The sequence below is a fragment of the Acinetobacter sp. CIP-A165 genome, from assembly GCF_000367985.1.
Classification (GTDB): Bacteria; Pseudomonadota; Gammaproteobacteria; order Pseudomonadales; family Moraxellaceae; genus Acinetobacter.
In genome coordinates, this window is the sequence record NZ_KB849200.1 from 11,633 (window position 1) to 66,527 (window position 54,895).

Annotated in this window: 50 protein-coding genes; 29 read left to right on the top strand and 21 right to left on the bottom strand. The window is 39.7% G+C overall.

Annotated elements, in window-relative coordinates; all coding sequences use genetic code 11:
- Positions 1-386: 386 nt before the first annotated feature.
- The 11 genes from F991_RS00055 to ubiG all read right to left on the bottom strand — a co-directional run bounded on the left by F991_RS00055 (position 387) and on the right by ubiG (position 10,569).
- On the bottom strand, positions 387-998 hold the full coding sequence (locus tag F991_RS00055) for a TetR/AcrR family transcriptional regulator (RefSeq protein WP_004667910.1): 612 nt from the start codon (positions 996-998) through the stop codon (positions 387-389).
- Positions 999-1,239: 241 nt separating this feature from the next.
- Entirely contained in the window at positions 1,240-2,040 is an 801-nt protein-coding gene (locus tag F991_RS00060) for an ABC transporter ATP-binding protein (protein ID WP_004667911.1), read from the bottom strand.
- 13 nt (positions 2,041-2,053) lie between these two features.
- Positions 2,054-2,857 (bottom strand): aliphatic sulfonate ABC transporter permease SsuC, encoded by an 804-nt coding sequence (gene ssuC, locus F991_RS00065; RefSeq protein ID WP_004667912.1) that lies wholly within the window; start codon positions 2,855-2,857, stop codon positions 2,054-2,056.
- Positions 2,854-4,029: an FMNH2-dependent alkanesulfonate monooxygenase gene (gene ssuD, locus F991_RS00070; protein ID WP_004667913.1), complete on the bottom strand. Its 1,176-nt coding sequence runs from the start codon at positions 4,027-4,029 to the stop codon at positions 2,854-2,856. The genes ssuC and ssuD overlap by 4 nt, the downstream gene beginning before the upstream one ends.
- 32 nt (positions 4,030-4,061) lie before the next feature.
- Positions 4,062-5,048 (bottom strand): aliphatic sulfonate ABC transporter substrate-binding protein, encoded by a 987-nt coding sequence (locus F991_RS00075; protein ID WP_004667914.1) that lies wholly within the window; start codon positions 5,046-5,048, stop codon positions 4,062-4,064.
- Between the two features lie 9 nt (positions 5,049-5,057).
- The gene (locus F991_RS00080; protein ID WP_004667915.1) at positions 5,058-6,053 is read right to left on the bottom strand and encodes a sulfonate ABC transporter substrate-binding protein; all 996 of its coding nucleotides are present in this window, start codon (positions 6,051-6,053) and stop codon (positions 5,058-5,060) included.
- 306 nt (positions 6,054-6,359) lie between these two features.
- Positions 6,360-7,715, bottom strand: coding sequence for an amino-acid N-acetyltransferase (gene argA, locus F991_RS00085; RefSeq protein ID WP_004667916.1), 1,356 nt, complete (start codon positions 7,713-7,715; stop codon positions 6,360-6,362).
- A 111-nt stretch (positions 7,716-7,826) separates the two neighbouring features.
- On the bottom strand, positions 7,827-8,207 hold the full coding sequence (locus tag F991_RS00090; RefSeq protein WP_004667917.1) for an RcnB family protein: 381 nt from the start codon (positions 8,205-8,207) through the stop codon (positions 7,827-7,829).
- Positions 8,208-8,383: 176 nt separating this feature from the next.
- Positions 8,384-9,130, bottom strand: a complete 747-nt coding sequence (locus F991_RS00095) for a YciK family oxidoreductase (protein WP_004667918.1) — start codon at positions 9,128-9,130, stop codon at positions 8,384-8,386.
- Between the two features lie 27 nt (positions 9,131-9,157).
- The gene (locus F991_RS00100; RefSeq protein WP_004667920.1) at positions 9,158-9,856 is read right to left on the bottom strand and encodes an HAD family hydrolase; all 699 of its coding nucleotides are present in this window, start codon (positions 9,854-9,856) and stop codon (positions 9,158-9,160) included.
- Positions 9,856-10,569, bottom strand: a complete 714-nt coding sequence (gene ubiG, locus F991_RS00105; protein WP_004667922.1) for a bifunctional 2-polyprenyl-6-hydroxyphenol methylase/3-demethylubiquinol 3-O-methyltransferase UbiG — start codon at positions 10,567-10,569, stop codon at positions 9,856-9,858. The genes F991_RS00100 and ubiG overlap by 1 nt, the downstream gene beginning before the upstream one ends.
- A gap of 169 nt (positions 10,570-10,738) precedes the next feature.
- Here ubiG and F991_RS00110 point away from each other — a divergent pair, with 169 nt between their 5' ends.
- A complete protein-coding gene (locus tag F991_RS00110) occupies positions 10,739-11,359 on the top strand; it encodes a thiol:disulfide interchange protein DsbA/DsbL (protein WP_004667924.1) in 621 nt (206 codons plus the stop codon).
- 55 nt (positions 11,360-11,414) lie between these two features.
- On the opposite strand, the gene F991_RS00115 is transcribed toward F991_RS00110, so the two are convergent.
- Both F991_RS00115 and F991_RS00120 read right to left on the bottom strand, forming a co-directional pair.
- Positions 11,415-12,047, bottom strand: coding sequence for a TetR/AcrR family transcriptional regulator (locus F991_RS00115; protein WP_004667925.1), 633 nt, complete (start codon positions 12,045-12,047; stop codon positions 11,415-11,417).
- A gap of 106 nt (positions 12,048-12,153) precedes the next feature.
- Complete coding sequence (locus F991_RS00120; RefSeq protein ID WP_004667927.1) at positions 12,154-12,804, bottom strand: TetR family transcriptional regulator; 651 nt, start codon at positions 12,802-12,804, stop codon at positions 12,154-12,156.
- A gap of 313 nt (positions 12,805-13,117) precedes the next feature.
- Between F991_RS00120 and F991_RS00125 the strand changes: the two genes are divergently transcribed.
- The 6 genes from F991_RS00125 to F991_RS17355 all read left to right on the top strand — a co-directional run bounded on the left by F991_RS00125 (position 13,118) and on the right by F991_RS17355 (position 19,121).
- Positions 13,118-14,158, top strand: a complete 1,041-nt coding sequence (locus tag F991_RS00125) for a ferredoxin reductase (protein WP_004667928.1) — start codon at positions 13,118-13,120, stop codon at positions 14,156-14,158.
- Between the two features lie 38 nt (positions 14,159-14,196).
- Positions 14,197-15,378: a fatty acid desaturase family protein gene (locus F991_RS00130; RefSeq protein WP_416201907.1), complete on the top strand. Its 1,182-nt coding sequence runs from the start codon at positions 14,197-14,199 to the stop codon at positions 15,376-15,378.
- Between the two features lie 123 nt (positions 15,379-15,501).
- Positions 15,502-16,218, top strand: a complete 717-nt coding sequence (gene rph, locus F991_RS00135) for a ribonuclease PH (protein ID WP_004667930.1) — start codon at positions 15,502-15,504, stop codon at positions 16,216-16,218.
- A 147-nt stretch (positions 16,219-16,365) separates the two neighbouring features.
- Positions 16,366-16,509 carry a hypothetical protein gene (locus F991_RS17600; protein ID WP_004667931.1) on the top strand — a complete coding sequence of 48 codons (144 nt, stop codon included), beginning with the start codon at positions 16,366-16,368 and terminating at the stop codon, positions 16,507-16,509.
- A 24-nt stretch (positions 16,510-16,533) separates the two neighbouring features.
- On the top strand, positions 16,534-18,714 hold the full coding sequence (locus F991_RS00140) for a phosphocholine-specific phospholipase C (RefSeq protein WP_004667932.1): 2,181 nt from the start codon (positions 16,534-16,536) through the stop codon (positions 18,712-18,714).
- A gap of 236 nt (positions 18,715-18,950) precedes the next feature.
- On the top strand, positions 18,951-19,121 hold the full coding sequence (locus tag F991_RS17355) for an ABZJ_00068 family colistin stress protein (protein WP_155757132.1): 171 nt from the start codon (positions 18,951-18,953) through the stop codon (positions 19,119-19,121).
- Here the strand turns inward: F991_RS17355 and nadC are convergent.
- A complete protein-coding gene (gene nadC / locus F991_RS00145; RefSeq protein WP_004667934.1) occupies positions 19,118-19,963 on the bottom strand; it encodes a carboxylating nicotinate-nucleotide diphosphorylase in 846 nt (281 codons plus the stop codon). The two genes, F991_RS17355 and nadC, sit on opposite strands and share 4 nt — an antisense overlap.
- A 144-nt stretch (positions 19,964-20,107) precedes the next feature.
- Between nadC and ampD the strand changes: the two genes are divergently transcribed.
- The 3 genes from ampD to F991_RS00160 all read left to right on the top strand — a co-directional run bounded on the left by ampD (position 20,108) and on the right by F991_RS00160 (position 23,547).
- A complete protein-coding gene (gene ampD / locus F991_RS00150) occupies positions 20,108-20,689 on the top strand; it encodes a 1,6-anhydro-N-acetylmuramyl-L-alanine amidase AmpD (RefSeq protein WP_004667937.1) in 582 nt (193 codons plus the stop codon).
- 73 nt (positions 20,690-20,762) lie between these two features.
- Entirely contained in the window at positions 20,763-22,313 is a 1,551-nt protein-coding gene (gene murJ / locus F991_RS00155; RefSeq protein WP_171063373.1) for a murein biosynthesis integral membrane protein MurJ, read from the top strand.
- 46 nt (positions 22,314-22,359) lie between these two features.
- Entirely contained in the window at positions 22,360-23,547 is a 1,188-nt protein-coding gene (locus tag F991_RS00160) for a hypothetical protein (protein ID WP_004667940.1), read from the top strand.
- Positions 23,548-23,643: 96 nt separating this feature from the next.
- On the opposite strand, the gene F991_RS00165 is transcribed toward F991_RS00160, so the two are convergent.
- From F991_RS00165 to F991_RS00185, 5 genes are all read right to left on the bottom strand, one after another.
- A complete protein-coding gene (locus F991_RS00165; protein ID WP_004667943.1) occupies positions 23,644-24,336 on the bottom strand; it encodes a BamJ family beta-barrel-assembly machinery protein in 693 nt (230 codons plus the stop codon).
- A gap of 59 nt (positions 24,337-24,395) precedes the next feature.
- Positions 24,396-25,103 carry a BamJ family beta-barrel-assembly machinery protein gene (locus tag F991_RS00170; protein ID WP_004667945.1) on the bottom strand — a complete coding sequence of 236 codons (708 nt, stop codon included), beginning with the start codon at positions 25,101-25,103 and terminating at the stop codon, positions 24,396-24,398.
- Positions 25,104-25,303: 200 nt separating this feature from the next.
- A complete protein-coding gene (locus F991_RS00175) occupies positions 25,304-27,487 on the bottom strand; it encodes a polysaccharide biosynthesis tyrosine autokinase (protein WP_004667946.1) in 2,184 nt (727 codons plus the stop codon).
- A gap of 17 nt (positions 27,488-27,504) precedes the next feature.
- Positions 27,505-27,933 carry a low molecular weight protein-tyrosine-phosphatase gene (locus F991_RS00180; protein ID WP_004667948.1) on the bottom strand — a complete coding sequence of 143 codons (429 nt, stop codon included), beginning with the start codon at positions 27,931-27,933 and terminating at the stop codon, positions 27,505-27,507.
- Positions 27,933-29,033 carry a polysaccharide biosynthesis/export family protein gene (locus F991_RS00185; RefSeq protein WP_004667950.1) on the bottom strand — a complete coding sequence of 367 codons (1,101 nt, stop codon included), beginning with the start codon at positions 29,031-29,033 and terminating at the stop codon, positions 27,933-27,935. Before F991_RS00185 ends, F991_RS00180 begins: the two co-directional genes overlap by 1 nt.
- A gap of 314 nt (positions 29,034-29,347) precedes the next feature.
- On the opposite strand from F991_RS00185, the gene tviB reads away from it, so the two are divergent.
- The 13 genes from tviB to pgi all read left to right on the top strand — a co-directional run bounded on the left by tviB (position 29,348) and on the right by pgi (position 44,820).
- Entirely contained in the window at positions 29,348-30,625 is a 1,278-nt protein-coding gene (tviB, locus tag F991_RS00190; protein ID WP_004667952.1) for a Vi polysaccharide biosynthesis UDP-N-acetylglucosamine C-6 dehydrogenase TviB, read from the top strand.
- Positions 30,626-30,629: 4 nt separating this feature from the next.
- Complete coding sequence (locus tag F991_RS00195; RefSeq protein WP_004667955.1) at positions 30,630-31,925, top strand: oligosaccharide repeat unit polymerase; 1,296 nt, start codon at positions 30,630-30,632, stop codon at positions 31,923-31,925.
- Positions 31,912-32,985, top strand: coding sequence for an acyltransferase family protein (locus tag F991_RS00200; RefSeq protein WP_034595313.1), 1,074 nt, complete (start codon positions 31,912-31,914; stop codon positions 32,983-32,985). Before F991_RS00195 ends, F991_RS00200 begins: the two co-directional genes overlap by 14 nt.
- Positions 32,982-34,151 carry a hypothetical protein gene (locus F991_RS00205; protein ID WP_004667959.1) on the top strand — a complete coding sequence of 390 codons (1,170 nt, stop codon included), beginning with the start codon at positions 32,982-32,984 and terminating at the stop codon, positions 34,149-34,151. The genes F991_RS00200 and F991_RS00205 overlap by 4 nt, the downstream gene beginning before the upstream one ends.
- 49 nt (positions 34,152-34,200) lie before the next feature.
- Positions 34,201-35,265, top strand: a complete 1,065-nt coding sequence (locus F991_RS00210; RefSeq protein WP_004667961.1) for a glycosyltransferase family 4 protein — start codon at positions 34,201-34,203, stop codon at positions 35,263-35,265.
- Entirely contained in the window at positions 35,262-36,485 is a 1,224-nt protein-coding gene (locus tag F991_RS00215) for a glycosyltransferase family 4 protein (protein ID WP_004667963.1), read from the top strand. The genes F991_RS00210 and F991_RS00215 overlap by 4 nt, the downstream gene beginning before the upstream one ends.
- Complete coding sequence (locus tag F991_RS00220; RefSeq protein WP_034595315.1) at positions 36,482-37,096, top strand: sugar transferase; 615 nt, start codon at positions 36,482-36,484, stop codon at positions 37,094-37,096. The genes F991_RS00215 and F991_RS00220 overlap by 4 nt, the downstream gene beginning before the upstream one ends.
- Entirely contained in the window at positions 37,086-37,754 is a 669-nt protein-coding gene (locus F991_RS00225) for an acetyltransferase (protein ID WP_004667966.1), read from the top strand. The genes F991_RS00220 and F991_RS00225 overlap by 11 nt, the downstream gene beginning before the upstream one ends.
- 22 nt (positions 37,755-37,776) lie before the next feature.
- Positions 37,777-38,952: a DegT/DnrJ/EryC1/StrS family aminotransferase gene (locus F991_RS00230; protein WP_004667968.1), complete on the top strand. Its 1,176-nt coding sequence runs from the start codon at positions 37,777-37,779 to the stop codon at positions 38,950-38,952.
- 150 nt (positions 38,953-39,102) lie between these two features.
- Complete coding sequence (locus F991_RS00235) at positions 39,103-40,977, top strand: polysaccharide biosynthesis protein (RefSeq protein WP_004667970.1); 1,875 nt, start codon at positions 39,103-39,105, stop codon at positions 40,975-40,977.
- 13 nt (positions 40,978-40,990) lie between these two features.
- Positions 40,991-41,866, top strand: a complete 876-nt coding sequence (gene galU, locus F991_RS00240; protein ID WP_004667972.1) for a UTP--glucose-1-phosphate uridylyltransferase GalU — start codon at positions 40,991-40,993, stop codon at positions 41,864-41,866.
- A gap of 18 nt (positions 41,867-41,884) precedes the next feature.
- Positions 41,885-43,144, top strand: a complete 1,260-nt coding sequence (locus tag F991_RS00245; RefSeq protein WP_004667974.1) for a nucleotide sugar dehydrogenase — start codon at positions 41,885-41,887, stop codon at positions 43,142-43,144.
- Between the two features lie 2 nt (positions 43,145-43,146).
- Complete coding sequence (gene pgi / locus F991_RS00250) at positions 43,147-44,820, top strand: glucose-6-phosphate isomerase (protein ID WP_004667976.1); 1,674 nt, start codon at positions 43,147-43,149, stop codon at positions 44,818-44,820.
- 60 nt (positions 44,821-44,880) lie between these two features.
- Here pgi and F991_RS00255 read toward each other — a convergent pair whose 3' ends face one another.
- Both F991_RS00255 and F991_RS00260 read right to left on the bottom strand, forming a co-directional pair.
- Positions 44,881-46,251 carry a phosphohexomutase domain-containing protein gene (locus F991_RS00255; protein ID WP_004667978.1) on the bottom strand — a complete coding sequence of 457 codons (1,371 nt, stop codon included), beginning with the start codon at positions 46,249-46,251 and terminating at the stop codon, positions 44,881-44,883.
- Between the two features lie 124 nt (positions 46,252-46,375).
- Complete coding sequence (locus F991_RS00260) at positions 46,376-47,581, bottom strand: amino acid aminotransferase (RefSeq protein WP_004667980.1); 1,206 nt, start codon at positions 47,579-47,581, stop codon at positions 46,376-46,378.
- A gap of 426 nt (positions 47,582-48,007) precedes the next feature.
- Between F991_RS00260 and F991_RS00265 the strand changes: the two genes are divergently transcribed.
- From F991_RS00265 to F991_RS00290, 6 genes are all read left to right on the top strand, one after another.
- Positions 48,008-48,718, top strand: coding sequence for a GntR family transcriptional regulator (locus F991_RS00265; RefSeq protein WP_004667982.1), 711 nt, complete (start codon positions 48,008-48,010; stop codon positions 48,716-48,718).
- A complete protein-coding gene (prpB, locus tag F991_RS00270; protein ID WP_004667983.1) occupies positions 48,711-49,592 on the top strand; it encodes a methylisocitrate lyase in 882 nt (293 codons plus the stop codon). The genes F991_RS00265 and prpB overlap by 8 nt, the downstream gene beginning before the upstream one ends.
- 174 nt (positions 49,593-49,766) lie before the next feature.
- A complete protein-coding gene (gene prpC / locus F991_RS00275; RefSeq protein ID WP_004667985.1) occupies positions 49,767-50,924 on the top strand; it encodes a bifunctional 2-methylcitrate synthase/citrate synthase in 1,158 nt (385 codons plus the stop codon).
- Position 50,925: 1 nt separating this feature from the next.
- A complete protein-coding gene (gene acnD / locus F991_RS00280; protein ID WP_004667988.1) occupies positions 50,926-53,547 on the top strand; it encodes a Fe/S-dependent 2-methylisocitrate dehydratase AcnD in 2,622 nt (873 codons plus the stop codon).
- Positions 53,548-53,705: 158 nt separating this feature from the next.
- Positions 53,706-53,972: a hypothetical protein gene (locus F991_RS00285; RefSeq protein ID WP_004667990.1), complete on the top strand. Its 267-nt coding sequence runs from the start codon at positions 53,706-53,708 to the stop codon at positions 53,970-53,972.
- A gap of 199 nt (positions 53,973-54,171) precedes the next feature.
- On the top strand, positions 54,172-54,816 hold the full coding sequence (locus F991_RS00290; RefSeq protein WP_051064198.1) for an SMODS domain-containing nucleotidyltransferase: 645 nt from the start codon (positions 54,172-54,174) through the stop codon (positions 54,814-54,816).
- Positions 54,817-54,895 lie beyond the last annotated feature (79 nt).

Below are 54,895 nucleotides of genomic sequence, written 5' to 3' on the forward strand. Positions count from 1 at the left end.
AGGATGAAATGTTTTAAGATTTTATCTTGTGTATATAGAAATCGTCGTAAAAGATTAAACCTGCGGTTTAATTTACTTGCTGGCATATACAATTTAGATTGGGTGAAAGATAAACAATTAAATTGATTGAAAAATGATTTATGAAGGAAGTCTAGTATACGAAATGCTTAATCTTTTCACATCCATATCTTAGTTAAAGCCGTTCTATCGTTTATAACAATGGAAAGGTTTTTCGTAATTTTTCATGTTCCATAAAATAAGTGTCTTAATATGTAAACTAATTTCAGGATGGGTCAGGTGTCACGCATTTAATAGAAAAAAGCGACTAACAAAGTCGCTTTTTTTAGTGTATTTTAATCGCTCAAATTAAGGCTTGTGACGAAAATTTAACGTGGTAATGCACCGTACAGCATCAAATGAACTGTGTGTTCAACAGAGCGTTGGTACATGCTGCGATTGCGCAAGGTCTTACCCGTCACCATTTCCATTTGAGTGGAAAAATCAGCATAGTTTTGGGTGATTGCCCAGATATTGATAATAAACAGTTCAGGATCAATCTCTTTAGACAATTTACCTTGTTCTTGCCAAATCTGGATCACTTTGGTTTTGCGTTTAAATAGCTTTTTCAAAGGACCTTTTAAGATCGGTAAAATATGCGGTGCACCTTGGATAATCTCCAGTGCAAACAAACGCGATGCTTTCGGTTGATCGCGTGAGCTTTCTAGCTTTTGAATTAAATAATGGGTGAGTGCTTCGGTCGGCTCAAGTTCTGATTCCAATGTTTGCAAGGGCGCAAGCCACTTTTGCAACACCGTGGTTAGCACCTCGACGTATAGAGACTCTTTATTTTCATAGTAATAGAAAATATTAGATTTGTGCATACTAGCGAGTTGTGCAATCTCATCCAAACTAGCGCCACTGAACCCATAGACGGAAAAAACATCTAGGGCAGCATTCAGCAGTTGATTGCGCTTTTGTGTACTTTTTTTCTGTTCCATCTGCGAGCTTGATTCAAAAAATGTCATTGACATTGTAAGATAAATTGTCGGTTTTGTGCACAAGAACACAGTTTTTTATTAAAAAAAATGTAGTTCTTAGATTAACGGTAACGATGTGTTTGAAAATGATGGATATCTAAAAATTGAATTACATGATTTGTAAATTATTCCTGCTGCATTGAAGAGAAAGCGCTTCGCATTTTTATGGTATTAACTATATTTTAAAGTCGATGAGACGGTTTCAGGTAGCTAAAACCGCATCTAGGACGTGCTGTTCGAGTTGTGCAAACGCAATACTTTTTTTGCGTGGACGTGGCAGGTTGACCTGAAAGTTGTGAGCGATGTGTCCTTGATCGAGCAAAATAATCCGATCGGCAAGTTGGACTGCTTCACTAACATCATGCGTGACTAAAATCGCCGTAAAGCCTTGTTCTTTCCACAACTGTTCAATGAGCTTTTGCATTTCCAAACGCGTCAGTGCATCTAAAGCCCCTAATGGTTCATCCAGCAACAAAATACGTGGCGTATGGGAGAGGGCACGTGCTAAAGCAGCACGTTGGCGTTGTCCACCAGAGAGTTGAGTGGGCCACTGCATGGCTTTGTCTTTTAAACCAACTTTTGCTAAAAGCGTTTCTGCTAGGTGATGTTGGGTTTTGGCTAAACCTAATTGTGCGTTTTGTAAAACGTTCTTCCATGGCAGTAAGCGAGGGTCTTGAAACATCACTCGAATATCAGCATTGGTGATGCCTTCCCGAAAGTTACGTACCGACTGGAATTTAATTTCACCGTAGCTTGGTTTTTCCAGTTGGGAAATCAGACGCAGTAGCGTACTTTTGCCGCAACCACTACGTCCTACAATGGCAACAAATTCCCCAGCTTGAATATTCAGATCTAAATCTTCTAAAACTTTGACCTCGCCATAAAACTTATAGAGTTGTTCAATCAGAATATCTGCACCATTTGCGGGAGCGGTTGGCGTTTCTGGCTCAACCACAGGTTGGATCAAACTGTCATCAAAGAAATTTAAATTTAAGTTACTCATATTCTTCTCCTTTTTATTTTTGATAGCCTGCATGCCAGCGTAATAAATAGTGTTCTAAAGCTTGTGCCAATACATCCGCTAATTTTCCCAGCAAGGCGTAGAGTAAAATACCGACCAACACGATATCTGTTTGTAAAAACTCGCGTGCATTCATGGTCATATAGCCGATTCCTGCTTGAGCTGAAATGGTTTCCGCCACGATGAGCAAGACCCAAACCAACCCTAAAGAAAAACGCAGCCCGACCAAAATAGAAGGCATTGCGCTGGGTAAAATAATGTCTTTATAGAGTTGCCAACGATTGAGTCCGTAACTTTTACCCATTTCAATTAGTTGGGGATCGACTGAGCGAATACCGTGGTAGGTATTGATATACATTGGGAAAAATACACCAACAGCAACCAAGAATAGTTTGGCCGTTTCATCGATTCCGAACCATAAAATCACCAATGGAATCAGTGCCAGTGCTGGGATGTTACGGATCATCTGTAAGGTGGTATCAAGCAAGGTCGAAGCAATCCGTGATGAACCATTTAACAATCCTAAAATCAGCCCCAAGCCACCCCCAACCAACAAACCCAACAACGCTCGACCAGCACTAACTTTGACGTGTTGCCAAAGCTCACCACTGACCAATAAATACCAAAAAGCACTCACGACAGCCGTTGGTGCGGGTAGCACTCGACTTTGTAATACACCCACACTTGAGGCGATTTGCCAGATCATGACCAATAAAATGGGGAACAACCACGGCAGCATACCTCTCCCTAAACTTTTTGTTCCACGTGAAACATCATTGAATAGCGTCTGTGCACTCATACGCTCTCCTTAACCACTTTTCTGGGTTGCTTGACCTCAGGCACATAGTTATTGGCAATGATTTCACCAAATGGTCCTGTTAAATGCGGCTGTACTAATTTCTCACGGGTTTTAAGCGGCAGGAATGGGAACACCAATTCAGCAAACCGAATTGATTCTTCTAGATGTGGGTAGCCAGAGAAAATAAAGGTATCAATCCCTAAGTCAGCATATTCTTGGATACGTGCTGCAACGGTTTCAGGATCACCGACTAAAGCAGTTCCTGCACCGCCACGAACTAAACCAATACCCGCCCAAAGGTTCGGTGAGACTTCAAGTTGATCTTTACGGCCCCCATGTAGCGCCGCCATTCGTTGCTGACCAACAGAGTCCATTTGCGCAAATTTTTTCTGTGCTGCTGCAATTGTTGCATCATCTAAATATTGGATCAGTTCATTAGCAGCTGCCCATGCCTGTTCATTGCTTTCGCGGACGATGACATGTAAGCGAATACCATAATTGAGCGTACGTCCTTTAGCCGCCGCTTTGGCACGCAAGTGTTCGATTTTTTCTTTCACCGCAGCAGGCGGTTCACCCCAAGTCAAATAGGTATCCACTTGCTCAGCGGCAAGCTCAGTTGCCGCGTCTGATGAGCCACCGAACCATAAAGGTGGATAAGGCTTTTGTACGGGTGGGTAGAGTAGTTTGGCATCATCGACACTGAGACGTTCGCCGTGAAAAGTAAATGATTCACCCGTATGCGAGCGAGTGAGAATTTCTCGCCAAATTTTTACATATTCAGAAGCTGTCTGATAACGAGTGCTGTGGTCTTCATACAGACCATCACCTTTTAGTTCTTGCTCATCTCCGCCCGTAACAAGGTTGAGGAGAATACGACCATTCGACAAACGATCAAAAGTTGCTGCCATGCGTGCAGCAAGTGAAGCTGTGGTGATCCCCGGACGTAATGCAACGAGGAATTTAAGTTGTTTGGTTGCATCGATTAAGCTTGCCGCCGTAATCCACGGATCTTCACAAGAACGACCCGTAGGAATCAAAACACCGGCATAACCTAAATGGTCGACTGTAACGGCAATTTGTTTCATATAAGCATGATCGACCTGACGAGCACCCTTGCTGGTACCTAAATAACGACTGTCACCGTGAGTGGGGATAAACCAGAAAATATTCATGTCGAGGTTCCTCATGAAAATAAAAGCAATGATTATTGGGCAGACCAAACACTTTGTTGGATGTCAATCTGCATCGGAATGAGTTGTGATTGTTTAAATAAATCGGCGATTTGTTGTTGATGCTGGATGACCTCAGTCGTGAGCGGTTGAACAGGTGAGGGCTTTGGTCTTTTGTCGAGTACCTGTTGCGCTACGGGTATACTGAGTCCTGTGCTTTGTGCATAAATCTGTAATGCTTGATCTGGGTGTTGCACAATCCATTGATCTGCAAGATTGTTGGTCTTGATCAGTTTCTGGACGGAATCAGGATGTTTTTGAATAAAGTCAGGATTGCCAATATAAAAAGAATATGTGGTTGGGAACGCTCGACCATCAACCAACGTTCGGGTGTGACCTTGTATTTCGGCAGTACCTAAGTAGGGTTCCCAAATCGCCCACGCATCAACCGCTTGTTTATCAAATGCGGCACGTGCCTCGGCTGGGGCTAACCAAATGGGTTGAATGTCTTGCCAAGATAAACCTGCTTTTTGCAAAGTTTTGGCTAATAATTCATGCGCACTTGAGCCTTTCTGTACAGCAACACGTTTACCTCTTAAATCTTGAAGCGAATGAATCGTATGATCTACGTGAACTAAAACTGCTTGAGCCGTCGGTGCCACCACTTCATAAGCAACATAGCTCAAGGGTTTTGCTGCGGCTTGGGCAAAGATCGGTGGCGTGTTTCCAACATAGCCAAAATCAACTGCGCCAACTGCGAGGGCTTCTAACATTTGCGGGCCTGCAGGAAATTCCCGCCACTCAATTTTGGCATTTGGAAATGATTGTTCAAACAGCTTTTGTTGTCTTGCAACCAATAAATTGAGTGATGATTTTTGAAAGCCAATTGAAAGGGTTTTGACGCTTTGAATCTCAGTTGATGAAGTGGTCTTTCCAGCCGTTTGTTCTGGTTTTTGGCATCCACTGAGTGTAAATGTGCTGAAGGCTAAACCAATGACCGAAATTTTAACGAACAACTTCATACTGAGCCTCTATTTTTTAAGTTGGTTTTTTAAGACAGCATCTTGAATCACAAGTTGCTTTGGAATGAGTTTCTGAGCAAAAAATGCATCGGCAACATATTGTTGTTCTTTGGCGACTTGTGCAGAAATGGGCTGAACACCAAATCCCATACGTGAAATCGATGTTTTTAAAACATCAAACCCAAGTCCAGTCGGTTTTTCTAATAATTTTGCAGCATCGTCAGGATGGTTTTTAACCCAATCTGTGGTTTGATTGAGGGTACTGACCAGCGTTTTCAGTGCGTCAGGGGGACTTTCCGCAAATTTACGATCTGCTAAATAAAACTGATGGTTATTGACCAAATGTTCACCGCTTGCAATCACACGTGCATGAATTTGATGTTGTGCCGCTGCGAAGAAAGGATCCCAAATCACCCAAGCATCAACCGCACCTTTTTCAAAGGCAGCGCGGGCATCGGAGGGTGGAAGATAGACGGGTTGAATGTCATTTAAGCTGAGCTTATTTGCCTCTAAAAGCTTGAGTAATAAGTAGTGGACATTCGAGCCTTTATTGAGCGCAATACGTTTCCCTTTGAGATCTTGTATGGATCGAATAGGTGAGTCTTTTTGCACAATGAGCGCTTCGGCAGTCGGAGCAGGAGGTTGATTGGCGACATACACCAAGTTTGGATTGGCTGCTTGCGCAAAAATTGGAGGCGCTTCACCTGCTTCACCAAAAACCACACTGCCAACATTGAGACCTTCTAAAAGCTGGGGACCCGCTGGAAATTCAACCCATTTGACATGGACACCTTGAGCAGCAAGACTTTTTTCTAATTCACCTTTTGCTTTAACAATCGGCAAGATGCCATATTTTTGAAAGCCGATGCTTAATGTTGTGGTTTGTTGTTTTGTGGTGTCTTGCTGCTCAGTTTCTTTTGCACAACCTGCAATCCCGATCACGCTGGCAAGACCTGCTGCCAGAAGAGTGTATGTTGCCCATGAGCGATGAATAGGACTGGTCATGTTGATGGTGCTCCCCGAAAAATCAAAAAAGACTTCAATAAGATGAGCAACCAAGCTAAAACTTTTTTTAATGCATAAAAAATAAATAATCGGGCATTACTTATGATGAAAAGTGCAAAAAAGAAGAACGAATAATCTTATCTTTAGATGGAATAACAGAAATCATTTTTAATTTATTAAGATATTGTTTTAATTAATTTTTATTATTTTCATAGATCAAGTGGATCGATGTTCTCGTCGTTTTTAAACAGAAATTATGATGGATTGGAGATATCTTTATCAGAAATAAAAATATCTCCAGTTTCATTAGGCCAGTATTTTTTTAAACACCAGCGAGTTACGTTGGTAGTTATATAGGGCTTGGCGCGCATTGGGTAAATCGTCAATATGAGCGGGTACAAAGCCATGTTCTAAAAACCAGTGCGCTGTTCGTGTCGTGAGTACGAATAACTGTTGAATCCCTTGTTGTTTGGCTTTGTTTTCTAAGAATTGCAGAATTTGACTGCCACGATTGGATTTGCGGTAGCTAGAGTCCACGGCAACGCAGGCAATTTCAGCTGAACGCGTTTCATTTTCTGCCGATGAAATCGGGTAGAGTGCTGCACATGCCAAGATCATTCCATCGCGTTCAATTACTGCAAATTGCTCGATTTCACTTTCAAGCAGTTCGCGAGAGCGATAAACCAAAATTCCTTCTTGCTCAAGCGGGCGAAGTAAATTAATTAAGCCACCGACATCGTTGATATTGGCAATCCGCACTTCTTCATAATGTGCATCGGTGATCATGGTGCCAATCCCATCACGGGTAAAGAGTTCCTCAATCAACGCGCCATCGTAGGTATAAGAAATCAAATGCACGCGATGTACGCCAGACAAAGAGGCTTGTTGTGCTTGTTTGAGATGCAGGGCAAATTCTGGATGGTGTGCTTGGTATTGTTGAATATAAGATTCAAGCTGGCGAGGGCTTAACTCACGTAATAATTGTTGCTTTTCATTCATTAGACCCTGTTTTTCGCCCAAGAAAATCAGCTTATCCGCGTTTAAGGCAGTCGCCGTTTTGGTTGCCACTTCTTCTGCCAATAAGTTGAAGACCTCACCAGTAGTTGAGTAGCCTGTAGGTCCTAATAATACGATATTGTGGTTGTCCAAATGTCGTTGAATGGCATCGGTATCGATGGAACGCACTTCACCCGTCAACTGGAAGTCAACGCCATCTCGAATACCATAAGGTTTAGCCGTGACAAAATTACCTGAAACCACATCAATGCGAGCGCCGTACATTGGCGAGTTTGCCAATCCCATGGAAAGGAGCGCTTCAATCTCTAAACGAATTGAACCCACGGCATTCATCACCGCAGGCAACGATTCACGTGTGGTCATACGGCGATTTTGATGAAAAGGTGTTTCAATCTTTCTTTCAAGTAGATTCTGATTGATTTGCGGGCGTGCACCATACACCAAGATCAATCGAATCCCGAGAGAGTGCAATAGCGCAATATCATGAATGATATGTTGGAAGTTTTGGTGTTGGACCGCCTCACCGCTAAACATCAGTACAAAGGTTTTATGGCGGTGTGCATTGATATATGGTGCAGAATGGCGAAACCAATGTACATAATCTTGTGTTGTACTTTGTGAAGTTTCGGTTATTTGATTCGCCATGTTGATCTCAGATATACATCAATGAATCTGATTTTAACTAAAAAAACCAAAAGATAAACCGATTCCTAAAACAACAACCGACTTTTCTACAGTTTAATAAGCACAAAGTATTTAGAAACCCATGATACGCACAATACTATTATCATTGGAGTTGACTAAGATATAATCATTATTGACTTTATACCACTGTTGGTCTCGACCTGGTTTTGGTAGATTATTTTCTTTATAATCAATCTTGTAGCTGTTTCCTCGATAATGTTGAGGCATGACATAGCCTGCTTGCCAACGATGTTGTTTTAACCGCTCCACGCCACGTTCTTCACGCATACGGCGTTCACGCATACGATTGTCATTATCTGGACGTTCAAAATTGCGACTGTGTTTATGACCACGTGAATCGTCATCACGATCAAAACGCGGATTTGCAAAACTCACCATGCTGCTAAACAGGGTGGCTGAACCTAAGATTAAGATAATGAATTTATTTCTCATGATACACCTAAGATCGGATGTCTCTCATGTGAAAACTGTACCTTAAAAATGCAGAGAAACTGTGAAGATCGATTCAGTATTCGATTAAAAATATGGAGCATCTCTCCCAATTTCGATCACAAAGGCAGGCTTAAGGTCAGTTTTCAATGTTGTTTTAAATTGTTCTAATCAAGTTATTAACTTTGTGCATCAATGCTTTGCCCATTCATCTCTAAACTATCATCGCCCATCAAATAAAGATATGCAGGCATGATGCTATCTGGTGTTGGCAATACTTTAGGGTCTTCATCGGGATAAGCTTTGGCCCGCATTGCGGTACGCGTTCCACCTGGATTGATGCAATTAAAGCGAATATTTGCATAACTATTTTCTAGAGCAAAAATTCTGCTCATGGCTTCAGTCGCAATTTTAGACACCGAATAAGCGCCCCATAATGCACGCGCTTCACGCCCGACACCTGAACTGGTAAAGATCACAGAAGCATGTTCAGATTGTTCGAGTAAAGGCAGTAATGCTTGGGTCATGGCAAAGGGTGCACGTAAATTCACCGCCATCACATCATCCCAAACATCTACAGGATAATTTGCCAGCTCAACACGATCACCTAACATCCCCGCATTATGCAAAATGCCATCTAAACGTCCGAATTGTTGTTGTAGCGTATCAACTAAAAGCTCATAGTCATGGCTAGATGCTGTTGAAAGCTGCAAAGGTAAAATAGCAGGTTGTGGCGCACCTAAACCTTCGATTTCATCATAGATGACTTCGAGTTTATTGAGCGTTCGGCCATGCAATACAACCGTTGCGCCGTGTAGGGCATAACTCATCGCAGCAGCTCGACCAATACCATCACCCGCACCAGTAATCAGGATGATACGATCTTTGAGTAGATCTGGACGAGGTTGATATTCTGAATATTTCATTGTTATGCCTCCTGTTATCTTGCCTATTTAACTCATCATACCCTGATTTTCTGACAACACCGTGATTTTCTGTTTGAGCAGTTGATGAAGTTCAGGGACGGTTTGAATAATTGCATCTGCTTGCCAAGCGGCGAGATTATCTCGTGATTCGACTGGTAAATAACCATAGGCAGCTAAGATGGTATACATATTTGCATTACGACCTGCGTCTATATCACGTGGATGATCACCAACATAAATAATGTCTTTGGCATCGAGACCTAACTGCTTAGCAGCCAAATACATCGGTTCAGGATCGGGTTTGGTCTTACTGACATCTTCTGGGCAAACCAACACCGCACAACGCTCTGTGAGTTGTAAAGCAGCGAGCAATAATTCACTTAAACCACGCGGTTTATTGGTCACAATACCCCAAGGAATCTGATGTGTTTCTAACGCTTCAAGTAAAGGATACATGCCTGTGAATAAGTCGGTATCGACCACGATATTGTCGCCATAGGCATCTAAAAAGCGTTGGCGGTGTGCGAGAAACACGGGATCAGTGACATCCAATTCTGGATAAACCAACTTCACCATGGCACGCGCACCCTCAGAAACTTGAGTACGAATGGTTTCTGCATCTACGACTGGGCGTTGCTCATCCCGACACATCTGCTGAATAATACGAATAAAGTCCGCAGCCGTGTCAATCAGCGTACCATCAAGATCAAATAAAACAGCTTTCATTACGCACCTGTATTCGTGGTGTGAACCATGTAGTTGACATCGACATTCGGCGCTAACCAATAATGTTTGGTGATCGGGTTGTAATGTAAGCCGGTCATCTCTTTTAGGCTTAGACCTGCGCTGCGAATATCATGTGCCATTTCTGAAGGACGAATGAATTTATGATAGTCATGCGTGCCTTTAGGCAATAAACGCAACACATATTCCGCGCCAATAATCGCGAATAAATAGGATTTCGGATTACGGTTAATGGTGGAGAAGAACACGTGTCCACCAGGTTTGACCAGTGTTTGACAAGCTTTTACGATAGAAGCTGGATCTGGTACGTGCTCCATCATTTCCATGCAAGTGACCACATCGTATTGACCTGCTTGTTCTTGTGCCAGTTGTTCTACAGGAATTTGACGATATTCAATGTTTTGCACATTGTCTTGTTGGGCATGTAAGCGACCAACAGCAAGTGGCGCTTCACCCATATCAATTCCCAATACATCTGCACCACGACGTGCCATGCTTTCTGCCAAGATGCCACCACCACAACCGACATCAAGGACTTTTTTGCCTGCCAAGCCGCCGACGCGTTCATCAATCCAGTTAAGACGTAATGGGTTGATTTGATGCAGTGGACGGAACTCCGAATGTTGATCCCACCATTTGGCAGCCAATGCTTCAAATTTTGCGATTTCTTGCGGGTCAACATTCAATTGCGACATGGACGTACCTCTATTTATTGGCATAATGATCTGAGTCTAGTGTAGCGATTCTGGCAAAAAAAGCGATAAATCGAATAAAAAACTTCACAGAAGCAAAACGAATTGCTCGTGTTTGTTTTATATTTAGCATATAAACTTACGAAAAATGCTTAGAGGAAAAGCAAAGGCAATGAAAAAGTTAGTATTAGGTGTTTTAAGCACGGCTGTTATCTCATTTTCGATGAATGCAATGGCTGCAGATTTTGTAGCAGGCAAAGATTATACCGTGGTGGCAAATCCGGTTAAAACGACTGCACCTGCTGGTCAACTCGAAGTGCGCGAATTTTTTTGGTACGGTTGTGGACATTGTTTTAACCTTGAACCACACATGCAAACATGGTTAAAGAAAATTCCAAAAGATGTTTATTTCCTACGCACCCCAGCAGCCATGAATAAAGTATGGGAACAGGGTGCTCGTGGTTACTATGTGTCTGAAGCTTTAGGCGTGCGTAAGAAAACCCATATTCCACTTTTCCATGCCATTCATGACGGTGGTCAGCAAATCTTTGATCAAGCGTCTCAAGCAAAATTCTTTGCCCGTTATGGTGTGCCTGAACAGAAGTTTAATAGCATGTTTAACTCGTTCCCGATTACTGCAAAAATTGCGGAGTCAAATAAATTGGCACAGCAATATCAGTTGACTGGTGTTCCAGCGGTTGTGGTCAATGGTAAATATGTGGTGCAGGGCGAGGATGCTAAAGTCACTCAAGTGGTTGATTACTTGTTGGAAAAAGAGCGTAAAGCTAAGTAAATTACCAATGCTTTAGACTAAAAAGGACTGTATCAACAGTCCTTTTTTGCATTTATTATTGTTCTTGTTGGAACTCGGTTAAGTCAATTTTCACAGTTTGAGTGGGTAAAGACAAAGCTTGGTTGACATATAAATTAATCAGTTTTTCACGAGAACCAATTGAACGTTGGTAATAGCTCGAATTAAGTAATAGTGCTGCGCCGTAAGTCAGTGACCAGATATAAGACAGATAATCACGAATCGACATATCATAATTCAGTGATTTTAAATATTTCTCAGTCATGTCTTTGAGCGAAACAATACGTTGCTGTCGAATCGCATACAGTTCGTCAAAGAGATGCTTAAGCTTAGACTCCGTCATGGTCAAGTGTTCTTCTAGCTGATGCAGCAAAATAGTACGACTAGGCGCCATGAGGTGATGCAACATATAGCGCGGCGCATACTCTTTGATATCAGTATGGTATTGGTCTGAAATTTTTAAAATTTCTTTTTCATTTTGAATAATAAGCTCAAGCAATAATTCATTTTTACTTCTGAAGTGCTTGTATAAGGTTCCTTTGGCGATGTCCAATTCGGCAACCAGTTCATCGAGGGTCATTTCTTGGTTATTTTCTAATAATAACTTTTCAGCAACCTGTAAAATTTTTTCTTTACGAATTAAGAACTGAGTATGACGATCAGGATTCATGATGCTTATAAGCTCCTCATAGTGTTCTAAACGGCATCGCATTATTGTCTAATGCATACTAACGCTAAGCAATGCTTTTATATATCAAACCGAGTCTTCGATATGGTCAAGCGTTTTGTGGTTCCCAGTTGGAGATACCACGAAATAACAAACTCACTTGAGTGGTGGCATTGTCAATAAACAGATTTTGTTGTTCTAATAAATCATCAATCGTAACTTGTTTGGGTAGATTGATCCATGTCATCGCCCATGTAAACGACATGTTGATCAAGATGGTTGATAAGACTTGCAGATACTTTTCTTCTTTAATGTGCTTAAAGGTGTCAAGTTTATATAAATCAACCGCCAAATCTTCAATCAAAAATTCAATCTCGCGTGCGATAGCAATCCGTACCGTTTCAGAGCCCCCCCAACGTTCCGCAATCATAAACTGCCATTGTTGCGGGCTATGATTCACCGCTTGTACAAAAAGTTCGATGCTGGTACGTGTTTTGGCTGCGCCGCTGTGTTTTAGATAGCTTTGACCCAATTGGTGAATCAAGCTCTTAAGATGTAATGACACCTGATCAACCAGTTCTTGACCCAGTGCCTCCATATCTTGGAAATGACGATAAAAAGCGGTTGGTACTAAACCAACTTCGCGAGCAACTTCACGCAAACTAATACTACTAAATGAGCGCCCAGACGTGCTGAGATGGAGCGCTGCATCCAGTAGAGCCTGACGACTCTGTTGTTTTCGTTCATCTCTAATCGACATGAATAAGATCCATAAAATTTATACTATAGAGTCTAGCAAAAAAAATAGGTTTTTTTTAGTCTTAATCGGTTGCTAAATCAGATAGATTCTTCGGCTTTTAAAATGAATGGCTTTGTTTTAACGGCTAAATGTACCCCATGCCTTACTTATTTCTTCATTCTTTTTAATTATTTAAAAAAAAGTAGAAAAAATAATCAAAAAATTAGTGAACAAGTGTTGACTCAGTGAACACAAATAAATATAGTGTACACATGTTCACTATACGAACAGTTGTTCACTCAATATAAATAGCCAGATACAAAACGAGGAACTTATGAGCGCACAGTTAAGCTATCAGCCACATTGGGTTAGAGAAGATTTCGTTGATTTTATCCTTGCAAAGGTTAACCCGATGTGGACTTTGCGCCGCATTATGGCAAAAATCGAAGCGATTGAGCCTATTGCAGATGAAATGATCAAGGTCACTTTAAGCAGTAACAATAAATTTACAACCTATCAGCCTGGTCAATTTGTGATGGTGACGGTTCGTATTGATGGTGTGCAGCATCAACGAGCGTATAGCTTGGTAAGTTCACCAAGTCACGACAAATTGGTGTTAGGTATCAAAAAACAAGGTTGTGTATCTAACTATTTAGCTAACAGCGCACGTGCTGGTGATGTGATTGAAATTACTCAGGCGATGGGCGAATTTACGCTAAAAGACTTTGATACAGAAGAAGGTAAACAACCGATTCTTTTGGTATCTGCGGGTAGTGGTATTACGCCGATTATTCCGATTGCGAAACAGGCATTAGCACGTTCAAATCAACCTGTGACATTGATTTATTACTCACGTGATCCAGCGTTCCGTACTGAATTGGAAACACTGGCAGCAGAATATCCGCACTTTAACCTACACATTATTGTCGATAGTGCTGAACAACCTGCTTATTTTGATGAAGAAACTTTGGACCGTTTGTGTGCCGATGCTGTTCAATGCCAAACCTATGTGTGTGCTGCTCCAGGTTTGATGAAAGCGACACGTCAAATTTGGACGAAACGTGGTTGGTTAGACCGTTTAACGCAAGAAAGCTTTTTGCCAGTGACGATGGATGTGGATGCTCAAATCCAACCAGTCAATTTCCGTCGCAGTATGCAAGAGTTTGAAGGCCGTGGCAACCTTTTGGCCAGTGCTGAAGCTGCGGGTTTGAAACCATCTTTTGGTTGCCGTATGGGGATTTGTAATACCTGTGTTTGTACCAAGATCAGTGGTGCAGTGAAAAATCAACTTACAGGTGAAATCGATAACCAAAACAATGTGCAAATCAAGTTGTGTGTGAGTGAAGCAGTGAGTCCCGTTGAGATTGACCTTTAATTCATATTGACCAGATAGAGTATAATATTATGAACATGATGACAGTAAATCCGACTAAAACGATTCCTCCAATCAAATTTGGCGGTAACATAAGCCGTGCATTAACACCAGAAGAAGTACAAGAGTTTGGCCGTAAGATTGATGCCATCCGTACTGAAACCATGGCTAAAATTGGCAAAGAAGATTCTGATTATATCTATAAAGTACGTAACTTTGTACGCTACACCGAAATTGCATCACGTGGCATGTTGATGTTCGGTGGCTGGATTCCACCCGTTTGGTTGCTTGGTACGGCAATGTTAGGCGTGTCTAAGATCGTCGAAAACATGGAATTGGGTCATAACGTGATGCACGGTCAGTTTGATTGGTTAAATGATCCATCGCTTAACGGTGCAACCTATGACTGGGATACGGTGTGTACCGGTGAAGATTGGAAATATACCCATAACTATAAGCACCATACCTATACCAATGTGTATGGCATGGATCATGACATTAGCGGTTATGGTGTGATGCGCATGAGCCGTGAGCAAGAGTGGGAACCACGCTTTTTGTTCAACGTGCCGATAGGTTTTGTATTGTCAACGGGTTTTGAATGGCTACTGGCTTTGCAACGCTTAGAGATGGAAAAAGTGTTGTTTGATGGCACCAAAACCTGGAAAGAAGTCTATGTGGAATCTAAAAATCTACGTAAAAAAATGCTACGTCAGTTTGGTAAAGATTATGTGTTGTTCCCAGTGATTGCTGGCCCAATGTTCTTGCCAGTATTGGCGGGTAACTTTTTTGCCAACTTGATCCGTAACTACTGGGCATCGACCGTGATTTATTGTGGTCATTTCACAGAAGACTCTGAAATTATCACTGACAACATTGATAATGAAACCAAAGCAGAGTGGTACTTACGTCAGATTCGTGGTTCAGCAAACTTTACTGGCGGTAAAATCATGCATTTCTTGAGCGGTAACTTGAGCCATCAAATTGAACATCATTTGTTCCCTGATGTGCCTGCCAACCGTTATATCGAGATGGCACCTAAAGTACGTGAAGTCTGTGCAGAGTATGGTCAACAATACAATACCGCTCCCTTTGGATCTCAGATCGTGAGTGTGTATAAACGTCTGGCGGTTCACTCTTTGCCTGACAATATGGTAGATCGTTTGGTGGCGACTAAGCGTACCTTTACTGAGGCAGTGAAAGGTATATTTGGCAAAGCTGCTTAATCTAGATAGAGCCTCGCTTGAGCGATCATGCGAGGCTCGTCACCAATAAGTAAAAGGGAAAGTGCGTGTAATTGAGATATACTATGGGCAATTATATTTGTGCCATCGTTTTAAGGAATCATTATGCGTATTGACCAAAGAGCATTAGACCAATTACGTGAGGTAAAAATTACCCGTAATTATACCCGTTACGCAGAAGGTTCAGTTCTGGTTGAGTTTGGCCATACCAAAGTATTGTGTACTGCGAGTATCGACAATTCGGTTCCGCGCTTTTTAAAAGGGAAAGGACAGGGTTGGGTCACGGCTGAATACGGCATGTTACCGCGTTCAACCCATACTCGTAGTGATCGTGAAGCAGCGCGTGGGAAACAGTCGGGCCGTACTCAGGAAATCCAACGTCTGATTGGTCGTAGTCTTAGAGCGATGGTTGACCTGAAAAAACTCGGTGAAAATACCATTAACATCGACTGCGATGTGATCCAAGCGGATGGTGGTACGCGTACCGCAGCGATTACAGGGGCTGCCGTGGCATTGGTTGATGCCATGAATGTGCTGTTGAGTAATAAAAAGATTAAACATGATCCGTTAAAAGGTTTAGTCGCAGCCATCTCGGTGGGGATGTATCAAGACGAAGTTCACCTCGACTTGTGCTACGAAGAAGATTCAAATTGCCAAACTGATTTAAATGTGGTGATGACACAGGCAGGCGAATTTATTGAGATTCAAGGAACGGCAGAAGATAAACCGTTCACTCGCCAACAGTGCAATGCCATGTTAGAGATTGCTGAAAAAGGAATCGCGGAATTGATTCTGAAGCAACAGCAAGCACTCGGTTGGTAAGCTCCAGTTGATAGTGCGGGCGGTCTGGAAATTTTAGACCGCCTTTTTTTTGCCTATTTTTCTGTCATTGAATTGCTATCAAATGATCATCGAATTGTCATTTATATTGTATTGACTATCTGCACGAATATTTTAACGGATAGTAAAATGCGAAATACCTTCTTAGCTTTACTCACCAGTAGTATTTTCTTATTAAGTGCTTGTAATGAAAATGATAATGGCGATAACAACAATACCACGCCAAATCCAAAACCGCCGACTTCAGACTGTACTATTCACTGTGCACCCTAAATAATAACAATAAGGAAATAATCAATGAACCGTCGTGACTTTTTATTAAATTCAACCAAAGCATTATTTGGTACCGCCGCACTTACCAGTTTTCCAATGAGTATTCAAAAAGCCCTCGCAATTGATGCCAAGGTCGAGACAGGAACCATTAAAGACGTTAAACATGTGGTGATCTTGACCCAAGAAAATCGTTCTTTTGACAATTACTTTGGGACGTTAAAAGGAGTACGTGGTTTTGGTGATCGCTTTACCATTCCTTTAAGCCAAGGTCGTACAGTGTGGGAACAATATGATGCCAATAAAAATAAAGTTTATCCCTATCATTTGGATAGTAGCCGTGGCAATGCACAGCGGGTGAGTGGCACACCACATTCATGGACAGATGGTCAGTATGCTTGGGATCATGGACGGATGGGCAATTGGGTGCAATATAAGCAGCCACAGTCAATGGGCTATTACAAGCAACAAGAGGTTGAATTTCAATTTGCATTAGCCAATGCTTTTACCCTGTGTGATGCATATCACTGTGCCATGCATACAGGAACCAACTCAAACCGTATGTTTATCTGGACAGGAACCAATGGCCCAACAGGTGCCAACGTTGCCAGTGTAGTCAATGATTTGGACTCAATCGGACCATCCACCGTTGGTTATGACTGGACCACCTATCCTGAACGCTTACAACAGACGGGTGTAACGTGGAAAGTCTATCAAAACATGCCTGATAATTTTACCGACAATCCCTTGGCTGGTTTTAAACAATACCGTCGTGCCAATGTATTATCAGGTAAACCTGTGAATAATATTACCATTTGCCCAGCCTATGATCCGGCTATTGATGCCACTCAGCCTTTGTATAAAGGGATCGCCAATACCATGCCAGATGGTGGTTTTTTGGGTTCATTTAAACAAGATATTGCCAATGGGCAGTTACCCCAAGTAAGTTGGTTAATTGCACCAGCAACTTATAGTGAGCATCCGGGGCCGTCTAGCCCAGTTCAGGGTGCTTGGTATATCCAAGAAGTTTTAAATGCGTTAACCGAGCATCCAGACGTATGGAGTCAGACGGTTTTCATCATCAATTTTGATGAAAATGATGGTTTCTTTGATCATATACCTTCACCAAGCGCACCCTCAATGGATGCTTCAGGTGCAGTACATGGCAAATCCACTTTAAGCCCAGAGCAGATGTCCTATGAGTATGCCACGCATGCCAAAGCTTCAGCAGGACAGCCAAACTTTACTGATCCAAAAGTGAGTAATGGCGTGGGTGTCTACGGCCCCGGTGTTCGAGTACCGATGTACATCATTTCCCCATGGAGTCGTGGGGGCTGGGTCAACTCACAAGTATTTGACCATTCTTCGGTGATTCGTTTCTTGGAACAATGTTTTGATGTAGAAGAACCCAATATTAGTCCGTATCGTCGTGCGGTGTGTGGGGACTTAAGCTCAGCATTTAACTTTAAAACGCCAAATCTTTTACCTTTGCCTGATTTAGCTGGTAAGAAAACAAAAACAGAGGTTGATGCGATTCGTAAAGCACAAGAAGGCTTGGCACAGGTCAGTCGTCCTTTAAGCCAAACTTATCCTGTTCAAGACATGGGAATACGACCATCACGTGCATTGCCATATATCTTGCATAGCAGTGCCAAGGTTGATGTGATCACGAAAACTGTTAAATTAATGTTCTCCAATACAGGAGCACAAGCCGCAGTCTTCCATGTTTATGACAAATTGAACTTAGACGCGATCCCACGCCGCTACATGGTGGAAGCAGGCAAACAACTCGATGATGTCTGGCAGACTAAAGATCATCAATATGATCTATGGGTGTTGGGACCGAATGGTTTTCATCGCAGTTTTAGTGGTGATTTAGCACAAACCAGACAATTGGAGGCGCTGCCAGAAATTCGCGTGTGTATGGAGGAGTGCGATTCCAAACTTTTCTTGAAAGTGCGAAATGATGCAGCCCAAACAGCGCAGTTGGTTGTGACAGCCAATGCTTATTTACCCAATAAAACATGGCAAATCGAAACTGCGGCGAATGAAAAAGAACTCAGTTGGGATATGTCCGAATTTGGTGGATGGTATGACTTCACCGTCAGCATTCAAAACGAACCAAGTTATCGTCGTCGTTTTGCTGGGCGCATTGAAACCAACGAAGATTCCATTTCTGATCCATATATGGGCTTTATTGAATCATAAGGGCTTTATATTGGTTTGAAATAAGCAGTCTAAGCGGATGCTAGGCTGCTTATGTTGAACAGCTAACGAAAAAAGAACCAGTAAACACAAAGTAAAATAATAAATAGCCAAGCGAGGAAGCCGATACGACTCATATCTTAAACATAAGCACACTGAGCCTTTGCATACTGTAACAGAGCATGCGAATTTGCCCCATTTTGCTTTGCTATATTGAGGACACTGCAAGAAAAGAGATAATGATGTTACAAGTTTTTTTAATATTTCTCACCGCCGTCACTTTTATTTTAATGGCGATTGACCCACGATCTAGCCAATCGACTGAAGCGAAATCAGCATGGCAAGAGACCGAATCTCAAGCACTGGATTCGCCACAATCGACTCAGCAGCAAAAAGACCAACAGGTTTAAGCATTAAAACGCATAGATAAATCCACAGCGCGAACATCTTTGGTTAAAACACCCATCGAAATGTAATCCACGCCAGTGCTGGCAACTTCACGCAAATTTTCAATGGTGATATTGCCAGAGGCTTCTAATTTACAACGCCCCGCAACATGCTTCACTGCATCAATCATTTGTTGTTGGCTGAAATTATCCAACATCACAATATCAGCACCTGCTTCCAGTGCTTGATTAAGTTCATCCCACGTTTCAACTTCAACTTCGACAGGTTTTCCAGGTGCAATCTGATGCGCTTGAGCAATCGCTTGAACAATACCACCAGCCGCCATAATGTGATTTTCTTTAATCAAAAAGGCATCAAATAAACCAAGACGATGATTTTGACCACCACCCACGGCAACGGCATATTTCTGCGCGATACGTAAACCCGGAAGTGTTTTACGGGTATCAAGCAATTTGGTGTGTAGACCATCGAGCTGTTTCACGTAGCTGGCTGTTTTGGTCGCCACAGCGGAAAGAGTTTGTACAAAGTTTAAAGCTGGGCGCTCCACCGTTAACAAACTACGTGCCGAACCAGCAAGTTTTAAAAAAGCTTCATTAGCCGTAACCACATCGCCTTCTTGTTTTAACCACGTGATTTGTACTGAGCTGTCAAAAGCCTGAATTAAAGCGTTAACCCAAGGTTGACCTGCCAGAACCATATCCTCACGCGTGATAATGGTGGCTGTAGCTTGTTCATCCGCAGGTGAAAGCATGGCGGTAATGTCGCCGTCCCCAATATCTTCTTGTAATGCTTGTTGAATATTGATTTGAATAGATTGTTCAAGCAAAGATTGAGGAATACTCATAGCATTTCCAGTATATTCTGACCAAAAAACGTGTGCATTATATTAGCATCGTCCTCGTAAAAAATAAGTATTTGATCTCGATTATTGCGAATAAAGCATGTCAGAATGGGAAATATTAATATTAAATTGCTGATTCGAGTGACAATGCCGCAATCTAGATTTGCTCAAGTTCGAGATGGAATATTACAAGGTGCAACGCAAATTGCTTCACCTAACTTTAATTCGCGTCCTGCAGAGACGGACATTCAGCTGATCGTGATTCACAATATTAGCTTGCCGCCATCTCAATTTGGTGGGGGTTATATTCAACAATTCTTTCAGAATCAGCTGGATTGGTCGGTACATCCTTATTTTCAAACCATCGAAGGTATGCAAGTTTCAGCGCATCTGCTGATTTTACGCACAGGCGAAGTGATTCAATTTGTCAATTTTAATGATCGGTCTTGGCATGCAGGTCGTTCTAGTTATTTAGCCCAACCAGAATGCAATGATTATTCGATTGGCATTGAGCTAGAGGGTAGTGATGATTTGCCGTTTGAACCACAACAGTATCAGTCACTGGTCGAGGTGGTGCAGATATTACGTCAAGCTTATCCCAAAATCCAAAATCATCTTGCAGGCCATTCTGATATTGCACCTAAACGTAAAACAGATCCGGGTTTACACTTTGATTGGTCGTTGTTCCGTCGTTTGCTAGCGATTCAGGCAAGCTCTAAAAAAACATGATCGAATTTATGATTTCACAACGAAATCTATTTTTACTTTCATTACAATAACGCTTTTGAAAGATAAGCCGTAGGTGAGTGCGATGGCATTGTGGCGATCGACAGTAATTGTCAGTGCAATGACGATGTTATCCCGAGTTCTGGGATTGGTACGTGATATCGTGCTGTTGAATGTATTTGGAGCGGGCAAAGATTTTGATACCTTTGTGGTTGCCTTTCGTATTCCCAACTTTTTTCGGCGTTTGTTTGCTGAAGGGGCATTTTCTCAAGCCTTTATTCCTGTTCTGACGGAATATAAAACCAGTCGCACCCATGCAGAAGTTCAAATTCTGATTAGTCGTGTTTTTGGCTGCTTAATGACGGCAATGACACTGCTCACTTTTGTGGCGATGGTTGCTGCACCTGTGATTATTTATATCTATGCGCCCGGTTTCCATAGCGATACTGAGAAGTTTAACCTTGCTGTTGACCTGTTTCGTCTAACTATCCCTTATCTGATGTTTATGTCACTGACGGCTTTTGCCAGCAGTATTCTAAATAGTTATGGTTCATTTGCTTCACCTGCATTTGCTCCAGTATTACTGAATATTGCCATGATTGCAGGAGCGTGGTGGCTAACTCCCTATATGGCAGAACCGATCATGGCGCTTGGATGGGCCGTGGTGGTTGCTGGTGTTTTGCAACTGGCCATTCAAATTCCTGAGCTATGGAAGAAAAATTTACTGATACCACCTAAAGTTGATTTTAAACATGAGGGTGTGAATCGTATTTTAAAGTTAATGTTACCTGCTTTATTTGGTGTATCCGTCACGCAAATTAACTTATTGCTGAATACGATTTGGGCATCCTTTATGCAGGATGGTTCAGTGTCATGGCTATACAGTGCAGAACGTATGACTGAACTACCACTGGGATTGATTGGGGTTGCGATCGGGACGGTGATTTTGCCATCACTTTCAGCACGCCATGCTGAACAAGATCAAAGTAAGTTTCGAGGGATGTTGGATTGGGCTGCTAAAATCATCATGCTGGTAGGGATTCCAGCCAGTATTGCTTTATTTATGCTGTCCACACCGATTATTCAAGCGCTGTTTCAACGTGGTGAATTTACTTTAGAAGATACACAAATGACTGCTTTGGCCTTGCAGTGTATGAGTGCTGGTGTGATCTCGTTTATGTTGATTAAGGTGTTTGCCCCGGGTTTCTATGCCCAGCAAGACACCAAAACACCAGTACGGGTCGGGTTAATCGCCGTGGCGACCAATGCGATTTTAAACGTGATATTTATTGGTATCTTTAAGTTGAATGGTTGGCAAGCAGAGCATATGGCGCTGGCTATGGCCTCTTCAGGTTCAGCTTTGGTCAATGCAGGTCTACTTTATTTCTATTTACACAAACGCAATATCTATCGCTTTGGCGCGCATTGGAAAAAACTGGCATTCCAGTTTGCAGTGGCCAATCTCATCATGATTTTAGCGTTATGGTATGGCCTTACGTGGTATCAAGGTGATATTTCTCAATGGCTACGTGTGGCTGAAGTTGCTGGTTTGTGTGTGCTTGGTGTGGTGGCTTATGTTGTCGGATTATTGCTAACAGGGTTTAGACCGAGACATTTGAAATCTTAAATAATGAATGTCTCTTAGTATTTAAATAGTATGTAAGGAAATAACAGTGATTATACGAATAGTTTTTTTATATATAATATTGATACTAAGTAGACAAGTTTATGCTCAAGATCCATTGATATTAGGAGCAGAAGCATATCTCTCTCTTGATACTTGGAATACAAATGAAAGATATAATGCGTCACATGCATTAATGGTACCTTTGCACTACGCTTACAAACATAATAACCAGCCCTTGAAAAAAGATTTTGAATCAAATGTGAGTCGATTTTTGAAGGTGGGAAAAAATGAGTTAAATATAAGAAAGAAAGAGGAGCGACTAAGCGGGTTACAATATTTATATTTTTTAAGTGAGTATGTGGGTTTAAATGAAAATAAAGAATTAGCTGACTATTTACTTATACAAGTTAGGGGGATTTGGAATGATATTCCTGCATGGCAATGGGGGCGAGAACCTTTTAATAATATGAAAGAAAGAATTTCATGGAAGCTGCAGGCGAACAAAGATGTTGGGTATAAAAGAATTATTATTGATGAAGAGTTCTTTAGTTTTGGAATTGCTGCTAATTTAACAAACATCTATCCTAAAGATTCTGTGTTAAAAGAAATAAATGAGTATGCACTCGAAGTATTTAAACAGAGAAGCAATTTTGAGGATGGGCGCTGGTTATTTGATAAAGGTAACTATGATGATTATAAAGATCATGCTTATGCTGGATATGAAAATAAATTAGTTAAGGAAAAACGCCCATTAGTTAATATGGTTGCAGATTCTTCTCATTTTTTTAGAATTCCTAAAGTTCTTTTATCATTACAAAACTCTTATCCTATTAATAGCCCTAATTTTGATTTGTATAAAAATTATAGAAAAGGACTTACTAGACAATTTTTGGAGAAGGTTGTTCTTATTAGGAATAATAAAATATATTTAACAAATTATATGGATGGTAGAAATGGGATTTATAGATGGGAGTATCCTACTTTAGGAAAAAATAATGGGTATGGTCCGTATGAACTGACGGGCTCATTTAGTATAGGGTGGTGGGGGTTCTTAGAAAATAAAGAAGTTAGCAGTCTTTACTATAAATATTATCGAATGCTTCGAGAAAAAGATGAAAACGGTTTATGCCAAAATATTATAGAAGAAACAAAACAAAAAAAGCGAATTATTAATTATAGAAAATTTCATAATTGTGTGCGAATATATAATTCTTATATGGCATCAAAATTATAACTGAAACTTATTGGGTTTTTGATTTTAATATAAAAAGTATCTTTCATTTTGGAGTATAAATATCTAATCTGAAAGATACTTTTTAAGGTGATATGGTTATTTTTCAGATGAAATTCCCAATAATTCAATATCGAAAATCAGGGTGCTATTTGGACCAATTCCATCACCAGCACCCACCTCACCATAAGCTAGATTGGCTGGGATAAAGAAACGGCTTTTACCGCCTACCTTCATGGTTTGAACGCCTTCAGTCCAACCTGCGATGACTTGATTCAGTTGAAACTCGACAGGATGGTTGCGTGCGATCGAACTATCAAACACGGTCCCATCAAGTAAACGCCCTTCATAATTGACTTTAACCGTAGAGCTCGCTCTCGGTGATTTACCTTTTCCCGCTTGAAGGACTTGGTACTGTAAACCTGATCTGGTGGTTACAATATTGGCCTTTTTCGTATTTTCAGCGAGAAAGGCTTTTCCTGTTTGATCATTCTTTTGAGCGATCTCTTGAAATTCAACCAGTTGCTTTGCTTCTATACGTTTTTTATATTGATTAAGCACATTTGCCATGTCTTCATCAGTCAAAGATGCTGCTTTTCCCTGTGTCGCTTCTTTCAAGCCTTGCACGAATGCATTAATATCCAAATCCTTCAAGGTATTGGCATTGCCTTTACCCATTAAATAACCGTAACTATAACCCAACTGCTCTTGTTGTGGGCTTTTTAAAGTAATCGGTGCTGCATAAGCAGTACCCATCAAGGATGTCATTAAAATAAGACTTAATTTTTTCATTATTTCTTCCAAAGTGCTTTTGCAAAAATAAGGGAGAGCACATGCTCTCCCTATATCTGTTATTTTACTGCGATGAGTTCGACATCAAAAACTAGAGTACTATTCGGTGGAATAGAACCAGGCACACCTTGTTCGCCGTAACCTAAGTTGGCAGGAATATAAAGTGTTGCCTTACCGCCTTCTTTCATTAATTGTAAGCCTTCAGTCCAGCCAGGTATGACTTGATTGAGCGGGAACTCGATTGGTTCACCACGATCATATGAACTATCAAACACAGTGCCATCGGTCAATTGACCTTTATAATGAACTTTGACCACAGACGCAGCCGTTGGTTGTTTACCTGTTCCTGCTGTAATAATTTTATATTGCAACCCTGAGGCTGTGGTTTTCACGCCTTCTTTTTTTGCATTTTCAGCTAAGAAGGAGTTACCTGTTGCTTCTGCTTTCTGGGTTGCTTCGATTTGTTTTTGCTGTAATTCTTTTTGGAATTCTACATAAGCAGCTTGTAGTTCTTCCTCGGTGTAGGCAGCAGGTTTTTCTGCATGGCCATCGCGGAAACCAGTGATGAAAGCAGCTGTTTCTAATTCTGGTGGCGTTTGTTTCGCAACTTCATAACCTAAAGCATAACTGATTTTTGCGCCTGGCCCTGCATTTTTGTCTGCTTTTGCGCCAAGTTCAGTGGTAGGGTGCTGAGTTGCATAATAAATCGGTATAAGGGCTGCTCCGCCTAAAACGGCTGCGACAATAACAGGTAAAGCTTTACTCATGAGATGTCCAAAGGTGAGATTTTAGTAAAAAATATGGCACTGATCTTAGCATGTCTACGCTTCAGCATTGAATAACTGATCTGAAAAATGCGTGTATTTTTTATAGGGTTTATGTTTATTCAGTTTTCTTATATTTTCAAAATAAGTATAAAAAAGCCAGATCATACGATCTGGCTTTTTTGCTCATGTTTGCAGCTTAATTAATCATCTTTGTGTGCTTTATAAGCATAAGCATAGTTATAGCCATAGCCATATCCAGCACTTGCACGTTGGATATCATTAAGAATAAAGCCATTCACTTTAACGCCAGCCTGCTCAAAGCGATTTAAGCTGAGTTCAAGCTCTTTCATTTGTGATTTAGCATAACGAGCAACCAACAAATTGACGCCGACATATTGCGAAATGATAATCCCATCAGTCACTGCCAAAATAGGTGGCGTATCAATAATGATATGGTCATATTCGGAACTGAGTTTTTCGAGTAAAGCTTTAAACTGCTCAGAACCTAAAATCTCAGATGGATTGGTTGGGTTTTTCCCTCGAGTAATCATACTTAAACCAGCGACTTCCGTTTCATGAATCACTTGACCTAGCTCAGCTTGGCTACTCAGCAACTCAGATAATCCTGGTTTTACGTCTAAATTAAAATACTTATGCAAATAACCACGACGTAGATCCGCATCAATCAATAAAACCTTTTTATTGCTTTGGGCAAAGATGGTTGCAAGGTTGGTAGAAATAAAAGATTTACCAACTTCAGGTGATGGGCCTGCGATCATAATAATATTATTTTTTGCATTACTTAGTGCAAAATGGATCGCGGTACGAATACTACGTAAGCTTTCAATCGCAATATCATCACTGTTTTTAACCGCAAGAATAGGAATACTCTTCTTCTTCTTCAGAATACTCATACGAGTTTCTTGGACAGGAGAGCGGGGAACAGTTGCATAGACAGGTAGATCAAGCTCGCGCTCAATTTGGCTTGAATCCTTAATTCCCGTACGTAACATATTGCGTAGTAGGGCAATTAAAGTACCAAGGAAGCCACCTAGGAAAACAGCAAGAATAAGGATTTGAAGTTTTTTTGGTTTAATTGGTTCGACTGGCTCAACTGCAGTATCGACTATACGAACATTACCGATTTCACCTGCTTTTGCGATTCTTAACTGTTGGTAAGAGTTTAAAAGTGCTGTATAGAGTTGCGTTTTAACCTCAACTTCACGGTATAACTGTAAATATTGTCTTTGCAAATCAGGCAATTGCTTTAAGGTGTTATTAAGCTCACCAATCTTTTTATCTAATGCTGCAATCTGAGCATTAATCTCACGCATTGCTGGGTGTTCCGCTGTATATTTGGAAGAGATATCTGCTTGCTGCTGTTGTAATTCAATTTTTTTCGTTTCTAAAGTAATACTTTGCGTCAAGTATAACTCGGATTCTTTGTTGACATCAACGGTATTATATTTTTGACGGAATTTATTGAATTCTCTTTCAGCAACATCGAGTTGCTGCTTTAACTCTGGGAGTTGCTCATCAAGGAATTTAAGGGTTTGAGCTGTTTCTGCTGATTTACGTGCTACATTTTGTGCGCTATAGGCAGATAGGATTGCATTGAGTACTTTGGTGATGTGTTCTTTGTCTTGGCCTTGATAACTAAGCCCTAATATACCTGTCAACTTTCCTTTTTCAGCCACGGAATAATTTGCACTAATGGCGTTAACTGCTGTAGGTAAAGATCGCTTACGGATTAAATAATCGCTATTGAATTGATCTTTTGAGAAAATACTAACGTTCCATGCACCATATCGATTTGACAGTTGATTGATCTGATTTAAAGGTGCATTTAATACAATTTCATCAGTTTTTGTGTCGATTAGTTGGAATTGACCTGATTTAAACCCTACGTTTAAGGTTTTATCCAAAAAAGCAAGAGGGACATCAAACTGACGTATCTCAAAGGTTTTTTGTCCGTCTCGGAAAATAACAGCTTTTGGTGTGTATTCCGTGGCATAGCTTGGTTTACCCAATAAACGCTGAGCAAAGGTATCTTCAGCACTGGAAATACTGAGATCAAGGCGCAATGCTTCAATCACTGAACCCAATACTAAGCGTGATTTTAAAATTTCGATCTCGGATTGAGCAGGGGACTTTTGATCCACCATTTGTGAAAGATCACCTAATAGTGCGGCAGAAGCACCTTTGCTGCTTTCAACCTGTACTAGGGCATCAACAGCATATGTATTTGGTGTCGTGCGCAGATACAATAATGCACATACAAGACTCAGAATGACGCATAACGCGATAAGCTTCCATTGCGCGAGCAAGGAGAAGAAAAGTTCTTTTAGGTCAATTGTATCTTCAGTATTGGTATTTTGGCTCATAATCTTAAATCTAAAAGTTAAATGTAATTTTTCCAATCAGCCACACACTGCTGAATCAGCTCGCATGTGCTATCAAAAAAAGCTTGGTCGTGTTGATAGGGATCAGACACATTTTTATTTTGCCAATGTCCGAGGCGGAAGACTTTACCTTTAGCAAAGGGCCAGGTCTGCTCAATATGTTTTTGCTGATTTTGGCTCATCACCAATACCAAATCCGCTTTTTTAAGATGTTCAGCCGTGAGTTTTTTGGCGATATGCGCACTCATATCAATATTGAGTGCGTGCATACAGTGTTTAGCTTTTTCATCTGCCGGATGGCCAGTTAATCCAGAGATACCCGCAGACTCAATATAGAGTTGAGGGTGAGCTTGTTTGAGCAAATACTCTGCCATTGGACTGCGACAGATATTTCCAACACAAACAATTAAGATATTTTTAATCTGCATTAGTTGCCCAAACGATCAATATTATATAACGCATTAGAAAAAGGAATGACTTGATTGACGATACGTTGCCAACGTGTCAAACCTGTTGCATCGACATACACAATATCATTGCTACGCAACCTAAACTGGTTAGCCAAGCCAAAATCACCCAAGCTCATCAAGTTCATATGATAGAGCGCGGTACTATGGTCATTGGGATTGCTTCTCAGTACATAGATTCGGCTAGCGCTGGCAGAGTTCGGGTTAATTCCTAAACTTTCACCTAAGGCATCACTTAAGGTCATCCCTTGATCACGCATTGGCAAGGCTTGGTTTTTACCAGATTCACCCATAACATAGATTTTTTGGTTTTCTTTGGTACTGACATAAATGGTGTCATTAGGTTGAACCAAAAGTTTGTGTAATGAATAGCCAGCTTTTTCAAGCTCAATGGTGTTGAGGTCATGGGTTTGACCATTGCGGATCAACTGGATATAGGTATTTGCACCTTTATCATTGATACCACCTGCCATACCTAGTGCTGTATAAATACTGGTCGGCTGATCATTTAAATAGAATTGTCCACCTCTAAGTACACTACCCTGTACCGAATAGCGCTGTCCTTGGTATGACAAGACACGAACAATAACATCAGGCGTTTTTACATACCGCGCAAACTGGCCACGTAGCTCGGTATTGAGTTGAGTCAAACTCTTTCCAGCGGCTTTATAGCGTCCAACTAAAGGCAGTTGAATATAACCGCTCGCATCAATTGGATAGCCCAACGCCTGAACAGCTTGCTCGTTGTTGACCGTTGTGGTCGGTGGAGTAATTTCTGGGTATGCCCAGAGCTGAATAGAGAGTACATCACCAGCACTTAAACGATAGGCAGTCTGTTGGTTTTGAAATAAGGCGATGTAGTCGTGTTTGTAATCGACTTGCGCTGGTTGTACTGCCGACATATTTTCTTGGTCAATTTTAATGACATTAACGGTTGTCCCAAGATCAGTGGTATAGACCCCTTCTGTTGGAATGTCATGCGTTTGCAAACCAGAGGTAACAGCACAACTTGTAGCAGCGATACTAATGGTAAGAATAGAAAAAAGTTGATAGTACTTCACACACGACCCTTGATTATTTATATCTAATTAATATCAGTTGCCAAAAACGGATTAGTCTTGAGGCCCAGAATTTGTCCAATTCTAGCTGAAAAGGAGTAAAAAAGCATAGATAAATGTCTTGGCTTTGTATGTTTAGTATTTCTAAAAAGAAATCTATATAAGTAGACTCTCGACTAAAATGTGAACCAGCACACAGCTCGTTAACACATTCATACAATTGAAATGTGGCTGTTATAAATATTCTGATATAGTACGCGCAAATATTCATGACTGTTATATGCACAGCGAAAATTGTAAGGAATAAGGCTTTATTTATGCTAACACTTGCCGAATTAAAAATAGCAATTATTGGTTTAGGCTATGTCGGGTTACCGCTGGCCGTCGAGTTTGGAAAAAAAGTTCCAGTTGTAGGTTTTGATATCCATCAAAAACGTGTAGATGAACTTAAGAGCGGGCATGATCATACTTTGGAAGTGTCGTCTGAAGAACTAAAACAAGCAGAGCTTTTAACCTATACGGCAAATCTAGATGATTTAAAAGACTGTAATTTTTTTATTGTCACCGTGCCTACACCGATTGATGATTATAAACAACCTGATTTAACACCTTTAATTAAAGCTTCAACTAGTATCGGTAAAGTGCTTAAACGCGGCGATATTGTGGTCTATGAGTCTACTGTTTATCCAGGTGCGACCGAAGAAACCTGTATTCCGGTGTTAGAACAAGTGTCTGGTCTAAAGTTTAATCATGACTTCTATGCAGGTTATAGCCCTGAGCGAATCAATCCAGGCGACAAGTTGCATCGTGTCACCAATATTTTAAAAATCACTTCTGGCTCTACCCCAGACGTGGCTGAGTTTGTTGATCAAGTTTATAACTTAGTTATCGAGGCTGGAACACATAAAGCACCAAGTATCAAGGTGGCTGAAGCGGCGAAAGTGATTGAAAACACGCAGCGTGATGTCAATATCGCATTGATCAATGAATTGGCTGTGATCTTCAACAAGATGGGTATTGATACTGAAGCAGTACTTGAAGCTGCTGGGACAAAATGGAACTTCTTACCATTCCGTCCAGGGTTAGTAGGCGGGCATTGTATTGGTGTCGACCCTTATTACTTAACACATAAAGCACAAGCCCTAGGCTTACATCCTGAAATAATTTTAGCAGCCCGGCGCTTAAATGACCGCATGGGTGAATATGTTGCCACTCAACTTATTAAGGAAATGGTTAAAAAGCGCATTCAAGTTGTGGGCTCAAGAATTTTAGTTATGGGATTGAGCTTTAAAGAAAACTGTCCAGATATTAGGAATACTAAGATTGTTGATATGGTAAATGCCCTAAAGGAATATGAATTAGATATTGATATATATGATCCATGGGTAGATGAAGAAGAGGTTGTTAATGAATATGGATTGCGGCCTGTAACAACTTTAGTGAACAATAAATATGACGCAGTAATTATTGCAGTACGACATAATCAGTTTATAAATATGGGAGATACTAATATTAAGGCATTGACGCATACAAATGGTGTTATTTATGATTTGAAATACTTGTTAAATAAAGATAGTGTAGATATTAGATTGTAGTTAAATGGCTAATTCAAAGATAATATATTTTTTTCTTGTATTTGTTTATAATTTGGTCTTGGTATATTTGTACCAGGACTACATTTATCCTAAATATTCATATTTTGGTATGCAGTTTAATGAAAGTTATAGTTTTCATTATTCGATTGTTTTAAGCTTTCTTTCAAGCTTATTTGTTTTTTTATTGCCAAAGTATATTGAAAAGCCCTCAGATATCCTTTTGGTTTTTAGTTACTTCTTTGTATTTCTTCCGGCTATAAATGTTGGTTATATAGCTTTAAATAAAGCAGATATATATTTTTTTGAGTATTCTCTTTATTTAATTATCAATATTCTGGTATTGATTTTTTTTAATAGAATAAATACTAGAAAAATGTATTTCTATTCACTTACAAAAAGAACAACAAATTCTATAGTATTTCTTGTTAGTGCTTTATTATATATTTTGGTTTTTTTATATTATAGGCCAGATATAAATAATATTCTAAAATTAGAAGACGTTACAGGAGTTTATGACTTAAGAAGTGACTATAGGGAACAAAACTCAGGATATCCATCTATTGTTGTATATGCATTTACTTGGTTAGTGAGATTTTTTACACCATTAATTCTTTTATACGGTCTAATCAATAACAATAGATTAATAGTGCTATTATCATTTGTTTTGACATTGTTACTTTTTTCTGTATCAGGGCATAAAAGTATTATGCTAGGTTATGGGTTGGTCGTGATATCCTTCTTTCTTTTTAATAAAGTTAATAAAGTTTCATTTTTTATATTATTTAATTTATACTTTATTTGCTTGTTGTTCTCAACAGTGCTTTATAAATTTATTGATTTAGATATTTTAATTAATGCCTTTGTAAGAAGGGCAATGCATGTACCAGGAATACTGAGTATATTTTTTTATGAATTCTTTAGTAACAATGATAATACCTATTTGGGCTATTCTATTTTGAAAAGCTTGGTGATATACCCATATGATGTAACCCCGCCATTTATAATTGGAGATTATTATTTTGGTAGGGCAGACATGTCAGCTAATGTTAATTATATTATATCTGGTTATGCTGATTTTGGTTTTTTTGGTGGTATTTTATTTACAACGCTGGTTGTATTGTTTTATAAAGTATTAGATTCTATTTATCTGTTTAAAGTGGGAGATAGACGTTTTCTCGCTTTAATAATATTACCTACGTGGGCATTGGTAAATAGCGCATTCATTACTGTACTAGTCACACATGGTTTATTTTTGATTTTTCTATATTTTTTAATATGTAATAAGCATGAAAGAAAATAGTTATTTTTACGGGTTAGATTTTCTGCGAGCTATATTGATGTTGGTGGGAGTTCTCATTCATTATGTATCTATGACGAGTCCATATGATGAATGGAGATATCATAGTTATTTTCATGAAAATGTTTATATTTACCATTTAATTTATTTTACACATTTTTTTAGAATGGAAACATTTTTCCTTTTAGCTGGGTTTTTTAGTCTTCTACTTTGTGATAAGAGGGGTAAAAATAACTTTCTTGAAAATAGAAAGCAGCGAGTGCTAAAACCATTAGTGTTTTCTTGTTTGACGGTATCAACTCTCTCTTTTATGCTGATATACTATATATATCGTGAAGGAGAAGTAACGTTAAATAATATAATAATGCATTTTTGGTTTCTTTTAACTCTTTTTATAATATCCTTAATTTTTTTTGTATCTAGATTTTATTTAAAAATAATTAACAAAGATTTTAAAGTAGTATTTTTTTGCTCCTTTATTCTATTAATGGCATTACTTTTTATTAGATTTATATTCGTTAGATTTTTCCCAACTGATACATTTGTTTTTCAAGCCTTTAATTATTTTTTGTTCAATACTCTTTATTTTGGGGTTTTTTTCTTAATAGGTTGGTTATTGTATAGTAGGAGAAATAGTATTCATGTATTCTTCACAAGAAAAACATATATAATCTCTGCAATAGTTTTGTGTGTGGCGTCATCAGCATACTTAAATTATTATGCATTAGAAGTTGAACCATTGAATATATATCAAATTTTCTTTTCAAGATCAGTTGAGGTTTTAACTTCTTTAGTTGCATCAGTTGGTCTTTTTCTGGTTTTCTATGATTTGAAAATCTATGGAAATGTAATTAGATATTTAGTTAACTCATCAATCGTTGTTTATATTTTCCATGTACCCTACCTTATTGCATTTGGTTTTATATTTGATGGATATATACTTAATGATGTTGTTTATTTTTTTTGTGTTGTTTCATGTACATATCTTTTATCTTTTTTAACTTATGAAGTAATGAAGAGAAATAGATTTTTGTGCAGTATTTATGGTTTGAAATATCAATGAAGAAAACTTTAAAAAGAGTTTTTAAGACTACCTTTCTAGTTCAAATTATGGGCATATTAATAATTCCTCTAATTTATCTAAGTTTTAGTGAAAACGATTTTGCTGCTTATGGTTTATTTTTTTCAATTTCAGCTATAAGCTCTATTTTTATAACTGGCCGTTTAGAAAATTTATTTTTTTCCATAAAAAACTATAAAAAATTGTATACATATGCTTTTAATATGGCTTTGTTGGTTGGAGGGTTGGGTACTTTATGTTTGTTGTTTTTTAACCAATCTTTTTATGCGATTTGTATTTTTTGTGGTTTATCTATCGGGTTGTTTAATTTAAGTTATAATTATTTGGTTAGAGAAAATAAAGAGATTTATTATAACAAAGTTAAAATTTTTAGAGCTATTTTAGAGCTACTATCAGTTGTTGCTGTATGTTTTTTTTCCTTGGAGATCAAGATATTATTTTTATTTATCTCTTTTTCGTATTTTTTTACATCATTATTTGTAGCTTTTGATATTAATATTTTTGTAAAAAAATATTTTTTTGAGGGTTTTCTGGATTTTAAATATAATTTTAAATATGTTCTGTCTGATTTTTTTTCAAGTATATTTAATTCTTTGTATATTTATTTGCCAACAATATATTTTTATTTTAATGGTAATATTTCTAATTCTGCTAACTATTTTTTAATATTGAAAATATTTGGTGTTCCTACTTTGATGATTGCCCAAAGTATATCAACGGTAATAAGACAGTATGCAGCAGAAGAGTTTCAGAAGAAAAATAAAATTACAGACACATATTCTTTCTTTAAAAGTCTCTATAAGAAAATGTTATTCCCATTTTTACTTTTGTTGTCTTTTACATTTTTGTTTTTTTATCTTTTAGATTCTTTTTACATTGATGGTATTTTTCTATATTCAGTCTTTTTAGTTTTTTTAGTTTATGTTAGAGCGATTTATAATACTATTTCTAGTATTACATATATATTTAAATGGCAGCATTTAAATTTGAAATTCCAAGCATGTTTGTTTTTTGTTTCGTTGTTAGCGCTAATGTTAAAATTTGAGAATATAGATTCAATACATTTTTATAGTCTATTTTCTTTATTTGTATATATATCATACATGTATGTTTTACATAAGCGTATTATACAAAAAGGGTATTTGTAATATGAGAATTACGCATATATGTAATAATTACGTGTCATCTAGAGTTCATATGGAGCTGATTAGTTCCATGTGTAAAAAGGATTATATTAAACAATTAATATATATTCCAATTAGAAGAAGTCAAGATTATAATGTGAACTCTTTTAGGAGTGATAATGTTGTTTTTGAATATTTTAACTATAGATTTAATTTTTTTAGATTCTTTCCAATATTTAAAATTTTTTTAGTTTTTTTTGGGTTTCTATTAAAAAAAGGGTGGAGAAATTGTGATTTAATTATAGCCCATAATTTTTGGTCGGATGGTATGGTGGCATTTCTTAACTCGTTAATATTTAAGACGCCATATGTTTTGGTTTTAAGAAATACTGATATTAATATATTTATCCCTAGGCTAAAGCACTATCATTGGCTAATGAAAATATTAATAAAAAGGTCTGAAGGTCTAATTTTTGTAAACAAAAAATATATGAGTGATTTTGAAACTAAGTATCCACATTTATATTGTATGTCCGATAATATAAATTTTATTTGTAATGGTGTGAATAGGTTTTGGTTGGAGAATTCTGGTGGTTTTCTTAATAATAGTAGATCTGATACTCTAATATTTGTTGGAGCTTTTAATGAAAATAAGAATATTAAGTTTATTATTTCGGCTGTGGAAAATTGTTTAAAAAGGAATCCTGAACTAAAATTAATTCTAGTGGGTGGGGATGAATCTGATTTGAAAAAAATTTTAAAAAATAAACAGATACCTGGTTTTGTTACTGTTTGCGGTAGAATAAATGACCTTGTTGTGTTGAAGGAATTGTATCAGAAATCTAAAATTTTTATTATGCCATCATATTTTGAAACTTTTGGATTAGTATATATTGAGGCTCTGATGCAGGGCTGTTCAGTTATACACTCAAAGGGGCAAGGTATTGATGGTATATTTGATGAGGATTTTATCAAAGCAGTTGATCCTTATGATTTAAATGAGATTTCTAATGCTATTGAGTACTTAATTGCTAATTTCGAGAGAAAAAGTAATGATACTAAATTCTATCAAAATCTCAATTCAAGTTTCAATTGGGATAAAATTGCAGATCAATACATAAGAGTATGTAAAAAATGAAAGTAATTTATTTACATCAATACTTTAACACACCTAATATGTCTGGTGGTACGAGATCATATGAGATGGCAAAGCGGTTAGTTATTGCTGGGCACGAAGTTCATATGGTGACCTCATGGGTAAGAGAAACTGAGGAACAGGAATGGTTTAATGAGGATGTTGAAGGGATTAAAGTTCATTGGTTTCCAAATCCATATAATAATAAAATGTCTTTTAAGCAGCGTATACAAGCTTTTTTTCGCTTTGCCTATGCAGCAATGAAAAAAGTATCATCAATTGAAGCTGATGTAATTTTTGCTACTAGTACACCATTAACTGTTGCTATTCCTGCTGTATTAGGTGCACGAAAACAGAAAATTCCAATGGTCTTTGAAGTTAGGGATTTATGGCCTGAAGTCCCTATTGCTATGGGTATTCTAAATAAGCCATATCAAATTTTCTTGGCTAAAAAGTTAGAAAAATGGGCATACAAAAATTCTAGCCATGTGGTAACTCTATCTTCAGGAATGAAAGAAGGTGTAGTAAAAACGGGGTTTCCATTAGATAAAATAACGGTTATCCCGAATAGCTCCGATAATGCTTTATTTGATGTAGAAGAGGCTGCTTTTGAGCAATTTAAAAAGGAGAATACATGGTTGCCAAAAGGCAAGGTATTAATCTATACAGGTACCTTTGGAATGGTAAATGATGTCGGAGTTGCTGTTCAATTAGCGAAAGAGTTGAAAAGTCGAAAATCTGATATTTGTATTTTACTGATTGGTGATGGATTAGAATATGACAAAATTTACAGAGATGCTCAAAATTCAGGAGTATTGAATGAGACACTGTTTATTCGTAAACAAGTACCTAAAAATGAAATACCATTTTTTCTTAAATATGCTGCGATAGCATCGAGCTTCGCTATAGACATTCCTGCTATCCGAGCAAATTCAGCGAACAAATTTTTTGATGCTTTAGCGGCATCTAAACCCATTTTAATAAATTATGGTGGATGGCAAAAAGATATTATCGAACATAAGCAGTGTGGGATAGTTGCTTGGAAAATGACTACCGCACAGATTGTGGATGAACTAGAGTCTTTATTAAATGATAAACATAAATATGATACTTTTTGTAGGAATGCAAAAGTGCTTGCCTTAAATGATTTCTCTCGCGACCGCTTGGCAAAACAATTAGAAATTGTATTAAGAGAAAACTGTAAAGAAAAGGTTGTAAATTGATGAAACGTTTACTAGATATCATCATTGCTTCATCTGCGCTGATTCTACTCTCACCTTTATATTTTTATGTCGCTTATAAAGTAAAAAAGAATTTAGGTTCGCCTGTGTTATTTCGCCAAGTACGCCCAGGTTTACATGGGAAGCCGTTCGAAATGATCAAGTTTCGCACGATGAAGGATGCAGTTGATGCACACGGCAATCCATTACCTGATAATGAGCGTTTGACTCCATTTGGTAAAATGTTACGTTCTAGCAGTTTGGATGAAATGCCTGAGCTGTGGAATGTGATTAAAGGTGATATGAGTATAGTTGGTCCTCGTCCTTTATTGATGGAATATTTACCTCTTTATAATAAAGAACAAGCGAAACGCCATAATTTACGCCCTGGTATGACTGGACATGCTCAAGTCAATGGACGTAATGCAATAGGTTGGGAAGAAAAATTTAAACTTGATACATGGTATGTTGAAAATCAGTCTGTATGGCTAGATTTTAAAATCATGTTGAAGACCGTAAAAAAAGTCATTGCCAAAGATGGTATCAACGAGGCAGGCGAAGCGACGATGACCAAATTTACAGGTTCAACACCGGACAAGCAGAATGAACGCTAATATTTATGCTGTTTATGGAGCTTCGGGGTGTGGACGAAGCTTAATGCCTGTCGCTCGTCAGCAATTACAGCGTTTGGGAGTTCAGGCTGATCTTTATTTTATCGATGATAGCCTAGAAGATTCTCAGACGGTTAATGGCCATATAGCCATAAATTATCAAACTTTTAAAAATTTGGATGCTACTGATAAACATGTACTGATTGCGATTGCGAATAGTCAAATTCGTGAAAAAATTGCAAATCAGCTATCCATTGATGGTATCAAATTATGGACAGTACAAGCGGATAATAGTGTGATGATGGACAATATTGAAATCGGCGAAGGAGCAGCATTAAGCCCTTTTGTTTCAATTACATCAAACATAAAAATCGGTAAATGCTTTCATGCAAATTTATACAGTTATGTCGAGCATGACTGCATCATTGGTGACTATGTTACTTTTGCGCCAGGTGTAAAGTGTAATGGCAATATTCATATTGAAGATCATGCATATATTGGTACTGGTGCGGTGATTAAACAGGGAACACCTGATAAGCCTTTGGTGATTGGTAAAGGTGCAATTGTGGGTATGGGTGCAGTGGTGACCAAGAGTGTTCCGCCTGGCGTGACTGTCGTAGGAAATCCTGCACGGATTTTAGAGAAAAAACAGACTTTGTAGTGAACGAATTGGGAATATAAATATGTTAAACACAGCATTTGAACCATGGCCGAGTTTTACTCAACAAGAAGCCGATGCCGTATCGAGAGTATTACTTTCAAACAAAGTGAACTATTGGACAGGGCAAGAATGCCGTGAGTTTGAGAAAGAGTTTGCCACCTTTTCAGGAACACAACATGCTGTAGCATTGGCGAATGGAACGGTGGCATTAGATGTTGCGCTCAAAGCTTTGGATATCGGTGCTGGTGATGATGTGATCGTGACTTCACGCACTTTTCTTGCTTCAGCGAGTTCAATCGTGACAGCAGGGGCAAATCCAATATTTGCTGATGTTGAATTAGATTCTCAAAATATTTCTAGACGGACCATCGAAGCGGTTTTGACACCGAAGACCAAAGCCATTATTTGTGTGCACTTGGCAGGTTGGATGTGTGATATGGACCCAATCATGCAGCTTGCTGAAGAAAAAGGTTTATACGTCATCGAAGACTGCGCTCAAGCACATGGTGCGCAATATAATGCTAAACCCGCTGGATCAATTGGTCATATTGCAGCTTGGTCTTTTTGCCAGGATAAAATTATGACTACAGGTGGTGAAGGCGGTATGGTCACCACCAATGATGAGCGTCTTTGGAAGAAAATGTGGTCTTATAAAGATCATGGTAAAAGTTTTGACAGTATTTATAACAAACAGCACCCACCAGGTTTCCGTTGGTTACATGATTCATTTGGAACCAACTGGCGTATGATGGAAATGCAAGCCGTGATTGGTCGAATTCAACTAACACGAATGCTTGAATGGACTAAAAATAGAACCCAAAATGCAGAGAAAATATTAAAGGCATTTGAAAGCTCTCCGTACTTCACGGTACATCGTCCGGCAGATAACTATGTACACGCGTACTATAAATGTTATGTACAGATAAATTTGGATGCCCTACCAGAAGGATGGTCGCGTGATCGCGTGATGCAAGAAATCAATGCCCAGCAAGTGCCATGTTTTAGTGGCTCATGTTCGGAGGTTTATTTAGAGCATGCTTTTGATAACACGCCTTGGCGACCCGCTGAACGGTTGAAAAATGCGAAGCAACTCGGTGAAACAAGTTTAATGTTTCTGGTTCATCCGAATTTGAGTGAAGAAAGTTTGATAAAAACTGTGGACGCTATTCAAAAAGTACAAGTCGCTATGGCTGGTTAAATCAGCGACTAATTAATAGAACATGGTGGGATATGAGACCTGTATCCTGCTATTTTAAGTATTGCGTATTTGATGTGTAAAAGTTATTTTCAGTTACATCAGAAGTGCGTATAAAGATCAAACTGAATGTGGGATGATTAGAAGATCATTGTGAAAAAGATTATTCATCAATTTGCCTCAGCACCAAGGCTGTATAAACAGTTTTTCCTTGTTATTTTAGATATTTTAGCTTTTCCTGTCATTTTGTGGTTGTGTTACGCCATTCGTTTATTTGATTTGAAAGCAGATGTTGTTTCAGGCATTGATCATGGATCTTTGCTGGTTAGTTTGATTGCGATTTGTTGTCTTGCCCTTACAGGTGTCTATCGTTTTATTGTCCGAACCTTTAATGAAGTTTTTATCTTCAAACTCGCATTGGCTGTTTTTTTGACCATGCTAGGTTTATATGCACTAACATATATCACCAAAGCACATATTCCGATGTCTATCCCATTTATGTTCGGTTTTATGATGTTTACATGGGTTTGGATGAGTCGAGCGTTTATTCGTTTTGTGGTCAAAGTTTCATTTTATTCAGAACTTGGGCGTAAGCGGATTGCAATTTATGGTGCAGGCGATGCAGGACAGCAAATTGCAGCAGCATTACATCGCTCAGATGACCATCTTCCGATCTTTTTTATTGATGATTATGGTTCGTTACAAGGTCAAATCGTTGGCGGTTTAAACGTTTACTCTGTTGAAAAAGCCTTACAACGGTTTGAAAAAGAACATATTGATGAAATTTTACTTGCACTGCCTTCTGTAGGTCGAGTACGAAAAACTGAAATTATTCAACAATTCGAGTCTTCTGGTCTAAAGATTACTGAATTACCAGGCTTGACCCAGTTAGTCGATGGAGAAATCAGAGTCTCCGATATTCAAGAAGTTGATATTATTGATTTACTTGGGCGTGATCCTATTCCGCCTATTGCCCATCTTTTGGTCAAAAACATTCAAAATAAAGTGGTGATGGTCACGGGTGCAGGTGGATCGATTGGTTCAGAGTTGTGTCGTCAAATTATTAAGAATCAACCGAAACTATTGGTTTTATATGAGTTAACCGAATTTGCTCTATATAGTATTGATAAAGAATTACGTTTAACTGCAAACTGTGAGATTGTATCGATTTTGGGTACGGTACAAGATCAACAAAAATTAGAACGAATTATTGAACAATATCAGGTACAAACGGTCTATCATGCCGCTGCTTATAAACATGTACCTTTGGTTGAATGTAATCCGATTGCAGGTTTAAAAAATAATGCGATTGGTACGGCGAATAGTTTGAATGCAGCCGTAGAAAAAGGTGTTGAGACATTTGTTCTGATTTCAACCGATAAAGCTGTTCGACCGACTAATGTCATGGGGGCATCTAAGCGTATGGCAGAGTTATACTGCCAAGCGGTTGCTGAAACCAAACCCAACACTCAAATTAGTATTGTTCGTTTTGGTAATGTCTTAGGTTCTTCTGGTTCAGTGGTTCCTTTGTTTAAACAACAAATCGCAGTGGGTGGTCCGATTACCGTGACTCATCCAGACGTGACGCGTTATTTTATGACCATTCCTGAAGCATCGCAGCTTGTGATTCAAGCAGGAGCCTTAGGATCAGGTGGTGACGTATTCTTGTTGGATATGGGAGAGCCTGTTCGAATTCAAGATTTGGCACGTCAAATGATCAAGTTGAGTGGTCTAAAAGTTCGCGAGCTTGGTTCGACTGAGGGTGATATTGAAATCGCATATAGTGGTTTACGCCCAGGCGAAAAGCTCTATGAAGAACTACTGATCGATCAGGATAATACTGAATATACGCAACATACTCGGATCTTACGTTCATTTGAAAAGCATTATCCTTTACAAGAGATACAAGCGATCTTTGCTAAAATAAATCAAATGACAGCAGTTGACCATGATGTGGATTGGGCTTTAATGCAGCTTGAACATTATGTCGATGGGTATAAACGTAGCGGTGACGTTCGAGTTAACTAAATTGAGAAATAACATGATCAAAAAAGCAATCTTACCTGTTGCGGGTTTAGGTACACGGTTTTTACCAGCGAGCAAGTCAATTCCAAAGGAAATGGTCACCGTTGTGGATCGCCCTGCGATTGAATATGTGGTTCGTGAAGCGGTCGAGGCAGGCATTGAACAGATTATTTTGGTGACTCACTCTTCAAAGGCTTCGATTGAGAATTACTTTGATCGTAATTTTGAGCTTGAAACAACCTTAGAGCAAAAAAAGAAATTTGATTTACTCAAAGAAATTACTGAGATTTTACCGAAACATGTCAGTGTGATTAGTGTGCGCCAGCCTCAACCTTTAGGCTTGGGTCATGCGGTATTGTGTGCCAAAGATATTGTTGGTGACGATGCTTTTGCGGTGTTATTACCAGATGTGTTGGTGAAGAACACTGTTTCTGAAAATGATTTATCACTCATGATTCAACGTTATGGGCAGTCTCAGGCTGCACAAATCATGGTTGAGGCAGTTCCTGATCATTTAGTCGATCAATATGGTATTGTGGATGTAACGGTTGCACCGAATGAAGGTGAAAGTATTGTCATGCAGGGTATTGTTGAAAAACCTGCGGTAGGAACAGCGCCTTCAAATTTATCTGTGGTTGGCCGTTATATTCTGCCAGCTCAAATTATGCAATTATTGGAAAATACCCCACGCGGAGCTGGAAATGAAATTCAGCTCACAGATGCCATCGCAGCATTGCAAAAAACGCAAGCTGTTGAAGCTTATCGGATGAAAGGTCAGACTTTTGATTGCGGTAGTAAGCTTGGATATCTAAAAGCGGTATTACATTACGGTATTGAGCATCCTAAATTGGGCGCAGATTTTAAGGGCTTAATTCAAGAATTAGCCCTATAGTTTTTAGGGCAAATGGTTATGAAAGTTGCAATCTTTGGCAATACCTTATATGCAGGGGTGATGTCCGCTTTATTGTCTGAATCAGGGCACAGTGTTTATTGGTGTTCACATCCCAATGCTGTAACAGATGATCTGCAATATTCATTTCATGATGAAAATGTCAGTCGGTTGTTGGAAAAACAACAGAGCAGTGGTTTTCTCAACTATCGTGATTTGGATAGCATCCCTTTAGATATTGATGTCTATTTGTTTAGCTTTAATCAGACGCAAGAAGCACAAGTTTTTCAACTTTTGCAATCGTTAAGACAACGTCCAATCATCCATCCTAAATTGATGATCAATGCTTCAACCTTTGGCCTGCATGGCACTGAAAAATTTCAACAGATATTGTCAGATGATGACTGGGTCTATTTGCCTGATACTATGCAGGAAGGCAATGCTTTACAGAGCTTAACGCAGGCGAAGCAGTTGATCGTTGGGTGTATGCAAGTTGATGTACAAGCAAAAGTGAAAGAACTATTACGGCCCTTTTTTCCATTAGAACAGCATTATTTATTCATGCCTGTTTTAGATGCAGAATTCACTAAGCTGAGTATTTCTGGCATGTTGGCGACACGGATTAGTTATATCAATGATCTTGCGGTTGTGGCAGAAAAGTTGGGTATTGATATTGCCTCAGTCCGTCAGGGCATGGCTGCGGATAATCGGATTGGTACGGCTTATTTAGCGCCTGGTGCTGGTTTTGGTGGTGAGAACTTTTCACATGATATTTTGACGCTTTCAAATACTGTGGCCAATACCGGTGTTAAAAGCCAATTGCTTGCTCAAGTTTGGGAGATCAACGAGCAGCAGAAAGAAATCCTATTCCGTAAATTTTGGAATTATTACCACGGTGATTTACAAGGCAAAACAGTTGCCATTTGGGGAGCTTCTTTTAAAGAGAATACCTCGAGTATTCAACAGTCCCCGATTCATCAAATGTTGGCTGCACTCTGGGCGCAGGGGGTAACTGTTCAGTTACATGATCCGCAAGCCTTAGAAGAAATTAGTACGATGTATGGTCAGCGTGATGACCTTATCTTATGTGATGATCAATATGAGGCTGTTCAAAATGTACATGGTTTATGCGTCTTGACGGCGTGGAAACAATATTGGAGCCCTGATTTTAAGCGATTGGCACAGTGTATGACACATCCGTTGGTGTTAGATGGACGTAATATATATGACCCACAGTATGTGAAAGCACAAGGCTTTGCATATATGGGCGTGGGGCGTTAATTATGGTGAATCCTATGCATCCGTTTCCAGTCAAAGATCAGCGTACTGTATTGGAACACTTATCTCGTTTGAAAGAACAATTTAAAGACATGCACCTGAATCAATTATTTGCTGCGGATGCATCACGCTTTAACAAGTTCTCAGTGGAATACGATCAAATTGTTTTAGATTTTAGTAAACACCGGATTGATCAGCCTATTTTAGATGGATTGGTAGATTTAGCGCACAGCCAAGATTTAACGCAATGGATCAAAAAACTATTTTCATCAGCGCAGATTAACTTCACTGAGCATCGTGCTGCGATGCATTGGGCCTTAAGGCTACCTAAAACCAGTCCAGATTTTTCTACTGTTAATCAGCATGTCCAAGCACAACTCGAGCACATGTATGCCTTGGTGGAAAAGATTCATACTGGACAATATCGTGGTGCAACAGGTGAAGTGATTCAGGATGTGGTGAATATTGGGGTGGGCGGATCTGATCTGGGTCCATTGATGGTGACGCATGCACTGTCAGATTTTAAGGTCAAGACCGCAAAACCCTTGGATGTTCATTTTGTTTCAACCATGGATGGTAGTCAGCTTTCGGCATTACTCCATCAGCTACGTCCTGAAACGACTTTATTTATTATTTCGTCAAAATCTTTTGGTACGATTGATACGCTTTCGAATGCCGAAACGGTACGTCAATGGTTAGAAAAATCCTTGGGCACAGATACCAAAATTCTGACCAATCATTTTATTGGGGTTTCAACCAAAGCCGAAAAAATGACGGAATGGGGAATCGCTCCTGATAAGCAATTGTTATTGTGGGATTGGGTGGGCGGCCGTTATTCACTGTGGTCATGTATTGGTTTACCCATCGCATTAATGATTGGTGTGGATGGGTTTAAGCAACTTTTATCGGGTGCTTATGCGATTGACCAACATTTCCAAACTGCACCATTTGCTCAAAATATTCCCGTATTAATGGGCTTGTTAGGTGTGTGGAATAATAACTTTCTCGATATTCAGACCCATGCGGTCTTGCCTTACGACGGGCGACTTAAATATTTTGCCTCTTATTTGCAACAATTGGAAATGGAGTCCAATGGTAAGTCCGTCCAACGTAATGGCGAAAAAGTAGAGACGGCAACTTGTCCAATTGTATGGGGTGAAGTGGGTCCAAACGCGCAGCATGCATTTTATCAATTGTTACATCAGGGAACCCACTCGGTAAGCTGTGATTTTATTGCACCTGTTAAACGGTACAATGCTAATCAATTTACCTATGTCGAAAGTGCCGAGGCATTGGTTGAACAGCACCATCTCGCATTATCAAATTGTTTAGCCCAATCTCGTTTATTGGCATTTGGTAATCAGGCACTCGCAGCAGATGAACTCAGAGATTTGCCCGCATATAAGCAATACGAAGGCAATCAGCCAAGTTCGACCATTTTATTAAAAGAATTGAATCCGTATAGCTTGGGTATGTTGATTGCGCTTTATGAGCATAAAGTTTTTGTGCAATCTGTACTATGGAATATCAATCCATTTGATCAATGGGGTGTAGAAAAAGGCAAAGAAATCGCTAATCAGCTTTTGCCAATTTTAAACCGCGAACAAGATGATTTATCTGTATTTGATGCATCGACACAAGGTCTATTGAGAGTATTATTAGGCAAGACAGAGAGTTAAAATACGATTGTGCTATAGAAGGAAATCTTTTGGTCTAAAAAGATTTCCTTCTTTTGTTTGCTAAGCTGAAATTAAACGCGTCAACTCATCGACATAAACCTGCATTGGTTGAGGGTTTTTGTCGGCGCGGCTTTCGATATTCAAGCGCAACAACGGCTCTGTATTCGATGCGCGAACATTTAAGCGCCAAGCACCAAAATCAAGACTTACCCCATCAGTACGGTCAATTTGTGGATTTTGATCGGCATAGTGATCAACAATCTTTTGTACTGTTGTTTGAGTATCAGCCACTTTAAAGTTGATTTCACCGCTACATGGAAATTTTTCAATCATATTTTCAACGAGAGTCGAAAGTGATTGATCTGTCTCAGAGAGTAGGGCAACGGTGAGTAGCCAAGGGATCATCCCGCTATCGCAATAAGCAAAATCACGGAAATAGTGATGTGCACTCATTTCACCGCCGTAAACGGCATTGTGTTCACGCATCACATCTTTAATAAAGGCATGACCAGATTTTGACTGTACCGCAATCCCTTGATATTTCTCTACAATATCAAAGGTGTTCCAAACAAGACGTGGATCATGCACGATCTTCTCACCTGATTGTTTGATCAGGAACGCTTGAGCCAATAAGCCAACAATATAATAGCCTTCTATGAACTGACCTTTTTCATCAAATAGGAAGCAACGGTCAAAGTCACCATCCCATGCAATCCCCATATCGGCTTGATGTTTAAGTACTGCATCACGAGTGCTGTCACGATTCTCGATCAGGATTGGGTTAGGAATGCCATTTGGGAATGTGCCATCTGCTTCGTGATGAATCTTAATAAATTCCACTGGAATATTGAGCTGTTGGAACTTCTGTTCGATCGCATCAATCACATGACCTGCTGCGCCATTACCGGCATTCACCACCAGTTTAAGTGGTTTAATTTTTTGTGGGTCAATATAGGTCAGTAGGTGTTCGATGAACTCAGGCAGAATGTTATAGTTTTCTGTCGTCCCTTTTTGTGTGACTTCAACGAACTGACCTGATTCAGCCAATGCTTGAATCTCTTTTAAGCCGGTATCCGCACTAATCGGACGGGCATTTTCACGGACCAATTTCATGCCGTTGTAATCCATTGGATTATGGCTGGCAGTGATTTCAATACCACCCTGAACATCGAGGTGGAATGCACCGAAATAGACTTCTTCCGTCCCTGTCATCCCTAAATCAAGCACATTGATGCCTGCATCATTGAGTCCACGAATAGTGGCTTGTTTTAAGCCTTCACTGCTTAAACGGATGTCGCAACCAATCACCACAGTTTTCGGTTGGTAGATTTGTCCATAAGCGCGACCAATCTTATAGGCAATCTCTTCATTGAGTTCTGTACCGAGTTTGCCACGAATATCATAGGCTTTAAAGCAAGTGAGTTGTGTCATATTTGAAAGCGCTGTTTGTTGTTTATTAATACCTTGCAGTATACAAAGACAGCGGAAAATAAAAAATGGCTGCTTCAGTTGAAACAGCCATTCTTAAGTAAAGAAGTGTAGATGAATTTATAAGTTAAGCAGATTTCGCTAAAACTTCAGCAACCGCTTTCGCAACTTTATAGACATTATTCATGTTTAAACCAGCAACGCAGATACGACCACTACGAACGAGGTAGATTGCGTATTCTTCACGCAAGATATCCACTTGTTCAGCAGTTAAACCTGTGTAACTGAACATGCCTTTTTGATTCACCAAGTAGCTAAAGTCACGTTCTGGCAATGCTTTGGTCAGCTCATCTCTTAAGATGATACGCATTTTAAGGATACGCTCACGCATCTCTTTGACTTCGTCTTTCCATTGTTGGTTCAGTGCAGCGTCATTTAACACTTGATCCACTAACCATGCACCTGTTGTTGGTGGGCTAGAGTAGATACGACGAACCGTTGCTTTCAACTGACCGAATGTGCATTTTGCTGCTTCTGCATCATCACAAACGAAAGTCAAACCACCAACACGCTCACCGTAAAGCGAGAAGATTTTAGAGAATGAGTTGCTGACGATGAAGTTTAAACCAGATTGATCTAGGGCACGGATTGCATAGGCATCTTGTTCCATACCATCGCCAAAACCTTGGTAGGCGATGTCTAGGAATGGAATCAAATTACCTTGTTTTAATACCGCAATCACTTGATCCCATTGTGCTGGATTCAAATCCGCACCTGTTGGGTTATGACAGCAAGGGTGTAACAACACAATGCTTTGTTCAGGTAGTGTTTTCAGCGTAGACAACATGCCATCAAAATCGACACCACGCGTTTCAGCATCGAAGTATGGATAGAAATTGCTTTTGATGCCTGCACCATTGAAGATGGCAACATGGTTATCCCAAGTCGGTTGACTCACCCAAACTTCTGAATTTGGAAAATATGTTTTTAGAAAGTCAGCACCGACTTTCAATGCACCTGATCCACCCAATGTTTGAATCGTCGCAACACGACCTTGTTGAATTGCCGGGCTATTTGCGCCAAACAATAAGGCTTGAATCGCTTCACGGTAAGGTTTGAAACCTTCCATTGGAAGATAAAGCTTGGTTTGCGTATTCTTCGGTGCAATCCGTTTTTGCGCTTCGATAATGGTATCAAGCTGAGGAACGATGCTGTCTTCGTTATAGTACAAACCAATACTGAGGTTCACCTTTTCAGCGCGTGGATCAGCATTGAACTGTTCCATCAATGAAAGAATTGGATCGCCTGCATAAGGTGGGATATGTTGAAACATTAACAATGTCCTTTTATTCAACAAGGGGCATGGAGGTGTTTTTGAATGCCCAATAATGTACCAATAAAGTGCAGATGAAGCACTCTATTATTTGCATTTCTAGTGCAGTATTTACTTACAAAATCAGTCAAAGACCAACAGATTATCAGGATTGTTGACAATCAAGCTGTCATACCATCGTCGTAGAATATCAAGGACAAAGTTCGTTGGGTGTTAAAAAGAAAATCAAGATGCAGTTGCCTCTGTTTTATAAGCTTTTGTTTTATCTGTTTTTAGTCCGAGGTTTGATTTGATTGCTACTTTAGTTCTCGTAACGATATAGCAATAAGGTTGACAGTAGACCTACTATTTATTGTTGACAATCCTATTGCAATTTTTGTCATATCTCGTTATAAAATCATCAAAACGGTAGAGATTGTCGACAATATGCAGGATACCCTTGTTCCACAAGCCATCAGCACCAGTCAGGGAAGAACACTGACGGAACACGTATTTAAGCAAATTCAATCGGCGATTGTTCTGGGGCAGATTCCTGCGGGAAGTAAGATTTCTGAACCTGAACTGGCACGTATTTATGGGATTAGCCGTGGGCCTTTGCGGGAGGCGATACATCGTCTCGAAGGACAGAAATTGGTGGAGCGTACTGCACATATTGGCGCCCGTGTGGTCTCTCTCTCGCAGCAACAGTTCCAAGAGCTGTATCAGATTCGTGCTTCTTTAGAAGGGTTGGCGTGTAAACTCGCTGCGCAACATATCGATAAAAAACAAATCTTGGCATTACGCGATGTATTACGGTTGCATGCTGAGGATGAAAATTTTAAAGCAGGTAAAGGCTATTATTTACAAGAAGGGCAGGATGATTTCCATTACTGCATTATTAAAAGTAGTGGCAATAAGACCCTCGAAAAAATGTTGTGTGATGAGCTATATCACCTCATTCGCATGTATCGAATCCAGTTTTCAAATACCCCTGATCGACCAAGCAAGGCTTTGGACGAACATATCCGCATTTTAGATGCGATTGCTGAAGGTGACGGTGAACTCGCCGAAATGCTGATGCACCGTCACATCAATGCATCCTACAAAATTGTTGAGCAAACATTGCTGCAAACTCAAGGAGAATATCAACATGGCTAAACAGTCTGCTGGTCAGCTATTCCGCGACGCGGTCGCACAAGAAAAACCATTACAAGTGGTGGGTGCAATTAATGCAAACCATGCTTTATTGGCAAAACGTGCAGGTTATAAAGCCATTTATTTATCAGGTGGCGGTGTAGCGGCAGGTTCGTTGGGCTTACCTGATTTAGGCATTAGCAACCTTGATGACGTATTGACAGATGTGCGTCGTATCACTGATGTTTGTGACTTACCATTATTGGTGGATGTGGATACTGGTTTCGGCGCATCTGCATTTAATATTGCTCGTACCACCAAGTCGATGATTAAGTTCGGTGCAGCAGCGATGCATATCGAAGATCAAGTCGGTGCTAAACGTTGTGGTCACCGGCCAAATAAAGCAATCGTGACACAACAAGAAATGGTTGACCGCATCAAAGCAGCGGTTGATGCACGTACTGATGACAGTTTTGTGATCATGGCACGTACGGATGCTTTGGCGGTTGAAGGCTTACAAGCAGCGATTGATCGTGCAGGTGCATATATTGAAGCAGGTGCGGATATGTTATTCCCTGAAGCAATTACTGAATTGGCCATGTATAAGCAGTTTGCTGATTTGACCAAAGTTCCTGTATTGGCGAACATTACTGAATTTGGTTCTACGCCATTATTCACCACGGAAGAATTGGCTTCTGCCGATGTCAGTATTGCTTTATATCCACTTTCTGCATTCCGTGCGATGAATAAAGCAGCAGAAAATGTGTATGAGACTTTACGCAAAGAAGGTACACAAAAGAATGTGGTGGACACCATGCAAACTCGTCAAGAATTGTATGAGCGTATTAACTACCATGCGTTTGAACAATATCTAGATGGAACTTTTGAAAAGAAATAAGTAATAAATCTCTCCCCCTTGCGGAACCATGTTCCTCATCTTTGAAAAAGAGGGGAATAACATAAATCTTAGATTGTCTAGGATGAATGTGAAGTCCCCCTTTTTAAAGGGGGATTTAGGGGGATTAGGGAATTGGCAAGTTTTAACCCAAAGATATAAAAATAGGACAATCTTATGAGCAGTAATGAAACGCCAACAGGCTTCAAACCAAAAAAATCAGTTGCACTCAGTGGTCAAGTTGCTGGTAACACGGCATTGTGTACTGTAGGGCGCAGCGGCAATGACTTACACTATCGTGGCTATGACATTCTTGACCTCGCAGTGGGCAGCCAATTTGAAGAAGTGGCACACTTGCTGGTCCATGGCAAACTGCCAAACAAAGCTGAACTGAAAGCCTATAAAGCAAAATTAAAAGCATTACGTGGCTTACCTGCTGCACTTAAAACTGCGCTTGAGCAACTTCCACCTTCGGCACACCCGATGGACGTGATGCGTACTGGCGTTTCAGTTCTGGGTTGTTTAACGCCTGAACACGAAGATCACAACGAAGCGGGCGCAAAAGACATTGCTGATAAATTGATGGCAAGCCTAGGTTCAATGTTGTTGTATTGGTATCACTTCAGCAACAATGGTCGCCGTATCGAAGTCGAAACTGATGATGACTCGATTGCTGCACATTTCCTGCATCTACTTCATGGCGAAAAACCATCTGAAGAATGGATTGAAGCGATGCATACCTCATTGATTCTGTACGCAGAGCATGAGTTCAATGCATCAACCTTTACCTCGCGTGTGGTGGCAGGTACAGGTTCAGACATGTACTCAGCGATTACAGGCGGCATTGGTGCGCTACGTGGACCAAAACACGGTGGTGCAAACGAAGTTGCGTTCGTGATTCAACAGCGTTATGACAATGCCGATGAAGCAGAAGCAGATATTCGTAGTCGTGTTGAAAAGAAAGAAGTGATCATCGGTTTTGGTCACCCTGTATATACCATTTCTGATCCACGTAACGAAGTGATCAAGAAAGTGGCTTATGATCTTGCTGAAGCGCAAGAAAATAACAAAATGTATTTGATCGCTGAACGTCTAGAAGCGGTGATGAAAGAAGTGAAGAACATGTTCCCGAACCTTGATTGGTTCAGTGCAGTGAGCTATCACTTGATGGGTGTTCCTACCGCCATGTTTACGCCATTGTTCGTGATTGCACGTACCGCAGGTTGGTCAGCGCATGTGATTGAGCAACGTCAAGACGGCAAGATCATTCGTCCAAGCGCGAACTATACAGGTCCTGAAAATCTAGAATTCAAACCTTTGGCGGAGCGTGGCTAATATGAATAACACACAATACCGTAAACCGCTGCCAAATTATAATGGCGATACCCAGCTCGAATACTATGACGTGCGTCAAGCCGTTGAAGATATTCAGCCAGGCGCATATGCAACTTTGCCGTATACCTCGAAAGTATTGGCAGAGCAATTGGTACGTCGTTGCGACCCAGCATTGCTCAACGATGCTTTAACTCAGTTAATCGAACGCCGTCAGGACATGGATTTTCCTTGGTATCCTGCACGTGTGGTCTGTCATGACATCTTAGGTCAAACCGCTTTGGTTGATCTGGCAGGTTTGCGTGATGCCATTGCGGAGCAAGGTGGCGATCCAGCGAAAGTCAATCCAGTGGTTCCAACACAATTGATTGTGGATCATTCACTTGCAGTTGAGTTTGGTGGTTTTGATCCTGACGCGTTTGAAAAAAACCGTGCCATTGAAGACCGTCGTAACGAAGACCGTTTCCACTTTATTGAGTGGACGAAGACAGCATTTAAAAATGTCGACGTGATCCCTGCGGGTAACGGCATCATGCACCAAATCAACTTGGAGAAAATGTCTCCAGTGATTCAGGCGCGTGATGGAATCGCATTCCCAGATACCTGTGTCGGTACTGACTCACATACTCCACATACCGATGCGTTAGGTGTGATTTCGATTGGTGTCGGCGGTTTAGAAGCTGAAAATGTCATGTTGGGTCGTGCATCGTGGATGCGTCTACCTGACATTATTGGGGTTGAGTTTGTCGGTCAACGTCAAGCAGGCATCACTGCAACTGATATCGTTTTGGCGCTCACAGAGTTCTTGCGTAAAGAACGTGTGGTCGGTGCTTACCTTGAGTTCTTCGGTGAAGGCGCAGACACCATGTCGATTGGTGATCGTGCGACCATTTCCAATATGACCCCAGAATATGGTGCAACTGCGGCGATGTTCTACATCGACCAAAACACCATTGATTATTTAACCTTGACAGGTCGTGAAGCAGACCAAGTCAAACTGGTTGAGCAATACGCCAAAGAAATCGGTCTTTGGGCATCTGATATGACCAAAGCGCAGTACCCACGTGTACTTCGTTTTGATCTTTCAACCGTGACTCGTAACATTGCAGGTCCATCAAACCCACATGCACGTGTTTCTACGGCTGATTTGAAAGCCAAAGGCATTGCTGGTGTGGTTGAGCACCGTACTGATGGTTTGATGCCTGACGGTGCAATCATCATTGCCGCAATCACTTCGTGTACCAATACTTCAAACCCACGTAATACCGTGGCGGCAGGTCTATTGGCACGTAAAGCCAATGAACTTGGTTTAACACGTAAGCCATGGGTGAAATCATCATTTGCACCGGGTTCAAAAGCTGCTGCGCTATATCTTGAAGAAGCGGGCGTACTGAAAGACCTAGAGAAACTTGGTTTTGGTATCGTGGCTTATGCATGTACCACTTGTAACGGCATGTCAGGTGCATTAGATCCAGTCCTTCAACAAGAAATTATTGATCGTGACTTGTACGCGACTGCGGTACTTTCGGGTAACCGTAACTTTGATGGTCGTATTCATCCATATGCAAAACAAGCATTCTTGGCATCGCCTCCACTGGTTGTTGCCTATGCGATTGCAGGAACGATTCGTTTTGACATCGAAACCGATTCACTTGGAAACGATAAAGATGGTAATCCAATTTACCTGAAAGACATCTGGCCATCGGATGCTGAAATTGATGCCTTAGTGAAAGAATCGGTTAAGCCTGAACAGTTCCGTAAAATCTACATTCCAATGTTTGATTTGGGTGTCAATGAAGAAGCGGCAAGCCCATTGTATGATTGGCGTCCAATGAGTACTTATATTCGCCGTCCGCCGTATTGGGAAGGGGCATTGGCTGCGCCACGCACTTTATCCAATATGCGTCCACTTGCGATCTTGGGTGACAACATCACCACCGATCATTTGTCTCCATCGAATGCGATTGTACTCGACAGTGCTTCTGGTGAGTATTTGGCGAAAATGGGTGTACCTGAGGAAGACTTTAACTCATACGCAACCCATCGTGGCGACCATCTCACCACGCAACGTGCGACATTTGCTAACCCAAAATTGTTTAATGAAATGGTCGTTCGTTCAGACGGCACCATTAAGCAAGGTTCAAAAGCGCGTGTCGAGCCTGAAGGTGAAGTGATGCGGATGTGGGAAGCGATTGAAACTTACATGAATCGTAAGCAACCGTTGATCATCGTTGCGGGTGCGGATTATGGTCAGGGTTCTAGTCGTGACTGGGCTGCCAAAGGTGTTCGTCTCGCAGGTGTTGAAGCGATCGTGGCTGAAGGTTTTGAGCGTATTCACCGCACGAACTTAGTGGGTATGGGTGTTTTACCGCTTGAGTTTAAAGAGGGTGTCAACCGTAAGACCTTAAAGTTAGATGGTACTGAGCTTTATAGCGTGATTGGTAATATCTCACCACGTTCTGACTTAACTTTGGTGATTGAGCGCTCGACGGCTGATGGTCGAAATGAAATCGTTGAAGTACCTGTGACTTGTCGTTTAGATACAGAAGAAGAAGTTTCTGTGTATGAAGCAGGCGGTGTATTACAGCGTTTTGCTCAAGACTTTTTAGAAGGTCAAGTGGCTTAATACTTTAGCTAAAAGTGATTGATATTGTTTTAAAAAAGCCCTATCTTGATGATGGGGTTTTTACTATATATGCTGTGTAAATAGAATTGATGGCCTGTTAAAAGTTTTATTTAAAATAGGTTTTTTATAAAAATGTGCATATAAAGAAGGATCAAAAATTGGAAATAACAAATAAATTAGATAATCAAGCTGAGAGGAAGCTACCCGTTAAAGCGCATCTATTATGTGGCTGGCCACTCGTACTTATGTTGGTTGGAGGTGCTATTGGTGGAGCTCTTGGAGCAAGTGCCTATGGTATAAATGTTAAGATCTATAAATCAAACTTATCAAACATCGCTAAAATACTACTCAATTTGTTGACAGGTTTAACAGCTATTATTCTTATGCTTATTGCGGCAAATTTGATTCGAATGTACTTTCTTTAAAGAAGTTGATCATATAAAAATCCCGACATCTTGTGGTATCTCACACCTAGGGTGATTGAATCTATTATTGCCGGTTAGAGACAGGAAGAATTTAGAAACAGGTGTGGTGTAGAAGTTAAAAATTATTTTGATATTTATTGAAAAAGATTAATAAGCCCCAAATTATTGGTGGGGCTTATTAAATTGGGGTGATAATATAATGAGTATTAGTGTTAAATTTACATCATTTTGTAATAATTTGAGAATGAGTGAGACTACTGTATTTAATATTAAATATAGAGTCGAGCAGATCACTAAAAGAATAAACTTAGATTTTTGGGGGATAGAATCAGGAATCAGACATAGTTTATATGTAGGATCTTATGGAAGGGGAACTGATATTCATACAAGTGATATTGATTTGATCATTGAACTCCCTTTCGAAATGTATTCTAGATATAGTAACTATATAGGAAATGGTCAATCAGCATTAATCCAAGCTGTAAAAGACGCTATAAAAAAAACTTACTCTAGTACATATGTTAGAGGAGATGGGCAAGTAGTAAAATTAAATTTCACAGATGGTATTTGTTTTGAAATAGTTCCTGCTTTTTTAAATAGTGATGGTATTAACTATACATATCCTGATACAAATAATGGGGGAAGTTGGAAAGTAACAAAGCCACGTGAAGAGAAAAATGCTTTAAATCAATTGAATATTGGTTCTAATAAAAATTTAAAAAGATTATGCCGAATGGCGAGAGCATGGAAAGATCAATGGAATGTGCCGATTAGTGGAATCTTACTTGATACTTTAGCTTATAGATTTATGGAGCAATGGTCTTACAGTAGACTTCCGTCATAAATCAAAAAACGTACAATTTATTTGATCTTAAATTAATCAGCAAAATTATTTAATTCAAGAGATAATCCTTGGATGAAAT

Coding starts and splice junctions, on each gene's coding strand:
- F991_RS00215 (WP_004667963.1), top strand. CDS start 35,262: ATGAAAGTAATTTATTTACATCAATACTTTAACACACCTAATATGTCT.
- F991_RS00265 (WP_004667982.1), top strand. CDS start 48,008: ATGCAGGATACCCTTGTTCCACAAGCCATCAGCACCAGTCAGGGAAGA.
- galU (WP_004667972.1), top strand. CDS start 40,991: ATGATCAAAAAAGCAATCTTACCTGTTGCGGGTTTAGGTACACGGTTT.
- acnD (WP_004667988.1), top strand. CDS start 50,926: ATGAATAACACACAATACCGTAAACCGCTGCCAAATTATAATGGCGAT.
- F991_RS00245 (WP_004667974.1), top strand. CDS start 41,885: ATGAAAGTTGCAATCTTTGGCAATACCTTATATGCAGGGGTGATGTCC.
- F991_RS00090 (WP_004667917.1), bottom strand. CDS start 8,207: ATGAGAAATAAATTCATTATCTTAATCTTAGGTTCAGCCACCCTGTTT.
- nadC (WP_004667934.1), bottom strand. CDS start 19,963: ATGAGTATTCCTCAATCTTTGCTTGAACAATCTATTCAAATCAATATT.
- F991_RS00210 (WP_004667961.1), top strand. CDS start 34,201: ATGGAGCTGATTAGTTCCATGTGTAAAAAGGATTATATTAAACAATTA.
- prpC (WP_004667985.1), top strand. CDS start 49,767: ATGAGCAGTAATGAAACGCCAACAGGCTTCAAACCAAAAAAATCAGTT.
- F991_RS00230 (WP_004667968.1), top strand. CDS start 37,777: ATGTTAAACACAGCATTTGAACCATGGCCGAGTTTTACTCAACAAGAA.
- F991_RS00200 (WP_034595313.1), top strand. CDS start 31,912: ATGAAAGAAAATAGTTATTTTTACGGGTTAGATTTTCTGCGAGCTATA.
- F991_RS00225 (WP_004667966.1), top strand. CDS start 37,086: ATGAACGCTAATATTTATGCTGTTTATGGAGCTTCGGGGTGTGGACGA.
- F991_RS00060 (WP_004667911.1), bottom strand. CDS start 2,040: ATGAGTAACTTAAATTTAAATTTCTTTGATGACAGTTTGATCCAACCT.
- F991_RS17355 (WP_155757132.1), top strand. CDS start 18,951: ATGATGTTACAAGTTTTTTTAATATTTCTCACCGCCGTCACTTTTATT.
- ubiG (WP_004667922.1), bottom strand. CDS start 10,569: ATGTCGCAATTGAATGTTGACCCGCAAGAAATCGCAAAATTTGAAGCA.
- F991_RS00130 (WP_416201907.1), top strand. CDS start 14,197: ATGACAGTAAATCCGACTAAAACGATTCCTCCAATCAAATTTGGCGGT.
- F991_RS00255 (WP_004667978.1), bottom strand. CDS start 46,251: ATGACACAACTCACTTGCTTTAAAGCCTATGATATTCGTGGCAAACTC.
- F991_RS00115 (WP_004667925.1), bottom strand. CDS start 12,047: ATGAATCCTGATCGTCATACTCAGTTCTTAATTCGTAAAGAAAAAATT.
- argA (WP_004667916.1), bottom strand. CDS start 7,715: ATGGCGAATCAAATAACCGAAACTTCACAAAGTACAACACAAGATTAT.
- F991_RS00165 (WP_004667943.1), bottom strand. CDS start 24,336: ATGAAAAAATTAAGTCTTATTTTAATGACATCCTTGATGGGTACTGCT.
- ampD (WP_004667937.1), top strand. CDS start 20,108: ATGCCGCAATCTAGATTTGCTCAAGTTCGAGATGGAATATTACAAGGT.
- F991_RS00205 (WP_004667959.1), top strand. CDS start 32,982: ATGAAGAAAACTTTAAAAAGAGTTTTTAAGACTACCTTTCTAGTTCAA.
- F991_RS00080 (WP_004667915.1), bottom strand. CDS start 6,053: ATGACCAGTCCTATTCATCGCTCATGGGCAACATACACTCTTCTGGCA.
- F991_RS00180 (WP_004667948.1), bottom strand. CDS start 27,933: ATGCAGATTAAAAATATCTTAATTGTTTGTGTTGGAAATATCTGTCGC.
- F991_RS00125 (WP_004667928.1), top strand. CDS start 13,118: ATGAGCGCACAGTTAAGCTATCAGCCACATTGGGTTAGAGAAGATTTC.
- F991_RS00140 (WP_004667932.1), top strand. CDS start 16,534: ATGAACCGTCGTGACTTTTTATTAAATTCAACCAAAGCATTATTTGGT.
- F991_RS00195 (WP_004667955.1), top strand. CDS start 30,630: ATGGCTAATTCAAAGATAATATATTTTTTTCTTGTATTTGTTTATAAT.
- prpB (WP_004667983.1), top strand. CDS start 48,711: ATGGCTAAACAGTCTGCTGGTCAGCTATTCCGCGACGCGGTCGCACAA.
- F991_RS00095 (WP_004667918.1), bottom strand. CDS start 9,130: ATGAAATATTCAGAATATCAACCTCGTCCAGATCTACTCAAAGATCGT.
- F991_RS00110 (WP_004667924.1), top strand. CDS start 10,739: ATGAAAAAGTTAGTATTAGGTGTTTTAAGCACGGCTGTTATCTCATTT.
- tviB (WP_004667952.1), top strand. CDS start 29,348: ATGCTAACACTTGCCGAATTAAAAATAGCAATTATTGGTTTAGGCTAT.
- pgi (WP_004667976.1), top strand. CDS start 43,147: ATGGTGAATCCTATGCATCCGTTTCCAGTCAAAGATCAGCGTACTGTA.
- F991_RS00075 (WP_004667914.1), bottom strand. CDS start 5,048: ATGAAGTTGTTCGTTAAAATTTCGGTCATTGGTTTAGCCTTCAGCACA.
- F991_RS00170 (WP_004667945.1), bottom strand. CDS start 25,103: ATGAGTAAAGCTTTACCTGTTATTGTCGCAGCCGTTTTAGGCGGAGCA.
- ssuC (WP_004667912.1), bottom strand. CDS start 2,857: ATGAGTGCACAGACGCTATTCAATGATGTTTCACGTGGAACAAAAAGT.
- F991_RS00100 (WP_004667920.1), bottom strand. CDS start 9,856: ATGAAAGCTGTTTTATTTGATCTTGATGGTACGCTGATTGACACGGCT.
- F991_RS00290 (WP_051064198.1), top strand. CDS start 54,172: ATGAGTATTAGTGTTAAATTTACATCATTTTGTAATAATTTGAGAATG.
- ssuD (WP_004667913.1), bottom strand. CDS start 4,029: ATGAATATTTTCTGGTTTATCCCCACTCACGGTGACAGTCGTTATTTA.
- F991_RS00260 (WP_004667980.1), bottom strand. CDS start 47,581: ATGTTTCAACATATCCCACCTTATGCAGGCGATCCAATTCTTTCATTG.
- F991_RS00120 (WP_004667927.1), bottom strand. CDS start 12,804: ATGTCGATTAGAGATGAACGAAAACAACAGAGTCGTCAGGCTCTACTG.
- rph (WP_004667930.1), top strand. CDS start 15,502: ATGCGTATTGACCAAAGAGCATTAGACCAATTACGTGAGGTAAAAATT.
- F991_RS17600 (WP_004667931.1), top strand. CDS start 16,366: ATGCGAAATACCTTCTTAGCTTTACTCACCAGTAGTATTTTCTTATTA.
- F991_RS00055 (WP_004667910.1), bottom strand. CDS start 998: ATGGAACAGAAAAAAAGTACACAAAAGCGCAATCAACTGCTGAATGCT.
- F991_RS00175 (WP_004667946.1), bottom strand. CDS start 27,487: ATGAGCCAAAATACCAATACTGAAGATACAATTGACCTAAAAGAACTT.